57 protein-coding genes and 1 other annotated feature (1 of these 58 cut by a window edge) are annotated in these 56,638 nt (G+C 48.8%); of the genes, 36 read left to right on the top strand and 21 right to left on the bottom strand.

Annotated features, from left to right (window positions below):
- The 5 genes from EKM75_RS08005 to EKM75_RS07985 all read right to left on the bottom strand — a co-directional run.
- On the bottom strand, positions 1 to 64 hold the start of the coding sequence (locus tag EKM75_RS08005) for a linear amide C-N hydrolase (protein WP_125693573.1). The gene continues 992 nt to the left of window position 1, outside the view; only the first 64 of its 1,056 coding nucleotides appear in the window; its start codon is at positions 62 to 64; its stop codon lies off the left edge, out of view.
- Between the two features lie 22 nt (positions 65 to 86).
- Complete coding sequence (locus tag EKM75_RS08000) at positions 87 to 1,091, bottom strand: DMT family transporter (protein WP_125693571.1); 1,005 nt, start codon at positions 1,089 to 1,091, stop codon at positions 87 to 89.
- A 43-nt stretch (positions 1,092 to 1,134) separates the two neighbouring features.
- Positions 1,135 to 1,881, bottom strand: coding sequence for a glutamine amidotransferase (locus EKM75_RS07995; protein ID WP_125693569.1), 747 nt, complete (start codon positions 1,879 to 1,881; stop codon positions 1,135 to 1,137).
- Positions 1,882 to 2,130: 249 nt separating this feature from the next.
- Positions 2,131 to 3,147 (bottom strand): LacI family DNA-binding transcriptional regulator, encoded by a 1,017-nt coding sequence (locus tag EKM75_RS07990; protein WP_125693567.1) that lies wholly within the window; start codon positions 3,145 to 3,147, stop codon positions 2,131 to 2,133.
- Positions 3,148 to 3,265: 118 nt separating this feature from the next.
- Positions 3,266 to 3,604: an ArsR/SmtB family transcription factor gene (locus tag EKM75_RS07985; protein ID WP_125693565.1), complete on the bottom strand. Its 339-nt coding sequence runs from the start codon at positions 3,602 to 3,604 to the stop codon at positions 3,266 to 3,268.
- Positions 3,605 to 3,673: 69 nt separating this feature from the next.
- Here EKM75_RS07985 and EKM75_RS07980 point away from each other — a divergent pair, with 69 nt between their 5' ends.
- The 3 genes from EKM75_RS07980 (at position 3,674) to EKM75_RS07970 (ending at position 5,842) form a co-directional block, all read left to right on the top strand.
- The gene (locus tag EKM75_RS07980; protein ID WP_125693563.1) at positions 3,674 to 4,270 is read left to right on the top strand and encodes a cadmium resistance transporter; all 597 of its coding nucleotides are present in this window, start codon (positions 3,674 to 3,676) and stop codon (positions 4,268 to 4,270) included.
- Positions 4,271 to 4,708: 438 nt separating this feature from the next.
- Complete coding sequence (locus tag EKM75_RS07975) at positions 4,709 to 5,452, top strand: SDR family oxidoreductase (RefSeq protein ID WP_191988805.1); 744 nt, start codon at positions 4,709 to 4,711, stop codon at positions 5,450 to 5,452.
- 12 nt (positions 5,453 to 5,464) lie between these two features.
- On the top strand, positions 5,465 to 5,842 hold the full coding sequence (locus EKM75_RS07970; protein ID WP_125693559.1) for a MerR family transcriptional regulator: 378 nt from the start codon (positions 5,465 to 5,467) through the stop codon (positions 5,840 to 5,842).
- Between the two features lie 172 nt (positions 5,843 to 6,014).
- On the opposite strand, the gene EKM75_RS12770 is transcribed toward EKM75_RS07970, so the two are convergent.
- Positions 6,015 to 6,152 (bottom strand): hypothetical protein, encoded by a 138-nt coding sequence (locus EKM75_RS12770; protein ID WP_164506490.1) that lies wholly within the window; start codon positions 6,150 to 6,152, stop codon positions 6,015 to 6,017.
- Positions 6,153 to 6,245: 93 nt separating this feature from the next.
- Complete coding sequence (locus EKM75_RS07965; protein WP_164508768.1) at positions 6,246 to 7,259, bottom strand: YeiH family protein; 1,014 nt, start codon at positions 7,257 to 7,259, stop codon at positions 6,246 to 6,248.
- Positions 7,260 to 7,387: 128 nt separating this feature from the next.
- On the opposite strand from EKM75_RS07965, the gene EKM75_RS07960 reads away from it, so the two are divergent.
- From EKM75_RS07960 to EKM75_RS07950, 3 genes are all read left to right on the top strand, one after another.
- A complete protein-coding gene (locus tag EKM75_RS07960) occupies positions 7,388 to 8,263 on the top strand; it encodes a LysR family transcriptional regulator (protein ID WP_125693555.1) in 876 nt (291 codons plus the stop codon).
- A 315-nt stretch (positions 8,264 to 8,578) separates the two neighbouring features.
- On the top strand, positions 8,579 to 9,781 hold the full coding sequence (locus EKM75_RS07955; RefSeq protein WP_125693553.1) for an MFS transporter: 1,203 nt from the start codon (positions 8,579 to 8,581) through the stop codon (positions 9,779 to 9,781).
- Positions 9,782 to 10,267: 486 nt separating this feature from the next.
- Positions 10,268 to 10,774, top strand: a complete 507-nt coding sequence (locus tag EKM75_RS07950) for a hypothetical protein (RefSeq protein ID WP_125693551.1) — start codon at positions 10,268 to 10,270, stop codon at positions 10,772 to 10,774.
- 129 nt (positions 10,775 to 10,903) lie between these two features.
- Here the strand turns inward: EKM75_RS07950 and EKM75_RS07945 are convergent, their stop codons facing one another.
- A complete protein-coding gene (locus EKM75_RS07945) occupies positions 10,904 to 11,104 on the bottom strand; it encodes a hypothetical protein (RefSeq protein ID WP_125693549.1) in 201 nt (66 codons plus the stop codon).
- Between the two features lie 231 nt (positions 11,105 to 11,335).
- Between EKM75_RS07945 and EKM75_RS07940 the strand changes: the two genes are divergently transcribed.
- The 6 genes from EKM75_RS07940 to EKM75_RS07915 all read left to right on the top strand — a co-directional run bounded on the left by EKM75_RS07940 (position 11,336) and on the right by EKM75_RS07915 (position 17,960).
- On the top strand, positions 11,336 to 11,668 hold the full coding sequence (locus tag EKM75_RS07940) for a nuclear transport factor 2 family protein (RefSeq protein ID WP_125693547.1): 333 nt from the start codon (positions 11,336 to 11,338) through the stop codon (positions 11,666 to 11,668).
- Positions 11,669 to 12,643: 975 nt separating this feature from the next.
- Positions 12,644 to 13,504, top strand: a complete 861-nt coding sequence (locus EKM75_RS07935) for an AraC family transcriptional regulator (RefSeq protein WP_125693545.1) — start codon at positions 12,644 to 12,646, stop codon at positions 13,502 to 13,504.
- Between the two features lie 132 nt (positions 13,505 to 13,636).
- Complete coding sequence (locus tag EKM75_RS07930; RefSeq protein ID WP_125693543.1) at positions 13,637 to 15,268, top strand: ABC-F family ATP-binding cassette domain-containing protein; 1,632 nt, start codon at positions 13,637 to 13,639, stop codon at positions 15,266 to 15,268.
- Positions 15,269 to 15,639: 371 nt separating this feature from the next.
- Positions 15,640 to 15,927 carry a type II toxin-antitoxin system RelB/DinJ family antitoxin gene (locus EKM75_RS07925; protein ID WP_125684873.1) on the top strand — a complete coding sequence of 96 codons (288 nt, stop codon included), beginning with the start codon at positions 15,640 to 15,642 and terminating at the stop codon, positions 15,925 to 15,927.
- A 331-nt stretch (positions 15,928 to 16,258) separates the two neighbouring features.
- A complete protein-coding gene (locus EKM75_RS07920) occupies positions 16,259 to 17,344 on the top strand; it encodes an immunoglobulin-like domain-containing protein (RefSeq protein ID WP_164508766.1) in 1,086 nt (361 codons plus the stop codon).
- A 1-nt stretch (position 17,345) separates the two neighbouring features.
- Positions 17,346 to 17,960, top strand: a complete 615-nt coding sequence (locus EKM75_RS07915) for a zinc ribbon domain-containing protein (protein ID WP_125693539.1) — start codon at positions 17,346 to 17,348, stop codon at positions 17,958 to 17,960.
- A 57-nt stretch (positions 17,961 to 18,017) separates the two neighbouring features.
- On the opposite strand, the gene EKM75_RS07910 is transcribed toward EKM75_RS07915, so the two are convergent.
- On the bottom strand, positions 18,018 to 18,959 hold the full coding sequence (locus tag EKM75_RS07910) for a nucleoside hydrolase (RefSeq protein ID WP_125693537.1): 942 nt from the start codon (positions 18,957 to 18,959) through the stop codon (positions 18,018 to 18,020).
- 185 nt (positions 18,960 to 19,144) lie between these two features.
- Between EKM75_RS07910 and EKM75_RS07905 the strand changes: the two genes are divergently transcribed.
- Positions 19,145 to 19,360 carry a hypothetical protein gene (locus EKM75_RS07905; protein WP_125693535.1) on the top strand — a complete coding sequence of 72 codons (216 nt, stop codon included), beginning with the start codon at positions 19,145 to 19,147 and terminating at the stop codon, positions 19,358 to 19,360.
- A 618-nt stretch (positions 19,361 to 19,978) separates the two neighbouring features.
- Entirely contained in the window at positions 19,979 to 20,761 is a 783-nt protein-coding gene (locus tag EKM75_RS07900; protein ID WP_125693645.1) for an alpha/beta fold hydrolase, read from the top strand.
- Positions 20,762 to 20,796: 35 nt separating this feature from the next.
- Here EKM75_RS07900 and EKM75_RS12765 read toward each other — a convergent pair whose 3' ends face one another.
- Both EKM75_RS12765 and EKM75_RS07895 read right to left on the bottom strand, forming a co-directional pair.
- The gene (locus EKM75_RS12765) at positions 20,797 to 21,174 is read right to left on the bottom strand and encodes a hypothetical protein (RefSeq protein ID WP_164508765.1); all 378 of its coding nucleotides are present in this window, start codon (positions 21,172 to 21,174) and stop codon (positions 20,797 to 20,799) included.
- A gap of 306 nt (positions 21,175 to 21,480) precedes the next feature.
- Entirely contained in the window at positions 21,481 to 22,443 is a 963-nt protein-coding gene (locus tag EKM75_RS07895) for a sugar-binding transcriptional regulator (RefSeq protein WP_125693533.1), read from the bottom strand.
- 342 nt (positions 22,444 to 22,785) lie between these two features.
- Between EKM75_RS07895 and EKM75_RS07890 the strand changes: the two genes are divergently transcribed.
- The 9 genes from EKM75_RS07890 (at position 22,786) to EKM75_RS07850 (ending at position 31,941) form a co-directional block, all read left to right on the top strand.
- Positions 22,786 to 23,937 (top strand): NAD(P)-dependent malic enzyme, encoded by a 1,152-nt coding sequence (locus EKM75_RS07890; RefSeq protein WP_125693531.1) that lies wholly within the window; start codon positions 22,786 to 22,788, stop codon positions 23,935 to 23,937.
- A 32-nt stretch (positions 23,938 to 23,969) separates the two neighbouring features.
- A complete protein-coding gene (locus EKM75_RS07885; protein ID WP_125693529.1) occupies positions 23,970 to 24,941 on the top strand; it encodes an AEC family transporter in 972 nt (323 codons plus the stop codon).
- A 49-nt stretch (positions 24,942 to 24,990) separates the two neighbouring features.
- The gene (gene citC, locus EKM75_RS07880; RefSeq protein ID WP_225426682.1) at positions 24,991 to 26,037 is read left to right on the top strand and encodes a [citrate (pro-3S)-lyase] ligase; all 1,047 of its coding nucleotides are present in this window, start codon (positions 24,991 to 24,993) and stop codon (positions 26,035 to 26,037) included.
- Entirely contained in the window at positions 26,027 to 26,320 is a 294-nt protein-coding gene (citD, locus tag EKM75_RS07875; protein WP_125684446.1) for a citrate lyase acyl carrier protein, read from the top strand. Before citC ends, citD begins: the two co-directional genes overlap by 11 nt.
- Entirely contained in the window at positions 26,320 to 27,234 is a 915-nt protein-coding gene (gene citE / locus EKM75_RS07870; RefSeq protein WP_125693525.1) for a citrate (pro-3S)-lyase subunit beta, read from the top strand. Before citD ends, citE begins: the two co-directional genes overlap by 1 nt.
- A complete protein-coding gene (gene citF, locus EKM75_RS07865; RefSeq protein ID WP_125693523.1) occupies positions 27,224 to 28,762 on the top strand; it encodes a citrate lyase subunit alpha in 1,539 nt (512 codons plus the stop codon). Before citE ends, citF begins: the two co-directional genes overlap by 11 nt.
- A gap of 740 nt (positions 28,763 to 29,502) precedes the next feature.
- Positions 29,503 to 30,045: a citrate lyase holo-[acyl-carrier protein] synthase gene (citX, locus tag EKM75_RS07860; RefSeq protein WP_125693521.1), complete on the top strand. Its 543-nt coding sequence runs from the start codon at positions 29,503 to 29,505 to the stop codon at positions 30,043 to 30,045.
- An 8-nt stretch (positions 30,046 to 30,053) separates the two neighbouring features.
- Complete coding sequence (citG, locus tag EKM75_RS07855; protein ID WP_125693519.1) at positions 30,054 to 30,926, top strand: triphosphoribosyl-dephospho-CoA synthase CitG; 873 nt, start codon at positions 30,054 to 30,056, stop codon at positions 30,924 to 30,926.
- Between the two features lie 301 nt (positions 30,927 to 31,227).
- Entirely contained in the window at positions 31,228 to 31,941 is a 714-nt protein-coding gene (locus EKM75_RS07850) for a hypothetical protein (RefSeq protein ID WP_125693517.1), read from the top strand.
- A 63-nt stretch (positions 31,942 to 32,004) separates the two neighbouring features.
- On the opposite strand, the gene EKM75_RS07845 is transcribed toward EKM75_RS07850, so the two are convergent.
- Positions 32,005 to 33,717, bottom strand: coding sequence for an aryl-sulfate sulfotransferase (locus EKM75_RS07845; RefSeq protein ID WP_125693515.1), 1,713 nt, complete (start codon positions 33,715 to 33,717; stop codon positions 32,005 to 32,007).
- A gap of 249 nt (positions 33,718 to 33,966) precedes the next feature.
- On the opposite strand from EKM75_RS07845, the gene EKM75_RS07840 reads away from it, so the two are divergent.
- The 4 genes from EKM75_RS07840 to EKM75_RS07825 all read left to right on the top strand — a co-directional run bounded on the left by EKM75_RS07840 (position 33,967) and on the right by EKM75_RS07825 (position 37,231).
- The gene (locus tag EKM75_RS07840; protein WP_125693513.1) at positions 33,967 to 34,653 is read left to right on the top strand and encodes a DUF975 family protein; all 687 of its coding nucleotides are present in this window, start codon (positions 33,967 to 33,969) and stop codon (positions 34,651 to 34,653) included.
- Positions 34,654 to 35,012: 359 nt separating this feature from the next.
- Complete coding sequence (locus EKM75_RS07835) at positions 35,013 to 35,390, top strand: GntR family transcriptional regulator (protein ID WP_125693511.1); 378 nt, start codon at positions 35,013 to 35,015, stop codon at positions 35,388 to 35,390.
- Positions 35,387 to 36,280 (top strand): ATP-binding cassette domain-containing protein, encoded by an 894-nt coding sequence (locus tag EKM75_RS07830; protein WP_125693509.1) that lies wholly within the window; start codon positions 35,387 to 35,389, stop codon positions 36,278 to 36,280. Before EKM75_RS07835 ends, EKM75_RS07830 begins: the two co-directional genes overlap by 4 nt.
- A gap of 15 nt (positions 36,281 to 36,295) precedes the next feature.
- Positions 36,296 to 37,231 carry an ABC transporter permease gene (locus tag EKM75_RS07825; RefSeq protein WP_125693507.1) on the top strand — a complete coding sequence of 312 codons (936 nt, stop codon included), beginning with the start codon at positions 36,296 to 36,298 and terminating at the stop codon, positions 37,229 to 37,231.
- 401 nt (positions 37,232 to 37,632) lie between these two features.
- On the opposite strand, the gene EKM75_RS07820 is transcribed toward EKM75_RS07825, so the two are convergent.
- The 3 genes from EKM75_RS07820 to EKM75_RS07810 are packed head-to-tail and all read right to left on the bottom strand — an operon-like array spanning position 37,633 to position 39,895.
- Complete coding sequence (locus tag EKM75_RS07820; RefSeq protein WP_125693505.1) at positions 37,633 to 37,986, bottom strand: DUF2200 domain-containing protein; 354 nt, start codon at positions 37,984 to 37,986, stop codon at positions 37,633 to 37,635.
- A 15-nt stretch (positions 37,987 to 38,001) separates the two neighbouring features.
- The gene (locus EKM75_RS07815) at positions 38,002 to 39,432 is read right to left on the bottom strand and encodes a PH domain-containing protein (protein ID WP_125693503.1); all 1,431 of its coding nucleotides are present in this window, start codon (positions 39,430 to 39,432) and stop codon (positions 38,002 to 38,004) included.
- Positions 39,419 to 39,895, bottom strand: coding sequence for a PH domain-containing protein (locus tag EKM75_RS07810; protein WP_125693501.1), 477 nt, complete (start codon positions 39,893 to 39,895; stop codon positions 39,419 to 39,421). The genes EKM75_RS07815 and EKM75_RS07810 overlap by 14 nt, the downstream gene beginning before the upstream one ends.
- A gap of 550 nt (positions 39,896 to 40,445) precedes the next feature.
- On the opposite strand from EKM75_RS07810, the gene EKM75_RS07805 reads away from it, so the two are divergent.
- Both EKM75_RS07805 and EKM75_RS07800 read left to right on the top strand, forming a co-directional pair.
- Complete coding sequence (locus tag EKM75_RS07805) at positions 40,446 to 40,886, top strand: nucleoside 2-deoxyribosyltransferase (protein WP_125693499.1); 441 nt, start codon at positions 40,446 to 40,448, stop codon at positions 40,884 to 40,886.
- Between the two features lie 321 nt (positions 40,887 to 41,207).
- The gene (locus tag EKM75_RS07800) at positions 41,208 to 42,611 is read left to right on the top strand and encodes a cytosine permease (RefSeq protein ID WP_125693497.1); all 1,404 of its coding nucleotides are present in this window, start codon (positions 41,208 to 41,210) and stop codon (positions 42,609 to 42,611) included.
- A 346-nt stretch (positions 42,612 to 42,957) separates the two neighbouring features.
- Here the strand turns inward: EKM75_RS07800 and EKM75_RS07795 are convergent, their stop codons facing one another.
- Both EKM75_RS07795 and EKM75_RS07790 read right to left on the bottom strand, forming a co-directional pair.
- Entirely contained in the window at positions 42,958 to 43,653 is a 696-nt protein-coding gene (locus tag EKM75_RS07795; protein ID WP_125693495.1) for a type 1 glutamine amidotransferase domain-containing protein, read from the bottom strand.
- Positions 43,635 to 43,973 carry an ArsR/SmtB family transcription factor gene (locus tag EKM75_RS07790; protein ID WP_125693493.1) on the bottom strand — a complete coding sequence of 113 codons (339 nt, stop codon included), beginning with the start codon at positions 43,971 to 43,973 and terminating at the stop codon, positions 43,635 to 43,637. The genes EKM75_RS07795 and EKM75_RS07790 overlap by 19 nt, the downstream gene beginning before the upstream one ends.
- Before the next feature lie 186 nt (positions 43,974 to 44,159).
- On the opposite strand from EKM75_RS07790, the gene EKM75_RS07785 reads away from it, so the two are divergent.
- Entirely contained in the window at positions 44,160 to 45,158 is a 999-nt protein-coding gene (locus EKM75_RS07785) for an NADP-dependent oxidoreductase (protein ID WP_125693643.1), read from the top strand.
- Positions 45,159 to 45,382: 224 nt separating this feature from the next.
- Here EKM75_RS07785 and EKM75_RS07780 read toward each other — a convergent pair whose 3' ends face one another.
- The 3 genes from EKM75_RS07780 to EKM75_RS07770 are packed head-to-tail and all read right to left on the bottom strand — an operon-like array spanning position 45,383 to position 47,792.
- Positions 45,383 to 46,276 carry a polysaccharide deacetylase family protein gene (locus EKM75_RS07780; RefSeq protein ID WP_125693491.1) on the bottom strand — a complete coding sequence of 298 codons (894 nt, stop codon included), beginning with the start codon at positions 46,274 to 46,276 and terminating at the stop codon, positions 45,383 to 45,385.
- The gene (locus EKM75_RS07775) at positions 46,273 to 46,569 is read right to left on the bottom strand and encodes a hypothetical protein (protein ID WP_125693489.1); all 297 of its coding nucleotides are present in this window, start codon (positions 46,567 to 46,569) and stop codon (positions 46,273 to 46,275) included. The genes EKM75_RS07780 and EKM75_RS07775 overlap by 4 nt, the downstream gene beginning before the upstream one ends.
- A gap of 2 nt (positions 46,570 to 46,571) precedes the next feature.
- Entirely contained in the window at positions 46,572 to 47,792 is a 1,221-nt protein-coding gene (locus EKM75_RS07770; RefSeq protein WP_125693487.1) for a glycosyltransferase, read from the bottom strand.
- A gap of 228 nt (positions 47,793 to 48,020) precedes the next feature.
- On the opposite strand from EKM75_RS07770, the gene EKM75_RS07765 reads away from it, so the two are divergent.
- The 4 genes from EKM75_RS07765 to EKM75_RS07750 all read left to right on the top strand — a co-directional run bounded on the left by EKM75_RS07765 (position 48,021) and on the right by EKM75_RS07750 (position 52,628).
- On the top strand, positions 48,021 to 48,260 hold the full coding sequence (locus EKM75_RS07765) for a hypothetical protein (RefSeq protein WP_225426681.1): 240 nt from the start codon (positions 48,021 to 48,023) through the stop codon (positions 48,258 to 48,260).
- 98 nt (positions 48,261 to 48,358) lie between these two features.
- Entirely contained in the window at positions 48,359 to 49,861 is a 1,503-nt protein-coding gene (locus tag EKM75_RS07760) for a helix-turn-helix domain-containing protein (protein ID WP_125693485.1), read from the top strand.
- A 963-nt stretch (positions 49,862 to 50,824) separates the two neighbouring features.
- Entirely contained in the window at positions 50,825 to 52,186 is a 1,362-nt protein-coding gene (locus EKM75_RS07755; protein ID WP_125693483.1) for a DUF2252 domain-containing protein, read from the top strand.
- A gap of 73 nt (positions 52,187 to 52,259) precedes the next feature.
- Positions 52,260 to 52,628, top strand: a complete 369-nt coding sequence (locus EKM75_RS07750; protein WP_125693481.1) for a MarR family winged helix-turn-helix transcriptional regulator — start codon at positions 52,260 to 52,262, stop codon at positions 52,626 to 52,628.
- Between the two features lie 75 nt (positions 52,629 to 52,703).
- On the opposite strand, the gene EKM75_RS07745 is transcribed toward EKM75_RS07750, so the two are convergent.
- Positions 52,704 to 52,934, bottom strand: a complete 231-nt coding sequence (locus EKM75_RS07745) for a hypothetical protein (RefSeq protein WP_125684496.1) — start codon at positions 52,932 to 52,934, stop codon at positions 52,704 to 52,706.
- Positions 52,935 to 53,137: 203 nt separating this feature from the next.
- On the opposite strand from EKM75_RS07745, the gene EKM75_RS07740 reads away from it, so the two are divergent.
- Both EKM75_RS07740 and tyrS read left to right on the top strand, forming a co-directional pair.
- Positions 53,138 to 54,508: an Nramp family divalent metal transporter gene (locus EKM75_RS07740; protein ID WP_125693479.1), complete on the top strand. Its 1,371-nt coding sequence runs from the start codon at positions 53,138 to 53,140 to the stop codon at positions 54,506 to 54,508.
- 46 nt (positions 54,509 to 54,554) lie between these two features.
- Positions 54,555 to 54,752: a binding site (T-box leader), on the top strand.
- Positions 54,753 to 54,809: 57 nt separating this feature from the next.
- Positions 54,810 to 56,069 carry a tyrosine--tRNA ligase gene (gene tyrS, locus EKM75_RS07735; protein WP_125684500.1) on the top strand — a complete coding sequence of 420 codons (1,260 nt, stop codon included), beginning with the start codon at positions 54,810 to 54,812 and terminating at the stop codon, positions 56,067 to 56,069.
- Positions 56,070 to 56,638: the final 569 nt, after the last annotated feature.

The following is a 56,638-nucleotide window of genomic DNA, read 5'->3' as shown; positions in this document are numbered from 1 at the left end:
CTTGGGTGCGACCCCAGAAGGGATGCCCCTGCTTGCTAATTAATTCAATGCCTGTACAGGCCATAAGGAAGCTCCTTTCTGTGTGATCAGTGGGTCTCGAGGTCGTTGACGGCGACCTTTTTCTTAGCGGAAGGCATCATAGCAATACCAGCACCAATCAGGGCAACCACGGCACCAAGGACGGTGACCGTGTAGACCTGTGCGCCCAGAGCGGGAATCATCCAGTCGATCAGGACGGACCCAATCAGCTGTCCAGCAGTGGAGGCGAGTCCCAGTAACAACAGGCCCAAGCCACGAACTAACAGCGCCATCAAGGCAATCGACAGTAAGCCAAGGGGCCCGCCGAGGTACATCCACCAAGCGGTTGGCAGGGTGAAGGTTACTTGACCCATCATGACCCGGATCAAGAGGGCAGCGCCTAAGATGGTGAAACCGACAATAAAGTTCCAGGTGATGGATACCAGCATGGATCCAGTTTCCTGAGCTACAGCGGAGTTACCGGCTGGTTGCCAACCTGCTAATAGACCAGCTAAGAATGGTAGGACGGCTAAGGCAACGACCTTAGGGGCTTGCCAGCTAGGCAATACAACGAGGACGGTCGCTAGGATGGCGAGTAAGGCACCTAAAATCCGGGGGAAGTTAAACATCTGTTTCTCGGGCACCCCAATGCCTAAGCGGTCACAGAGTAATCCGGAAATCACCATGCCAGAAATTAAAGTTGTTTGGAAGGTAGCCACGCCCAGTACAGAAGCGGAGGCCCCTTCGGAGAAGACGACCATGGCCCCACAACAGCCGGCTACCCAGTTCCACCAGGGAATCTTGCGAGCGGCAATTTTACGTGGGATGGACGCGAACTGTTGCCGGGTTGAGCGGCGGGCTAAGATGATGACGGCCATAACGACCAGTCCTGATCCAAAGGAGACGACGGCAGAGGCGTTGCCATCTTTCAAAAGCTTGCCGACTTGGCCGTTCACGGCAGATTGCATGGGTGACAGCATGCCGGCTAGAATGGTAGCAATTAATAATAATGGCACAACAACGGTTTTTTCAGCGGTATTTAGCTTGTCGTTTGAAGAATGTTGTTCATTCATTTTATTTCCCCATTTCTAAGATTCTGGTAACCATACGGATAAATTAAGCCAGGTCCCCGGCCAGCCACTGGATGCAGCGAGAGAAGAACTCGCCGTAGTGGGACCAAGCCATGAATTCTTGGGAAGCCCAGTGTGGCGCGATGTCAGTGTTGTAGGCCAACGTCCGGCCTTTACCAGCTGTGGCGGTTACCAGGAGCGGCTTGTCGGCCACGGTCATGAGGACCTGGCTGGCAACCTTAGGCGTCACGTCCTGATAGCCCAAAATAACTGGGAATTCGCCGAGCCCATCGCTGATGGGATTGGCTTGAGTGGTTTGTGGGGTAACTCCCTGGGGCGCTTCCACGCGGTCGTCGTAAGGGGCCACGGTGACCGGTAAGATATCTTCGATAGGGGTGTTGTGATAGTGAGCCTTGCCCTCGAAACCACCAAATGAGAGGTAGCCCCCCGCCATCATTAACGATCCGCCGGCTTCGACCCACTGTTTCAAGAGTTCTAAGCGATTGACGGACGGGTTCCCCCCAGCGAAAACACCGTTCGAGAGGGTGAAGGAATTGCTCCCAATGTCAGAAAGAATGATGACGTCGTATTGGTTGAGGTCGGCTAGCGTCCAGGGAAAGTGCTCCGGTACATCGTGCGCCCGTAAGTGGGTGACGTTGTGACCAAGTCCACGTAGTGCTTGTAACAGGTCGTCACAACCAATTTCGAGTTTCGTACTGGTGAAGGAATCGTATCCTTTATACTCGGTGGTCGTCGAGATCCAAGATTCACCAGCCAGTAAAACTTTTGCCATAATAAAGGTCCTCCTTAGTTGGGTTAAGCGCTTAACCAACTGATTAAAATTAAAAGCGCTCTTCTGTAAGCGCTTTTATTTATGGCCATCATACAGCACGCTAAAGGTTCAAGTCAAGAATATTAGCGCGACAAAAGGTGAGAAAGGTTCATGATTAAACGCTTTATCATTTTGATAAGTGAAAGCAATTGTTAATATTTAATCATTAATCCGACAATTCGTGGTGTCCAGTCACTAAACATAAGCTTTCTAGTTTTCAATCTTGTGAATGGAACTCCGCTTAATTAATTTTGGTTTAACGATGAGGTGCTGCACGACTTTCTCACCAGTTGTTAACATTTCTAGGAGGAGGTCGATGGTTTCGTTAACCATCTCCAGGGGTTGCTGGTCGACCGTGGTCAGGGGCACCTCAATGATTTCACCGTAAGGATCGTTGTCGAAGCCCACCATGGAGACCCGGCTGAAGATATCAACGAAGTTCTGCTTAGCCCACTTGATGACCCCGAATAGCATGAGGTCGTTGGCACTTAGGATGGCGGTCGTTGCCGGGTCCTCGAGGATCTTGGGCGCCAGCTTCGCACCGGAGTCCAGGGTATAATCCCCTTCGAAAACCAGGTCGTTATTGAAGGCGATGCGGTTGTCCTTGAGGGCTTGGCGGTAGCCTGCGAGCCGTTCAGCAGCGTTGACGAAGTTGGCTTTTCCACGAATGAAGGCAATGTGAGTGTGGCCGTAATTGATCAGTTCCTGGGTGGCCAGGTAGGCGCCCTGGACGTTGTCGAAATTGACGTAGCTGACCTTGAGATCAGTGTACGCGTTCAGTAAGACGATGGGTTTGTCGCCCTTTTCAATCAGTGCTTTTCGTTCCTTCTTTTTGCTTAAGAAGAACTCGTTAGAAGGGACGAGAATAATGCCGTCGACCCCTCGTGAGACCATATTTTGCACGGCATCGCTTTCAGCAGCAAAAGAATTGTTACTATCAACGAATAGGGTCGAGTAGCCCTGAGCGCCCAGTTGCTGCTCAATCAGCCGAGTGAGCGTTGCAAAGAAGGGGTTCGTGATGTCTGGCACGATTAAACCAATGGTCAGACTGATATTCTTGCTGAGCGTGACCGCAGCGATGTTGGGATGATAGTTCAGGTCTTTGGCAATCTGCTTGATTTCAGCTTTTTTAGCCTTGGAGATTCGTGATTTTTTATTATTCAAAACGACCGAAACCGCTGCGACCGAAACGTTGGCCCGCTTGGCAATTTCCTTCATAGTAGGCATCTTAGTTCACCCATCTTTCTAATTAGTCGGCCTAAGAACTTGGCCGACAACTGGTTTAGTGTGTAAGGAAAGTATACTGCATTCGCAGCGGGATTTCCGGTAATCGGTTTTACTCGTATTAATGACCGTGTGTTTTGCCCCGTAAAACGTGGTCGACGTGGGCCAATGTTTCGTTGACGATGTCCAGAATGTGCGGATCATCTAGTTGGTAAAAATTTTGCTTACCAGCCCGGCGGACGGTCACCAGTTGTTCTTTCTTGAGTAGGGCCAACTGGTGTGAAATGACAGATTGTTCGACCTGTAGCTGTTCGCTGAGCTGACTAACGTTGAGTTCGCGTTGCTCGAGCAGATAGAGTAGTTGAAGGCGGGTGGTATTACTGAGGAGTTTAAAGATATCCTGTGAAGCTTCTAAAATGGGTTGGGCAATTTTTTTGACAGGTTTAGGTGAGTCAGCCATATAAAGCTTGCTCCTTTCATATGTCCATGTTAACATATGTTATAAATAACATACATAGGAGATGGGGTTATGGTAAAAACAATTTTAACGGGGGTCACGGCCTATATTTCAACCGGACTCGATTACTTAATTATTCTAATGGTAATCTTCAGCCGCGTAAAGCACCAAGACAGGTGGTTGGTGCTGGTGGGGGACTTCGTGGGGACCATCGTATTGGTGGGAAGTTCGCTCATTTTAGCACTGGTATTGGGATTCGTGCCCGCACCGTGGCTGCTAGGGTTATTGGGATTAATTCCAATCTATCTCGGACTAAAATTGTGGTTCCAGGGGGATGACGACGACACGGCGGAAATTGCCAATCGGGTGACGAATCCTCAGAGCCTGATCATGAGTGTGGCGGTGATTACCATGGCCACTTGTGGAGCGGATAACGTGGGCATTTACGTCCCACTATTTACGACCGTTGAACCGGCCGCTATCCCGTTGATTTTGCTGACGTTTGCGGTGATGGTCGTGCTGTTTTGGGAGATTGGGTACCGACTGGCTTGTCTGCCTAAGGTAGCGACCGTGTTGGAGAAGCAGGGACGTTACCTGACCATTGCGGTGTACATTCTGATTGGGCTGTACATCCTGTGGGACAACGGGACTTTTGCTCATTTCTTGTAGAACTTGAGGGGGGTGTGCCGCTGGTGGTTTCCAGGGGCGGCGCCTGCCGTGGGGACCGCCTGCGGGCCTGTGAAGCGGTCCTCCGGCTCGACTGGAAACTCCGCACGACCCGCGAATTTTCCAGCCATCCCATGCTGTAAGGCCGGGAGAAGCAATCGTCCAGCCTAACTAACACCATCGACACAGCTGGCACCACCCCTGGAAACCGCCGGCTACATCACAAAATTTTGATGAGTGGTGCCACATCCCTTTCATAAGCATGACTTTGTAACTAGTCGGCGGTGGAGGCCAATCTAATGGAATATGATAGTCTAATTTGGTAGTTAGCAATTCCATTTTGATAGGCTTACTGAAATTTTTTAGAACTTAAGGCTTGCCTTGGAGTCGACTCAAAGGTCTATGCTTTGATTATCGAATTTTGAAGGGAAGTTTTTAATGATGATTAAAGATAAAGTTGTTTTGATTACCGGCGCCTCCTCAGGTATCGGTGCTGCAACTGCTAAGCTCCTCGCTAGTAAAGGTGCCAAATTGGTCTTAGGTGCCCGTCGTGAAGATAAACTCCGGAAATTGGCTGATGAAATTACAGCGGCAGGTGGGACCGTTGCGTACGAAACAATCGATGTCACTGATGCTGAATCCAACCAGCGAATCGTTCAGTTTGCCAAGGATAAATTTGGTGGTCTTGACGTTATCTTCCTGAATGCCGGGTTGATGCCTAACTCTCCGTTGTCGGAATTAAAGACGAACGAGTGGAACAGCATGATCGATGTCAACATCAAAGGGGTGCTCAACGGGATATCGGCAGTTCTGCCAACTTTTAAGGCCCAAAAGTCTGGGCATGTGATTGCAACGTCCTCGGTTGCTGGGCTTAAAGCTTACCCAGGAGGGGCAGTTTACGGTGCGACCAAGTGGGCTGTTCGTGACCTAATGGAAGTTTTACGGATGGAATCTGCACAAGAAAATAGTCATATTCGGACGGCTACTATTTATCCAGCGGCGATTAAAACTGAGCTATTGTCGACGACCACTGATCAGGCAACGCTTAAGGGTGCTAAGGCACTTTACGATGAATATCAAATCAGCCCGGATCGAGTGGCTAGTGTGATTGCGTTTGCGATTGACCAACCAGATGATACGAACGTTAGTGAGTTCACAGTAGGCCCAACCGACCAGCCATGGTAAACTTGAGATATTATGAAAATTAAAGAAGTTTCTACTAAATTTAATGTTCCGGCCGATACGTTACGTTATTGGGAACGTGAAGGGGCTATTCCGCCCGTAACCCGTAATGAGATGGGGTATCGTGACTATGATGACGAAGACCTTGATTGGATTGTTTTTGCTAAATGCATGCGCGAAGCTGGTGTTAGCATCGAATATTTGATTGAGTATATCACGTTGTTTAAACAAGGAGATGCCACACTTCAGGCTCGCAAGGATTTGTTATGCGAACAATTAGAAGTAATTGCGCAGCGGTTACAAGAAATTCAGCACACCTATGATTTGATCAAGAATAAGACGGAACATTATGAAGAACGCGTTGAGGGTTATCATGGGAAATTATCACAGTAGATATGTCATCAGATTGACCTGAGACATTGCTGGTTAATTAAGTCAGTAATAACAAATTTACCCGACTACGATGCAACGTAACCGGAGATGGCTGCAATTACCAATTCAAAAACAACAAAAAATAGCGTAGAAGCCGCCGCATGTCGACTTCTACGCTATTTATATTACCGAATTAATCCTGATTGGACGTGGTATTTTCCACGGGGACCGTTGACTCTTGGGCCTGTTGATAGGCGGTGTAGGCTAATAACCCGATGGCACCAACCAACGCCACAGCTAAAACAATCAGCCAGCTCTTAATATTTTTCATCTGAGTTTCGCTCCTTAGAACGTAGTAATTAGGCGCTCTCCCATGCACATGCAGTATAACATGGTTGGTTTTAGGTAGCTACAGTTAAGCGGATTAAAAGAATAGTTTACTGGCAATTGTGACGCCAGTTAGTAAAACAACTGAAGAAAGGGTTGCGGCCAGGAAGGCATTCCCCCCGCGCTGGAAAATCACGCGGAAGTTAACACTCATCCCAAGGGCGGCCATGGCCATCCCTAGGAAGATGTAAGCCAGCTTGACCAGGGCAGCTAAGGCCACAGTGCCTAATGGCAACCAGGTTCCGATGATACTGGTCAGCAGGAAGCCGGCCATGAACCAGGGAATGGGTAACTTCGTGTGGCTAGTTTCACTAGCTGTTGTCGTGGTTTGTTTTTGGTACCACCAGCCGATGATCAATGCCGCTGGCGCTAGCAATAGTACTCGGGAAAGCTTGGTGATAATGGCGGTGTCTAAACTGACCGGACCACCCGCACTACCAGCTGCGACGGCGTGGGCAATTTCATGGAGCGACCCACCGGTCATGACTCCAAATTGAACGGCCGTCAGGTGGAGTAGGGGTTTCAAACCAATTTCAATCAGCGTAAAGACCGTTCCCAAGATGGCGACGATGGCAACTGCCAGGACTTCGTTTTCCCGTTGACGTTCCGCTTTGTCCGGACTGACCTTAATCTGGGGAGAAACACCCATGACGGCGGCGGCCCCACAGATGCTGGTCCCGGTGGCCGTCAAGATGGCTAACTCGCGGTCGACGCCGAGCTTCCGGCTGAGGTTGTAAGTGAGCAACACCATACCAGTGACCACGACGGTGGCCAGGGTGATGGTTTTCACCCCCGCTTGTGCGAGCTGAATCAGGTTTAATTTGAATCCTAAGAGAATAATACCTAATCGTAAAAATTTATTGCTGATAAAGCCAATGCCGGTTCGATTCGCGTTGATGGCGCGGGGGGCCAACTGGCAGGCCATACCCAATAACAGGGCGATGACCAAAGCGCCGACCAGGTTCAGGTAAGGCACCTGAGCCAATTCGCTCCCAGCGACGGCACAAATCAGTGTCAGTGCCGCTGCTCCCCAGAAACTCCGGGTGACCATTGTCGTTCGAATATCCAAGTTAATTTCCTCCTCTAAAATGACTATTCTCAGTTTACTGGAAAACTGTTATAAGTTAAAATTGTCATATTTAATAATGATATAAATACAGCTTATCAAGGAGGCTAACTATGCTCGATACTCGGTACCAAACATTTCTGGTGCTGGCGCATACCAAGTCGTACACCCAAACAGCGCGGCAATTGTACGTTACCCAACCAGCCGTTACGCAACAGATTAAAAGTCTCGAGGCGGAACTGGAGCTGGTGCTGGTGCATTATCAGCGTCCACATCTGACCATCACACCGGCGGGACAAGAACTGGCTGACTTTATCCAGCGAGTTCAGGTGCAAACCGATAAGCTGGTGGCCACCTTGCAGCACCCCCAATTACAGCGTCAGGTGACCTTTAGTACCACGCTTTCGCTCAGTGAATTCTTGGCGCCACAACTGATTCAGCACTTACAGGCCAGCAAGCAGTATCAAAAAATTAGTTGTCAGGTGACGAATACCCAGAACGCGCTGGCCGCATTGGATAGTGGTGCCAGTGACTTTGCCTTAATTGAAGGAAACTTTGATAAGACCCGGTATGATTTTCGGGTCGTTCGGCAGGAACCGTTTGTGGGCGTGGTGGCCAGCAATCATCCGCTCGCGCAGCAAGCGACCATCGACTGGGCGGACCTAACGACCACGCCGTTATTGGTGCGGGAGACCGGGTCGGGGAGCCGCGAAATCTTGGTGAACCTGGCGCAGGCAGCGAACGTGGCCCTGACTGAGTTCAATCAGCTGATCACGGTGAATAATCCAGCTGCCATCCGCCAGTTACTCCTGCGGGGAGCCGGCGTGAGCTTTGTGTATCGCTCGGTGGTAGCCGAAGATTTGGCCGCTGGTCGGCTTAAAGTACTTCCATTAACGGCTAGCCAGCTGCAGCATGATCTGGATTTAGTCTACCAGCGTGAAAGCCCGTATGCGCAGTTATATCAGGACTGGGCTGCTTGGTTAAAATAGAGTCATTAAAGGTTGAAAATTTTCGAGTGCCAGACAAGCTTGTTATGACAATGATAGTGGCATGCATGTTAATCAGCTTAGTGTGAATTGCCAGATATGGGCTGGAATGGTACGGACGCAACTTGAAGCCATATCTGGTGACCTCTCGGCTTACGTAGTATTTTGATAGCAACTAAAATTTTATCTGGGTCCCCTATACAGTTTAACTAATCCTAAAATTTCTCTGTGAAAATGAGCGTTTGATTAGACAATTTATATAGGTTATTGTTATTATGATAATATTGTCGAAAAAAACGAGAGAAGGGGTGAGCCGCCGTGACCAAGAAAACGAAGCGTGCCATTTTTATTTTAGTATTTAGTGAATTTTTAGTGTGTTTGGGGATTAGTTTGGTGATTCCAGTGATGCCATTCCTGAAGACACAGTTGCATCTGACCGCAACGGACATGGGCATCATGAGTTCCCTGTTTGCCTTTGCCCAGTTCGTGGCCTCACCCCTGATTGGGCGGTTGTCCGATAAGATTGGTCGGAAGCCAGTCTTGACGACTGGGTTGTTCCTATTCATGGTGTCCGAAGTTCTGTTTGCGCTGACCAACCAGTTGTGGGTCTTCAACGTTTCGCGGGTAATCGGTGGGCTGTCGGCCGCAATGGTGGTGCCAACTGCCATGGCCTTAGCTGCAGATATTACCACGAAACGGCAACGGGCACGGGTGATTGGTTGGCTGTCGGCTGCATTTAGTGGGGGCTTGATTCTGGGACCCGGAATCGGTGGTATCTTGGCGGGTATCAGCTACAAGACGCCTTTCTGGGCGGCCGGGGGCTTAGGCTTGATCAGTGCAATCGTGTTGATTAGTTTATTGCCTAGCGATGCTGAAACGCGGGCGGCAGCGGATACCTCTGAGGCAGCAACGCAGCCAACGGCGCATCCAATGAGTCGGGCGTTCTGGACGGTACCCATCATTATTCTGTTTACCATGATTTTGGTATCCTCATTTGGGTTACAAGGGTTCGAAAGTATCTACAGTATTTACGTCAACGAGGTCTTCCACTTTAGCTTGAGCAACATTGCGTTGGTGTTGACGCTGAACGGGTTGATTTCCCTGTTCCTGCAGGTAGCGATGTTCGATACCCTAGTTAGCAAATGGGGCGAGCGGCGAGTTATCCGAGTGTGTTTCTTCCTGGGCGCAGTCTGTGTGATTTGGATCACGCAAGCCCATTCCAAATTGGAGGTTATGATTGCCACGTTGATCGTCTTCTCCGCCTTTGATTTACTCCGGCCAGCGATCACCACCTTGCTGACTAAGGCTAGCGAATCCAACCAAGGTCTGATCAATGGTTTGAACATGTCATTGACTAGTGTGGGGAACATTGTTGGGCCTATTATGTCGGGGATGTTGTTGGATATGAACTCCCACTACCCTTACTTGGTTGTTTCGGTGTTCCTGGTGATCTCTTATCTGATGGCCTTTCTTCTGAAACGTCCCGAGAGTATGCAGCAGAAACAACCGTCTTCAAACTAGTGTTGTGGTCGGTGCTGGAATGGCCGCCTCCGGCCGCCAGGGCTGGTGCCCGCTGTGGGGACCGGAGCGAGCCGAAGGGCGGTCTCGCTCCTCGACTTGAAACCACGCCTGGAGCGCGTGTTTCCAAGCTCGTCCCGTGGCGTAAGCTCGGAAAAAGCACCGAACTAACGCCACTTTCACTGCGGGCGCCAGCCCTGGCGTCCTGCGGCTACTGTTGCGAAAACCCGCAGCGATTAGTTAGGTGGTTGTTTCAGAGATAACTGGTAGTCGGTTAAAAATAGATAATTAACGATGAAAATTAAAACGTACAGTAAAGGCCCGGCATGCCGGGCCTTTACTGTATCCAGAAATTTTAATAGTTCGCTTTCGATTTCTGTTAATGACAAATTGTGTCACCCTAACTTTGTATAATGGTGTTTGGGTGGTGGGTGAGTACGAAGCCAGCTACCCAACAATACATAATTTGAGTTAGGGGTTAGTTAAGCAATGAAAATCAAAAATATTCTATTGACGACACTGGCGGCAGCTACTTTTGGTGGCGTTGCAGTGACGTTACCAACTGATACGGCTTCCGCGGCCAAGCTGACAGCAATGACTAGTTTTCCGAAAAATTTCCGGGGAACTTGGTATAACAAGGAAGACGGTACGAGAACGAAAATCACCACTAAGAAGTGGACTGATTACGATCCAGGTACTACCTCAGTTTTCAAGTTACACAAAATTAGTCGAAAAAAGGGGACTGATTCTTGGCTCTATGGATTCAAAACATCTAATAATAATATTTACTATTCTTTTTGGCCAGAAGGCAAGAAGCCTAAGTTAAGTGCATTTAATGAGATTAAATTTCATGAAAAGATTATCACCAAGACCTACCATGGCAAGAAAATCAAAGTGCTTAAGGAATATGGTGAGCGAAATACATTTGCTACCTTCGCCTACAAGACGAAGCAGCAATCTAAGCATCTGAAAGCCTACGAGTACTATGGTAATTAAAGAGAGTGTTGAGTCGTTAAGTCTTACCGGGATGACCTGGTAAGGCTTTTCTTAATACATAAGAAGGGGACAACAAAATTAAAAAGGCGATAGACATCATCCATCTGGATTTATCTACGCCCGTGTTAATTAGTGTTTCTGCGTTTTAAACTTCATATAGCTAGCTTTCACGTACTCCGTTTCATCGTTCTTTTTATGAATGGCGATGAAGGCGTTACTATCTGGATAATCGATTTTTAAAATCTTTTTCCCATCCATCTTATATTCATAAATGTTTGGATCGATTGCTTGCGCCCCTGCAGAGTATTCAAAATAGACAATTTCATCCATGATTATCATTCCCCTTTACGGAAAGATTACGCCCTGGCCAGGTTCATTGTAAGCAGTAGTTTTGCGGCACGTCATTCGGACAGTGGAGACTCGCTGGTACCAGTAATGTGAGTCGTTGCCAGATGCAAATTAGAGAGCCAATTTGCTTGATAATGAAGACGAATTCTTGCATACTAAAGACACTTCAGGGGCTGAATGAATAATGCTCCCATACTTAAAGGAGAACCAACTATGGATGACTTAACTTTACCAACCGCAATTACGAATTTCATTACTGCAACTAATGATGCTGATTCTGAGCAATTTGTCGCCCAGTTTGCACCAGATGCTTTTTTGGATGATTGGGGCAATGTTTACCGTGGCCCGGCTGAGATTGCTAAATGGAATCAGACCGACAATATTGGTAAGGAATCCCAGTTTGCTTTACAGGACTTTACGCAGGATGATGCAAAGACCTGGACGGTCCATCTGAGCTTGACTGGAAAGGGTTTCAACGGGGTTAGTCCATTTCGGATGACCATCAAAAATGATTTATTAGCCAGCGTAGAAATTTTACCAGACTAGTGTTTCACTTCCGCCACCGTCTCGGGCGTCCGGTAGCTACATTTGAGCGGACTGATAAAATTAGTTTCAGGACCTCCTTAGTTAGCTGGCGGCAGGGTGATTAGCGATATTTGCTGTTTAGCTAGGTAAATTGATATAGGTTAGTAAGCATGATTACCAATGAATAATGAGGGTGAAACTGAGACCAACGTTGCGGTCAGTTTGGTCGCAATTATAACGATGTTGCGGGTGACAACTAACGTAGCCGGAGGCTGTCAGGGAGGGGGGGCTGCTGTGGCGGTGGTGTTAGCTCGGGTCCTGCGAGCTTACAGCACGGGACGAGCTTGGAAACGCGCGGGTTGGGCGTGGTTTCAAGTCGAGGAGCGAGACCGCACTTTGGCTCGATCCGGTCCCCACAGCAGCCCCCTCCCTGACGGCCGGAGGACGGCATTTTAAGGTTTTGAACGACTAAGCTAATGAAAAAGGGGTTGCGGCAAAAGTGCCGCAACCCCTTTTTAGTCCCCCAGTAGCCCCCAATGGCCATATCATTCTCCAGAAGAAGCCAACAGTGAATGCTCCCCCAAGCAAGCACCGCCGGTCGCATGAAATCGTTGGAAAGTTTCAGTTGATCAGTCGTCCCCCAACGCCTGATCAGTGCGGTCTGTTTCAATTGGTTAAATAGCCTGGTTACGGCCCACGCTATTTAAGAATGCGCTCGTGCTTGACCCCCCAAGACCAAGTAGCGAGCGTTTGCGGTCTTTGCAGACTACGGGCAACCTGGCTGGTGGGAAACATTTTAGTCCCTCACCGCATGTTGCAAGTTCATTGTACCGGGGATTGAATAATTGCATAATCCCGTAATATGATGATTAAATTACTAAATTTAACCATCTAGCGAGTAGACGTGGTATGCTAGATGAAAGAAATTGGTCTATTTAATAGGCGTTGAAATGAAACCGTTTTCTACTTGCCGCGAACAGAAATGGGGGACCTGTCATGCCACGGCCTTATCATGAGCGTTTGAACTTTAAAATGGCGTTGCCGTTACGGGTGATTTCACACGGAACTGTTGGTCTGAAGCTAGTCTTACCACATTGGCATCAAGCAGTTGAATTGGCCTTTGCCTACAAAGGTCAACCAGGAACCGTCCACATTGGGGCCTCAGCTTACGAGATGCAACCAGGGCACCTCTACGTGATTAATTCAGAAGTGGTCCACAGTTATGAAACTTTTTTGGACGAAGATAACCAGGTCATGACGCTGCTGTTACCGGCAGCCTGGCTACGCAACGTGGTCGGCAACGAACAGTTACCAATTTGGGGACCACTAGACTTAGATTTGAGCCAGGAAGCGTATCAAGAACTCGGCCGGTCCGTCCGCACGTTGGCTGCGAGTGGCGGCGAAGAACCTGCTGACCAAGCGGACTATCTAGCGAGCTTAGGTGCGGAATATCAATTGGTGGGTCAGTTGTTAAAAAGACTAACTGTTAATGGGCAGGTTAATAGTGACCAGCTACCACTGCCACAACCGCTACGACAGGCCGTTACGGAGATTCAGGAAAAGTACAGCCAGGCGGTGTCGATTGCTGAGTTAGCGGAGCGGCTCAATTACTCTAGCGTTTATTTTTCCCGGTATTTTAAAGAATACATGGGAATCTCACCCAAGGCCTATCTCGGGCAAATTCGCTTGGAACGAGCGACACAGCTGTTGATGACGTCCCAGGAGTCCATCCAAAGTATTGCCCTCAAGACAGGGTTCCGAACGGAGAAAAACTTCTTTGTGACGTTTAAGCAGCGTTTCCAGATGACCCCGAAGTCTTACCGGGAACGTTACGCCGCCCAACAGACCTGGACGTAGCGTAGGCGTTGCTTGTCGCTTAGTTTTATGGTAAACTACCCTAACATGTCATAACGAATATAAGTTGAAACCAACGTTGCCGTTAATCAGACGCGTTGGTTTTTTACGCACAAATCACAGGAGGTATCGTTCATGTTAACCGTCAATAATGTCAGTATGCAGTTCTCCGACCGGAAGCTCTACGACGATGTTAATCTTAAGTTCACCCCGGGGAATTGTTATGGGGTCATTGGCGCTAACGGCGCTGGGAAATCCACTTTCCTGAAGATCATCGAAGGCAAGTTGAAGCCCACAACCGGGAACGTCTCCATGGGTCCCAACGAGCGGATGTCCAGTTTGAACCAAGATCACTTTGCCTTTGAAGATGAAAAGGTAATGGACACGGTCATTCGGGGCCACCAAAAGCTTTACGATATCATGACTGAAAAGAACGCCATCTACATGAAGCCTGATTTCAGTGACGCCGACGGACTCCGTGCGGCTGAACTGGAAGGCGAATTCGGTGAAATGGGTGGTTGGGAAGCCGAATCTGAAGCTTCTCAAATGTTACAAGCGCTGGGAATCGACGAGTCTTTGCACCAAGTCTTGATGAGTGAATTGACTGAATCGCAAAAGGTGAAAGTTCTATTGGGCCAAGCTTTGTTTGGTCATCCCGACGTTTTACTCTTGGACGAACCTACCAACGGGTTGGATGTCCAATCCATTAGTTGGCTGGAAAACTTCCTGGCAGATTACGAAAATACCGTCATTGTCGTTTCCCATGACCGGCATTTCTTGAACCAGGTCTGCACAAACATGTGTGACGTGGACTTTGGGAAAATTACGCTGTTTGTTGGGAACTACGACTTCTGGATGGAATCTAGTGAGTTAGCCGCCCAACTGAAGGCAAACGCCAACGCCAAGAAGGCTGATCAAATCAAGCAATTACAAGACTTCGTGGCGCGGTTCAGTGCCAACGCCTCCAAGTCAAAGCAGGCCACTTCCCGGAAGAAGCAGTTGGAAAAGATTACCTTGGACGACATCAAGCCTTCTTCACGGAAGTACCCCTTCATCAAGTTCAGCCCGGAACGGGAACTTGGTAACGACCTCCTGCGGGTGGAACACGTTTCTAAGGCGATTGATGGCGTGACGATTTTGGACGACGTGAGCTTCACGTTACGGCCAGGCGAGAAGACGGCGTTCATTAGCCGAAATGACTTGACCACCACGACGTTGATGCAGATCATCGCTGGTGAAATGGAACCAGATAGTGGGAACGTTGTGTGGGGCCAAACGACCAGCACGACCTACCTCCCCAAGAACGTCAACGATTACTTTGCTGAAAACCAGCTATCTGTCATTGACTGGTTACGGCAATTTGCTTCCAAGGAAGAGAGCGACAACACCTTCTTGCGCGGCTTCTTAGGGAAGATGCTTTTCTCTGGGGATGACGTGAACCGGGAAGTCGACGTGATGTCCGGGGGCGAAAAGGTCCGGGCCATGCTTTCCAAGATGATGTTAAGTAAGGCCAACGTCCTGTTACTGGACGACCCAACGAACCATTTAGACTTGGAATCCATTACGTCATTGAACGACAGCCTGGTTTCGTTTACGGGCAGTATCATCTACACATCCCATGACCACGAGTTCATCCAAACGATTGCAAACCGGATCATCGAAGTAAGTCCTAAGGGCATCGTTGACCGGGCAGATACCACTTATGACGAATTCTTGAATCACAAACAAGTTCAGGAACAAGTCGCTGCACTTTACGATGAAAAATAAGCTTTAATATGCATAGACGTCTGACACCACGACGGTAGCCTCAGGGCTGACTGGACGGGGGACAGACGTCTTTTTGTGGTCAACGTGGGACGTGTTAGGAGACTGGTGGTTTTCCCAAGCTTCAAACCGAGCAGAAGGACCGTTTTTCAGGTCGCAGGCGTTCCCCACAGCAGGCGGAATCTCTGACAGCTGCAGGTGGATGGCGATTTGGTACCTAGAAAGATGACCCGCATTGCCGATTTGCCGACAAATAATTGAATATCTTAATGGCTGACGACCCTAAAACGATAACGGTTGTCTGACCCTATAAGGCCATGCTAAAGTTGGCTTGCAGGTGAGGTTAGGTAGACTTTTATGAAGGAGTGACGAGCATGAATCATTCAGAACTGAACATCAATCAACCGGAACACCTTGATGTGGCGTTAGTTGCCGGCCTAAAAGAACAAGCAACTAAAGTATATGCACAGTACGACATGAGTTTGACCACGGCCATCAATTTATTTCTACAGCAATCCGTGGCAGACGGTTCCTTGCCGTTTGACGTTGAGCTCTCTAAGCAAGCGTTGCGTCAAGAAGTTGAACGAGAGGCGAAGATGGGCGAGACTCAGACCTTTGCTTCGGTCGAGGAACTCTGGCAGGACTTGAACGATAATCAGTAGGGCTAGCGAATTGACTAAATTTATTTGCAAAATGCACTGATTAAATAGTGATTCAACGGGCTGTGACTGATGTCATAGCCTTTTTAGTATGCTAGCAGCAGACTGAAATTGATTATGGGATTTTTAATTGGCAGTTAACTAGAAAGTATTGGCATGGTAGTCGTTCAGTTGAGTCAATGGTGATACTGGGTCGCTGAGCGTGACCAATTATCAGCTAGTCTGGTTTTTCTTTCAATAAGTAAGAATCTGAGATTGTCAAACGGGCAATATTCAACTATCATAATTAATGACCGGTTTAGTGGTTGAAAGATTGTTTTGGAAGGAGTCCCACATGAATAAGGGCGTCAAATTCTGGTTAGCAGTGGTTATTGGGTTCATGGGCATGGGGGTTAGTTACCCGGCCCAAGCCGCCACGGAAAAACCGGTGGTCATTCGTAACACCCGCGTGAACTTACTAAAGAGTCCTCGGTCGACGGCAGTTAAGCATCGTGGCAAAACTTACAGTAAGCAGATCCTCTGGGTGACGAAACGGGTACGCAGCAAGGGGTATACATATTATCGATTAACGAATCATCACCAAAATTTAGGCTACATTCGGGCTAACGCTACGACTAAGGTTCAACGGCCCCAGTTAACGTTTAAACGGCGATCAGTCCAGCAAGACACGGTTTTTAAACCACTAGCGGGCAAGCAACTCCGGGTTACCCGACCGGATAAGGTTCAGGTAACGGCTACTAGTCACGTGAATACCAAAGTTCCCGGTAAATACACGGTGACTTACCACGTCACAGATACGGCTGGCTATCGCTTCAACGTGAAGCGGTCGGTGAAAGTACGCAAGCTGTCCTTGGACGCTCTGGCGACCTCGTGGTTTGACGACAACAAGGGTGAATACCAAATCGTGAAACCGGGACAGAAGGCGGATGTGGAAGTTTATTACGATGATGATACAACAGTCAGCCATCCCGTAGTCTGGGGCAGTACAAATTCAGCGGTTGCCACAGTCAATCAGCGAGGCAACGTGACGCCAATCGCTGATGGAATGACCTTGATTACGGCAACGTTCAACGGCAAGACCTTGCGGGTCCCATTGTTGGTGAATAGTGGAAAACAACTTTCTATGAGCAGTACGGACCAACTTGCCACTTTAAGTGAGAAGAATGGCGAAGCTGTGTTGCGGTTTAAGCAGAGCCCCGAGCAGAAATTGCAGGGACTCTGGGTCGCCAACCAACGGTACTTTATGTATAGCAACGGTCATCAGGACAGCATCGGTGGCGGCAACAATGTCACCACGTTGTATCTGGATGGTTACGATTTATTTGCAACGGATATTTCTGCACCGCAGCACGTTATTGTCCAAACCAAGGATGTAACGGGAGCAGAACACCATTACGTTAGTGATATAGTGGGGTATTAAAATGACACAAGAAAAATTCTGTCCGCAATGTGGAACCAAGTTACCAGCAGACGCGGTCTTTTGCCGGAACTGTGGGTACAAGTTTAGTGAACAACCACAAACACCGCAGCAGACGCAACCAACACCGACGCCTCAGCCAACTTCAACGAATCGGTGGGCATTTCTCAATAATCCCAATTTTAAGAAGTGGGCAACCATTGGTGGGGTTGCGATTGGCCTGGCTCTCGTGGTGATTATTACCATGAATGTTATCTTTCAAAAACAACAGGAAGCTAAACAAAAGGCTGAACAAGCTTCAATTGCCCGGGTCAGTCGTTCAAGGTCGTCCAGTGAATCTAAAGTACAGTCAACGGAACGGCGGCTGTCTAAGGATGCGGTTGATGTCGTAACCAACATGATTCAAGATGATTTTGACTTGGATGCTGAGGCGACAGATGTCACCGTTGAGCGGCACACGGGCGGGGACCATTATTCAGGTTATGCCTCCGTTGAAGATGATTATGGCGATAGTACGTCTGTGGACATTAACATAACTGATGTGAAGTATGAAAAATCTGTCTCAGTTGAGATTCCAGACACTTCAAAGCTATATGATGAATTCGATAGTAACGACTAAAAAAGCTGACCAGCTGGGTCAGCTTTTTTGCTGGATTTTATCTAAAAGTTAGGGATGCTAGTCATCTGCTAAGATAGCAAGGTCGTCAATATGCTGGAAGAACGCATCGTGATCGACCTGAGTAACTAGCGTGACGGGGCGACCATCCGGCGTTTCAAAGGTTCGACCGCGACCGGGGCCGGTAGTCAGCACATCACTCATGACCTGTTTAGTCGTAACAGTATCAGGAAATTCACTGGCCACCGTGTTGAGAACGTCCCATAGGAAGTAGGTGGAATTGGTCTCAAAATGTTGGAGGGCAGGAACCAGCGCGTAGCCTTGGCCAATGAAATCAATGGCTGGGTGTTGACGCAGTTGGGCCCAGTGTTGGCGAATAGCCGGAGTCAATGGTACCTGGCGGGTACTTTCGAGTCCAACCATTTGAATCGGGATTTGGCTGTCCCAAACGGTTTTAACGGCTTCGGGGTCCCAGTAGGCGTTCCATTCCGTGGTGCCGTCTTGTTCGGGTTCGGCGACGTTACCGCGCCCATCAAACGTGCCACCCATCCAGTACAAGCGGTCAATTTTCTTGGCGATGCTGGGATCGGATTCCAAAGCCCGAGCCAGATCGGTCAAAGGGCCAGTCATCACTAGGGTAGTGGGGCCGTCGGTGGCTTGGACCTTAGCTACTAAGTCTAAATGGGCGGGTTGCGTTGCCACCGGTGCATGTACGGTACCAGCTTCGTTCAAGATTGGCAAGGCATCTAAACTAAAAGCGTCTAATCGCCATTCCTTAGGGAAGGGATGCACGCCGCGGGAATCAGAAGCGGCGACGTCCAGCTGTTCGCCATGACCAAACCGGTCAATGATTTTGCGACTGGCGGCTAAGGCGGGTTCCAGGTACGAGTCGGCACCAACGACACCCACACCGGTCAGGTGGACATCTTTCATTTGGAGCAATAACAGCAAGGAAACCAGGTCATCAACACTACCATCATGGTTAAAATAGACGTTACGCATAAATATAGTCATCCTCCAATATACGAATATTAATAAGGGACTGCCATTTGATAGTTCTTATTTTAACGAATCGCTGAAGGCGTTGCAAGTAATGTTGTTAACTGATTTAGTTAGACTTAAGGAAATCGCCGTATACTAGGAACCGTGGTCAAGGTATTCGATTGATCAGAAAGGATGAAGTTTACATGCAACCAAGTCGTAAAGGTCCCAAACATTGGTTGGCCTTAGTCGTTGCTGGGATGATATTATTTGCCGGCGGTGGTGGCACGGGGTACCTGTTCGGCCAACAACAGGCCAAATCAGCACAAACGACCCAGATGAAAAACGCGCCTAAGGGCATGAGTGGCAAACCATCCGGGGCTCCGAAAGGCATGCCAAGTAAAACTAGCAGTAGTAATTAACGAACATTAAGTGTAAATCACTAAGGGCTTAAAGATGAATTGTTTGGTTCAATCCAGTGTTAGCAAGTACAGCTACTGCTGGATTGGCTGCACTCCGGAGGCCAGGGATTCCATCTGCTGTGGGGACGCTTCAGACTGGAAAATCACTAGTCTTCTCGCTCGATTTGAAGCCACGAAAAATCCGTGTCTTCAAAGTCGCCCGTGGTGTATGCTGGAAAATCACCAGCTAACACCACCTCCACGGCTGACTCCATCCTTGGTCTCCTCCGACTGTGGTTGTGATTTAACATAATCACCGCTGAAGGATGGGGCTAACCGATGACAGAGTTTAAGGCCGCCAGTGACGGCTCGACTTGTGTCGTTCCAGTCCGCATTTGGTAGTCAGTAAGGCGGGAAGCCATACCGGTTTGCCTGCTAAAACCAGTGCTATGACAAGTAAGATTGGGTATTAAAAATAATCAAGCTTCAGGTAGATTACCTCTAAAAGCAGCCTCGATATACCTAGTTAGGTTTACCGGGGCTGTTTTATGTGTGATTTTTGCAGCAAATTTTTACCGTAAGTTGACCCGCCCCCAACATAGCCGTACACTAAATTTCGACGAAGAGGGGGAAATAATGATGAAGTTTACAACCAACGATGGCGTTCAACTCGCCTTCGATGACCAGGGAACTGGAACTCCGGTCGTGATTCTGACCGGAATCGGGGGAAGCCGGGTTATTTGGGAAAATCAAGTTGAGCACCTGTTGGCTCAAGGCTATCGGGTAATCAACGTGGATGCTCGCAACCAAGGGGCCTCGGCCCACACGTTTAAGGGCCGGCGAATTACGCGGCACGCGATGGATCTGGCAGAGTTGTTGGATCACTTGAACGTACAAGATGTTATTTTATTAGGAAATTCAATGGGCGCGGCCACAATTTTTGCCTATGTTTCCTTATTTGGAACGGCTAAGGTTCAGGCCGTCATTGACGTTGATCAAAGTCCCAAGATGGTGGCTGATGCTGACTGGTCATTTGGGTTCAAAAATCTTACCTGGGAACAATTTCCCACGTTATTACGTGAACCACTTGGGAAAGCGACGGCCAGTCGAATCAGTGATGCCACGTTTGCTAAGGTTCAGGCGGTCAACGCTCAGTATCCTTACGATGCGGAATTGAATTATCCACTGTTGGTCGACCATGCCGCCCAGGATTGGCGAGATGTTTTGCTTCAATTAAAAGTGCCATTGCTGATTGTGGCCGGTGAGAAGTCACCATACTTTAATCCAAAATTCGCAGAGGTCTGCGCGAACCTGGCTCCTCATGGAACGGCAAAGGTTGTCGCTCACGCCGGGCACATCGTCATGGCTGAACAGCCAGCGGCGTTTAACCAGGTGCTGGATGACTTTTTGGGAAAACTGTAGGAAGAATGTTGCTGGTATAATGAAAGTAATCTGATTTATTGATTAAGTTTAGAAAAACTTGAATTTAAGAAACGTACGGTTAAGCTAAATATTGCATACACAACAATGTAGATTGATAGAAACATGGGCACTATAGCGTGAATTACAAATATATAGATAATGTAAGTGATAAGTGATAGCTCACCACACAAATATGCAAATGGAAGCTTTGCATTTGTAAAATATTTATGGAAACAACTTAGTGTATACCAAAAAGATGTGGAAAATAAGAATAAACAGAAACAGGCATTACCCAAGGCTATTAACCCGTCAACGAGAAGATTATATAAAGATAATGCCAGCAGTGGAGTGGAACAGATAACAAGAGGCAATCCGCCACAGCCTAAAATTAAATAAATTTGCTTTCGATTCATGGATTTAACCTCCAATATTCCGTAATAGTTGATTCTATTATACACAGTAACGAATTGTCTTTGTCAACTGGTGCTGATGAAGGGATTTTCAGAGGTTCAATTCTCTTTCGAATTGGACCTCTTTTCTGTATTTTGCTTTTGAATTCGATTTGGATTCGGTAACTGAAGTTTTTTCAATTTCGGTAAACGTAAGCTGTGTGCTTTATTAGTTTGATCTTACGGATGAAAAGAAGGAACTCGTAATCTGGGTTCCGTAGTAGAAAAAGCGCAAGAACCCAGCAAGGATTCTTGCGCTTTTTGCGTACATCAGTCTTCGTTTAAGTCTTTATTAGCAGTTAGGATTCGCTGGGCAATTCCTTCATCGATGACTAGATCGGTCAACAACTTACCTCGCAAGGCGCCAAGTGCTGCGTGCGTCTTGAACTTGCTCTTGATGGCCCCAAACCGACGGGGGGTCGCCAGAACTTTGTCGAGCGAAATACCCATGACGGTGTCACGCTCAGGAATCAAGAAGTTTCCTTGAATGTCGTATGGTCGACCGAACAGCATGCCGGCAATTTGGCTGGGGTCAACGCCAGGGAAAAGTTCTGATTTATTCGTATTCCAAGTGGGAATTGAATCAATCGACGCAATTGTTCCGATACCACAGAAGAGGAGGTCCATCCGTGAGGCCAGCGTCATGGTCTGTTGAAGGGCGGGTTCCTGTGGCAAGAGGTCGTGAACCGTCTGATTCACCACGTACAGCGGTGCTGGCAGGACGTGGTAGTTGGCATCGAACCGGGAGGCGGCGTGTTCCACCATTCGGGTCGAACCAGTCCGTGAATTGTATTTCATATTTTCACCCACAAATTGGGTGAAAACCAGACCATCAACCAGTTCAGAATTGAAATGGTCGATGATGCTGTGCACGGTGCTCCCCCAGGTCAGGCCGACCACGTGGCTTTCAGCAATCAACAACTGAATTCGTTTGGCAGAGTACGCCACGATGTTATTGGCGTTGGCGTCGGAACTGCCATCGCCCTTGAGAATGGCAATGTGGGGAATATCAAAGAGTTTCTTGAATTCCGTTTCCAATTGAAAATTACGGGCCACTGGAGAATTCACGTGAATGGTCACGATTCCTGATTGCAGGGCCTCTTCAAGGTATTTGGTCACAAGATAGCGGCTTAAATTGTATTTACGAGAGAGTTCTGAAACGGCCAGGTTACTATAGTAGTAGTCCTGCGACACTTGAACGAGTAACTCCTCGTGGGTCATATTCTTGTCCATAATTAGGGTCCTCCGCTGGGTCAATCTTCTATTGTTAGTATACCATGTTCAGCCGGTAATCGACGGTCATTCCCGCCGGTAGTGCCGAGCTTGTGTGGTTTTGTGCGAGCCGGTGTGGTCGGTCCTACCGACTCCGAGCGGCATTGACGGACCACATGACTAACTTATTCTATTTAATTTTACCAAAAATATGATACTAATTGTGAATTATCCAAAGATAAACTTTTAAAATTTAAAAAATATCAATTAAATTTGCAATATTTAAAAAATGCGTGTAAGATAGCTTTTGTTAGCTAATAAGATAAAGTATTCACAAACTATTTGTTTACATACGCGAAAGGAATGAATGCATTGGATAAAGATGAAATTGTTGCCTTGCATGAAGAACATACGGGTGTTCTTGGGATGGAAGCCGAAATGGCTGTCAATAACAAGAGCGACTTAGGCAAAGCCTACACGCCCGGTGTTGCAACCATTTCAAAGGCCATTGAAGCCGATCCTAGTCTTAAAGACAAGATGACGTTGAGTGGGAAGTTGGTTGCGGTTGTGACTGATGGTTCCGCTGTCTTGGGTCTGGGTGACATTGGTCCTGCCGGTGGGTTACCCGTTGTTGAAGGCAAGTCATTGTTATACAAGGACTTAGCCGGCGTCAACGCCTTACCATTGGCCGTTAACCAAGTACCCGTTAAGGACTTCGTTAGCACGCTGAAGAACTTGTCCCTGTCATTTGCTGGGATTCACTTGGAAGATATCGCCGCACCCCGGTGTTTCGAAATCGAAGATGAATTGAAGCAAGTCTTAGACATTCCCGTTTACCACGATGATCAAGAGGGAACCGCCATCGTTGTCTTGGCCGGCTTGATCAACGCTGCTAAAGTGGTTGGCAAAGAGTTGAAGGACTTAAAGATCGTCTTGAACGGTGTCGGCGCCTCAGGTTTGGCCACTGCCAAGTTACTCTACGGTGTGGGGATCCACAACCTGACCTTAGTTGATATCAACGGGGTCGTTAAGCCTGATTCAACCAAGGACAACCGTTACCAAACGGCGTTTGCTAAGCAAGTTGGTAACGATGTTCAAGGCACGACCTTGGATGACGTTATCGACGGACAGGATGCCTTCATCGGATTATCCGATGCCGACCTCTTATCTGGTGACCAAGTTAAGCGGATGGCTGCTAAGCCAATCATCTTCGCCTTGGCCAACCCTAAGCCAGAAATTGATCCCGCCATTGCCCACGAAGCTGGTGCAGGTGTGGTTGCAACTGGTTCAGGTCAATATCCTAACCAAGTGAACAACATCCTGGTCTTCCCTGGTCTGTTCAAGGGCTTGCTCCAAAGCGGCTTGAAGACGGTTAACATGGATGTTGAAAAGATCGTTGCTGAAGCTTTGGCTCAGACGATTGCGACTCCAACGGCTGATAAAATCGTTCCTGGCGTCTTCGATGAAGGTGTCGTTGAGACGGTTACGAAAGCTATCATCGCGTCACAAAAATAAATACTCCTATATAGTAAAGGAAGTTACGACTCATGAATGTATTCTTAACCTCTATCCAAAGTGTTTTAGCCATTGTTTTGATGATTGCCGTTGGTTACTTCGGTCAATCAAAAGGGTGGTTTGATGAAAAGTTTTCCGGTTCCTTATCTAAATTGATCATGAAGATTTCATTGCCTGCTTCAATCTTCATGGCAATGATGAAGTTCTTTAAGCCTTCCGAGTTGGCCAACTTGTCAACCGGGGTCATCTACACGATCATGTCCATCCTGATCGGCTACATCGTCGCTTGGGTGGCTGTGCGGATGTTCCACGTGGCCCGCGGCCGGCGTGGACTGATGATGACGGCCATTAACGGTGCCAACACCGTCTTCATCGGGATGCCACTGAACGTTGCTTTGTTCGGTGAAGTATCCGTTCCTTACTTACTGACTTATTACATTGTTAACACGGTTATTATCTGGACCTTAGGGGTTTGGGTCATTGCCGGTGACGACCCAACCAACGATGGCAGCAAGGCCAGCTTTGATTGGCATCACTTGATTCCTACGCCACTCTGGGGGTTCATCATTGCCCTGCCTGTTATCTACATTCCAGGTTGGCAAAGTGGTTTAATGAAGATCACGTTTGCTACGACTGCTTTATCTGATATCGGTGCGTTGGTAACGCCATTATCCTTGATCTACATTGGGATTATGTTAAAGAGCTTTGGTATCTTAAACATGCGTTTCGACGGCAACGTTATCTGGACCTTACTGGGTCGGTTCGTAATTTCACCAATCATCATGGCGATTATCATCTTCGCTGGTCTTCACGTGGGTGTTCACATCAACAACGTGTTCCAACAAACGTTGATCATCCAAGCCGCTACGCCTTCATTGGCCGTTCTGCCAATCTTGGCTAACACGTACCATGGTGACGTGAAGTTTGCCACGAACATCGTGGTTTCAACCTCAGTCTTGTTCATCGTGGTGGTACCAATCATCATGGTTATTCAAAATATGTAATTGCTGTCTCTGATGGCTTAGAAAGTGGTGACGACTCATTAATAACGATGTGCAACTGCTGAATCTTAAGGATCATGAGGTCTTCCGTGAATGGAAAGAGTTCCTGGAATCCCTAGGTATCAGTAACTTCCAAGAAAATGAACTCGCACAGATCGATAGCACACTTGGCATGTACAATGATGCCGGTAGCTTGGTGGCAACCGGCTCAGTTGCTGGTAACGTCCTCAAGTACGTGGGGGTCTGCAACAAGTTTTCCGTTCACGGAAGTCATTTCAACACGATTATCTCGTCTCTGATGAACCTGTTGGCGCAAAATGACATCTTTCATGTGTTCGTCTTCACCAAACTAAAGTACTCTCAGAGTTTTCAACACATTGGCTTCAATGAGCTAGCCCATACGGACTTAGGCGCCATCCTGGAAACGGGGGACACCGACGTCAAGGACTATGTTCACCGGATTCCGCAACAGCCTAACCAAGCGGACCTACAGGTGGCCAGCATTGTGATGAACGCCAATCCGTTCACTCTAGGTCACCGCTACCTGGTTGAACAGGCAGCCGCGGCAAACGACTTGGTCTACGTCTTCGTCGTTAGTGACGATGTTTCCCTGTTCAGCACGACGGAACGGTTAGCCTTGGTTCAAGCTGGGACGGCCGATTTGAGCAACGTGATCGTGGTCAACGGTGGCCAGTACATGGTCAGTTACGTCACGTTCCCGGCGTACTTTTTGCCCACACCGGATGAAGCCATCACGTATCAAACGACGCTGGACGCGCGGATCTTTAAGAATGCCATCGCACCAGGATTGAACATCACGCAACGGTACTTGGGGAGCGAACCATTTTCCCGAACGACGGGGATCTACAATCAGGTTCTGCAGAAGGAATTGGCGCCAGCCATTACCGTGCACGTGGTTGATCGTAAGCAAGCCAGTGGCCAAGTCATCACGGCCACCCAGGTTCGCGAGGCGATTGCGCAAAATGAGATTGCGACGGTACAAGATTTCTTGCCCGTCACGACCTATCAATTTATCCAAAAACATCTAACCACCTTACAAGCCAGAATTCAGAAAGGAATGACTATTCATGGAAATTAAAAAGACTGCGATTGCCGGAACCCTTGAATCCTCCGACATTCAGTTAACGATTTCTAAGGCCGACAACGGAATCAGCATCGACCTGCAATCGGATGTTAAAAAAGTATTTGGGGATCAAATCGAATCAGTAATCAAAGACACGTTAGCTAAGCTAGACGTCAAAGACGCTAAGGTCAAAGCTGTCGACAAGGGTGCCTTGGACTGTGTCATCAAGGCCCGGACGATTGCCGCAATTCAACGTGCTGCTGAAACGACGGACACACCAGAATGGGAGGTACTCTAATGGCTGAAAATGAAGAACGTTTACGCCGAACCATGATGTTCGTGCCAGGGAATAACCCAGCGATGGTCAAGGATGCCGGGATCTACGGTGCCGACTCCATTATGTTTGACCTGGAAGACTCCGTTTCTTTGCCAGAAAAGGATGCCGCTCGGGTATTGGTCTACGAAGCTTTGCAAACGCAAGACTACGGTAACGCTGAACTGGTTGTCCGGGTCAACGGCCAAGATACGCCATTCTATGACAACGACGTGAAGGCAATGGTTAAGGCTGGCATCGATGTTATTCGTTTGCCTAAGGCTGAATCTCCAGAAATGGTTGAAAAGTTGGACCAAGACATTGCCGCTGCTGAAAAGCAATTTGGCCGTGAAGCTGGTTCGACGCACCTGATGGCCGCTATCGAAAGCGCCAAGGGTGTCCTCCGGGCTGCCGATATCGCCGCTTCTTCTGACCGGATGATTGGAATCGCGCTTTCTGCCGAAGACTACACGACCGACATGAAGACCCACCGTTACCCAGACGGTAAGGAACTTGAATTTGCTCGGAACATGGTCTTACACGCTGCCCGTGCTGCTGGTGTGGCCGCCTTCGATACGGTCTTCACGAACATGGACGATACGGAAGGCTTCTACCGTGAAACTGAATACATTCACCAACTTGGTTTCGACGGGAAGTCCCTGGTTAACCCACGTCAAATCCCAATGGTCAACAAGGTTTACGAACCAAAGGCCGCTGAAATTAAGAATGCTAAGAACGTAATCAACGCTATTCAAGAAGCTAAATTAAAGGGTTCCGGTGTTATCTCCATGAACGGTCAAATGGTTGACCGCCCCGTTGTACTCCGGGCACAACGGGTCATGAGCTTGGCCAAGGCTTCCAACTTAGTTGATGAGGAGGGTAATTATCTTGAAAAGTAAAGTAAATCGCGAATTACCAGATGATTTGATGAAGCAATTAAACTACCAGCCATTTGAAACGACTGAAATTGGTAACCCCGAAATCCAACGGGTTGCGCCTAAAGTTCACGTTTCAACGGGGGACGACAAGATCGTCGACTCCATCAAGAAGGTTGTTGATGAAACGCTTGAAGATGGCATGACCATCTCCTTCCATCACCACTTCCGTAACGGGGACTACGTCTTCAACAAGGTGATGCGGGTCATCATTGATGCCGGCATCAAGAACTTAACCTTGGCACCTTCCTCATTGACGGGTGTCATGAACGACATGGTCATTGAAGCCATCAAGGCTGGGACCATCACCAACATCACCAGTTCTGGGATGCGTGGTTCCCTCGGGGACTTCGTTTCTCACGGTGGTTTGAAGAACCCAGTTATCTTCCGTTCTCACGGAAACCGGGCCCGGTCCATCGAACACGGTGACATTAAGATTGACGTGGCCTTCTTAGGTGTCCCAAGTGCTGACCGATTAGGGAATGCCAACGGGATGAAGGGTGACGCTGTCTTTGGGTCATTGGGTTATGCCTTAATGGACGCCCAATACGCTGACAAAGTTGTCTTACTGACTGATAACATCGTGGATTACCCCAACACGCCAGCTTCTATCAAGCAAACGCAAGTTGACTACGTCGTCAAGGTCGACAAGGTAGGGGACCCCGACAAGATTGGTTCCGGTGCTACGCGTTTCACCAAGGATCCTAAGGAATTAAAGATTGCTTCCATGGTTAACGACGTTATCACCCATTCACCATACTTCAAAGATGGCTTCTCCTTCCAGACTGGTTCTGGTGGTGCCGCATTGGCCGTTACGCGTTACCTGCGTCAGGCAATGATCGACAACCAAATCAAGGCATCCTTTGCCTTGGGTGGGATTACGAAGCCAACGACCGACCTGTTAAATGAAGGCTTGGTCAAGAAGGTTATGGACGTCCAAGACTTTGACAAAGGTGCTGCGGACTCTATGCACACCAATGGCGATCAACAAGAAATCGATGCTTCTTGGTACGCTGACCCTGACAACAAGGGTGCCATGGTTGACCAATTAGACGTCGTTATCTTGAGTGCCTTAGAAATTGACACCAAGTTCAACGTCAACGTCATGACTGGTTCTGACGGTGTGATCCGTGGGGCCATTGGTGGTCACCAGGACGCCGCTACTGGTAAATTGACGATCATCTCCGCACCACTGGTTCGGGGCCGGATTGCTACGGTCGTTCCTGACGTTACCACGGTGGTTACACCTGGTGATTCAGTTGATGTCTTAGTTACTGAATTTGGGATTGCTATCAACCCTAAGCGGACAGACTTACTGGACGCTTTGAGCAACATTCCTGGGTTACCAGTCTACAAGATTGAAGACCTACAAAAGATGGCTGAAAAGCGCGTTGGTACGCCAAAGCCATTGGAATACACTGACCGGACGGTTGCCTTGATCGAATACCGTGACGGGACTGTGATCGATTCCATCAAGCAAGTTAAGGATTAAGCTTTTTCCTACGACAGCTCAATAAATGTGAGGCCACTCAATCAGGTTTGGGTGGCCTTACTTATTCACAAGTGCTAATCTGGTTAGGGTCAAAGACCTTCTTGGTCGTTGATGCGCTGCCTTACCGGCCATAAAATATGGGCTGGAACGGTGCCGACACAACTTTGAGCCTCGAAAGTACCAGGTCTTAAAGCTTGGTCTTGTTCTAAGCCCCGGAAAGTCACCGGGACTAAGAACAACGAGGCGCCTGAGCCCATATTTTGTGGCCTCACGGCTGGACTGACGGTAAATCACCTGGTTGAACTATTAACCAACTTGCTGGTTGGTAGTTCAGTAGCTGTGCCGTTATATACAAGTCATTATGACGGTAGCCACAATTGCTACTATTCTAGTGATGATTAGTTACTAACTATCCCGGTAATTGTCAGTGTTTTAACGCCCAGAATGTTGATTGAACGACGTTGGTTCTCACGTTCATGGACGGTTATTCGTTAACAACTAGTGTAACCGTAGGGTGGTCGGGATGGGGGCTGCTGTGTCGGTGGTGTTGCTCGGGGGATTCCCGAGCTTACAGCACGGGACGTGTTTGGAAACGCGCGGGTTTAGCGTGGTTTCAAACCGAGCCGGAGGACCGTACCTCAGGCCGCAGGCGGTCCCCACAGCAGTCCCCATCCCGGCCACTCGAAGGTGGCATTGACCCACTAAAAATAAAGTATTTCAAAATCTAAGGAGGAATCAACATGTCCACGTTGTTTGATAAGGGGCAGGACCTGACCATCGCCGACGTCCTAGCCAATAAGGACCGGCGAGTGGCCTTTCAGCAGGAAGCCCTCGCTAAGCACCCAGAAGAGACGCTGGTCGCAGTGAAACTCAACATTCCTGGACCCATCAAGAACAATCAGGGGATTCAGGACCTGTTTACGGTGGGCATCGAGCGGCTCGCGGCAGCATTTAAGCAGGCTGGTATCACGACGACTGAGCTGGCTCAGTGGCATACTGCTGCGGGTAACGAGTTATTCTTGACGACGCCCATGGTAGCTCAAACCGTCAAGCAGGTTGCCGTGGCGTTTGAAGACGAGGACGACCTGGGCCGGATCTTTGACGTGGATGTGTTGCTGGCGGGGAGTGGTACCTCCTTGTCACGGACCGAGTTAGGCTCCGCCGTTCGTCGGTGTTTTATTTGCAACCGGCCCGCTAAAGAGTGTGCGCGGTCACGGCGTCATTCTGTGGCGGAGTTGCAAAATCACATTGATCAGGTCTACCAAACAATCATTAGAAAGTAGGAGAAGTCATGGAAACCACGAACCAGTCAGCCACTATTGCGAACGATGCTTTGCGAGCCCTGCTCTTTGAAGTGAGCGTGACGCCTAAGCCCGGTTTAGTTGATCCCGCTTCACAGGGGCCCCATCCGGATATGACGGTCTTCACGTTCATCGACAGCGCACTGAGTCTGCGAACCTACTTTGAACAGTGTGCGGCGGCTGGGACGACGTTTGACGATGCCAACCTGCCGGCATTATTCGCGCAGTTACGGCCAATTGGAATCGCAGCTGAACGCGCTATGTTTCAGGCAACTAACGGGGTAAATACGCACAAAGGTGCCGTCTTTTCCTTGGGAATCTTGGTGGCGGCTAGCGCATACAGTGAACGGCTGGGCCTAGACCTGGAAACGACCATTAAAGGCATGCTCAAGGGCCTTACGACCAATGATTTTGCTCACGTGGGTGATAAGCCAGAAGCAGACTTAACAGCTGGAGAACGGCTGTATCTGCGTTACGGCATCACGGGCATTCGCGGTGAAGCCGAACAGGGTTATCCCACGGTCTTTGCCCACGCCTTGCCAGCGTTGCGGCAGAGTTCAGGAACCGCCAATCAACGGTTGCTGGATACCCTAATGGCAATCGTGGCCAATAGTGTGGATACTAACTTGGTCAAACGTTCCGGTGGTGATAGCCATGTGGTGGCGTGGGCTCACGAACAGGCCAACGCTTATCTGGCCGCCGGAGGCAGCAAGACGCCAACGGGATGGGAAAAATTACTGGAACTGAACCGGGTCTTTGACGACCGTAACCTGAGCCTGGGCGGGTCGGCCGATCTGCTGATCTTAACCATCTTTTTGGGCCTCCGCGAAGGTGTCCTGACCAATGACAGTTTTAACTTTTAGGTGAAAACAGGCCGGCGGGCGATTAGTTAGTGAGCAGTGACCTTTAGGATTAAGCAAAGTGAGCTACCTGCTGGTATACGCTTCCGCATAAATTTACAGTTGGTGAAGGGGGGGAGACAAAGTCTTGCCCCCCTTTTGTTCTCTGAACGTTTATAGTCGTAACGTGCGACAAGCGGCAGTCTTACGCGTCATTCCGTGGCTTAGTCTGGATTGACAAGGTATCAGGAAAAGTGGATTATATAATTATTGGTTAATGAGCGTTGATTGTTAATCGAATATTTGTTTTAGGGGAGATTGTAGAATGCGGTTTAAAGGTTTACGGGTGGCGGTTATGACGGCCGCCGTGTTTGTTGCGGGGATTCTGGGAACGGCTCAAGCACAGGCGAAGAGCAGACCCATCATCGATATCACCGATAGCGCTCGGTTGACGACGACCACGGCGCAGTTGGGCTACCACTTTGCGGGTCTTAAGGTTAGCAAGCAAGGCCAAGTGGGATTGATACTCACACAAAAGCGGTCTAACTGGCACTTTACGTATGTCATCGGCCGGTCTAAGGGTGTGAAATGGCTCGGCGTTGATTTTACGATTAAACAGGGGAAAAAGCAGGTTTATCATAAGACCACGGGTTGGACAGCTGCAGATTATGGCGACATGGTGACGCCAACGACGACCGCTCAAGGGACGGTTGGTGTGTTAGCCGATAGTAACCGGTACAATTACTACGGTCACGCGGACCGGCAGACGTTGCTGGATTCCCATTTAGAAGCTGCGGGGAACGTGGCGTTAGTCACGCGCAAGCTGTTGGGGCAGCAACCCTTACATAAACGGCTGCAACGGGCCCAGAAGAAGGGGCAGGTTCTGTACGTGTTACCGAACGAGACGGCGCAAGCCTACCGGACTGCTAAACGGGCGTTGGCAACACTTGCCAAACACCGGCATGATTCTAAGACGGACATGCGGCTATATTTGCAAGCTAAGCGGCAATTTAATAAGAGTCTGGCCAGCGTCGAATAAACCACAAAAAATAGGCTTTGCACCAGCACCCCCGCAACAGGGGGACTGGCGCAAAGCCTATTTTTAATCAGTTGGTGTAATTTTCTTTAGCCCAACGCTGCCAGTTCCGGGATAGAGACTCATGCGTTGCGCCCGGTATGACCAATCACCGTGATTGAAGCCGGTTCGGTCAACGTCGTAGACGATTTGATTCGTTTTACGGTCGACCTCGACGAATTCACTGCGTTTCCCCTTGCTAGCATAACCGAAACCAATCAGGGTATTTCCCTTACCGACGGCGTAGCTACTCCCAACGATGTTAGTGAAGTTCCGCTTACCCAGTGATTTCCCAAAGCTCCAGGTCTGGTGGACTGTTCGGTGGCGTTGGTTGATTGAAACGATTTCACCAGCCGACCACTGTTTGGATTGTGTGGTTTTGCCACGAGTGACAGGCACATTATTGTTGTAGAATTCAAGCGCCAGTGTGTTCCCCTGATGCGTATCTTTGTGGATGAGGCTGACGGCATGCTGCCCGCCGTTATAGCGATAGTGCTTGGACCTCGGTTGCAAAAGGTAGTGGTGATAGCTCTTCGGCAACTTGTCCGGTGCGGCGAGAATCCACTTCAGCTTGGTGGTCTTGTAGTTGATGGCAAAAATCATATCCTGGTTACGGCCAGATACGATGAGCTCGTCGCGTTTTCGATCATAGACCATGGAGTTTTGATGGAACCAATCGATTTTACCATCTGGCCGGTGGGTGCCGTCGAATTGCGTATAGGCTGACTTGGGCAGCATGCGTTTCAGGTCGATGACCTTAACGATTTTCGCCGTCTTATAGTTGATTTCAACCATCGTGTCCTCGACGTACTTGCTACTCCCGTCGTCCACCGTTAATAACAGGTTATGGTTCGGCAGTTCGATAGCGTCGTGGTGAATAACCGTGTTTGTGGCCAACTTCGAGTGGTCCTTTCGGGTAGGGAAGAGACCGCTGAAATTATACTGGCGGTAGACGCGACCATAGAAGTCCGTTTCCCGCAGGGCGTTGTACTTGTGTTCACTGGCTGAAATCTTGGTCAGAATCAGTAGGTGATTGTTACTGAGGCGTTTAAAGACGTGTGAAATCGGTGCGGTGCTGTACCAGCGCACCTGTCCGTTGGCGTCTAATCCGTAAGTGGTGCCCTGACTGCTGACAGCAAAGGTCAGACGTTGATTGCCTTTGCCCAACGCCATTTTTTGCGGCTTGCTGGTTTTGAGCGTGTTTTTGCCAATGTCCTTGGGCGTGCCATGCGTGGTCATGGTGTAGGATTTGTCGCCGTTTTCTTTTGTAAACTGAAGCGTCACCCGGTTGGTCCGGTTGACGTAGAGTCCCAAAACCCCGACTGAATGGGTGGTGTGATAACCCTTGAGGTGTTTGGTAATGGTTGTTGCCGGGGTGTCGCCGTGGACGGTCACCTTAACCTTGGTGGCCGCCTGGGTCTTTACTAGAATCAGACCACTCAGCGGTGAGGTCTTGTAAGGATTGACGATGACCTTAGCGTTGGCTGAACCCGGCTTTAAGTCGTTGAGTTGTGACTTGTAGGCTGCACTGAGCCGGTTGGTGGCGGTGGTGTGTTTCGTGGAAAGTGCTGGTCGTAGATTGAGCTTGATCTGGTTCTCCGAGAGAATATTCTTTCGGTGGTAATGCTGGTGGACCAGCAGGAGACGCCGAACGTTATGGCGTTTGTGGTAGGCCGTTGCGCCACCGATAATGATTAGGGCCAAAATGACGCCCAGACTGATTTTCCAAGATTTTTTCATAATATGTAACAAACTCCTTCAAATGATTAACACTAGGACCCTTTAACTTACTTCTGTCATTTTAGCAATTATATTTTTGAATGACAACCGGCCCAGGGCCGGGAAAGGTCGGTACAGGTGCGACACTCTGGGGGATGTGCGTGATGGAATTTTCAGTTGGCAGTATGCAGTAAGAAGTGTAGACTAATTAAAACATGGTGGGTAAATTAATTGGGGAAATGAATTTAGCCATCATTGGAGGAGGACGTTATGGATTCAGAAGATCGCAAAAGATTTAAAGCTGGTGCTCGAAAATTAATTGCTGACCACCGTAGTTTTTATCTATTAAATGGCATTTTAATGGTGGCCCTATTCATCTTGGGAGATTGGGTAACCAAGACTTACTCGTTGGACGTGGAACCGTCAATGCGCGATGAGTTGATGAGCACTGTGCTCTACCTGGTAGCGGGGATGCTGAATGCCGGTGTGAGTATCACCATGATCGATATTGACCGGGGAAAGGTTGATTTCGACAAGCCCGTTGAACGGTCATTTGCTCTGTTTGATAAGTCTCAGTATTTCTGGGGCTGGGTCGGTATTGGCATTATCAGTACAATTTTGGTTGTACTCTGGTCATTGCTCTTGATTGTACCGGGAATCATCAAAGCCTTCTCGTACTCGCAGGCGTTCTATATTTACCGGGATGCCGTTGATCGCGGTGAAGATATTCGTTTGATTGATGCGATTACCCGCTCACGGGAGTTGATGAACGGTGAAAAGGGTTTCATGTTATTGATGGCCCTGAGTTTTCTGCTGTGGTTCTTTTTCGGCGCGATTACGTATGGGTTGGCTAACCTGTTCATTCTGCCATATTTCTGGCAAACGCAGGCTAAGTTCTACAACCAACTGCTACTGAAGCAAAAGAAACAAGAATCTGCGGCGGGGTTTAGACCGTAAGCCTAAATAATCTGAGACGCCACGAGTTGGCGCCTTTTTCTATTTCTAAGGAACTTTTTGGCGGATAACCAAATTTGTTTGCAGAATTGGTCTATCGAGCCAAGGTTGATCGAAAGTTAGCTTAAGCTGGTGGAAAATATGTAGCCAGTCGTGCCAAGAAGGGCAGCAAATGAAACGCTTTCTGATGAAGTGGCGGGGATTAGCTGAGTGGCTCCTTGAAAGGTGGTAGTTAACGGGTGTCCGGTGGCACTGGTAAGTGCCTAAAGCTACCGATGGTGTTAAATACTTCTTGTCAAAATGAGTGTACTAGGTATAATAGTACACGTAGAACACATCGCCAGACACCAAGGGGTGAAAATATGCAAATGAAGGATCAATCGGGTTTGCCGTACTACGAGCAGCTCGTCTTACACGTCAAACAACAGATTGTCCAAGGCATTCTGCAGCCGGGGGATCGGCTACCGTCTGTCCGTGACATGGCGCGGCAAGAACAGCTGAATCCGAATACGGTCAGCAAGGCCTATAAGCAATTGGAGTCTCAGCAGGTCATCACCACCGTCCACGGTAAAGGAACTTATGTCCGTGAAACTACCGAACAACCGGGGGATAGTGCCCAGGTGGTGGCAACGAAAAAACAACTGTTGACCCTACTGACGGAAATCCGTTACCTGGGCGTCCCACTTGAAGAAGTGGTGACTTGGATCAAGGCAGCATACGAGGGGGAAAAGAACCAGTGACCTTACAAGTAAAGCAATTAAGCAAACAAATTGATAAGCGACCAATCATTGAAGACATTAGCTTTGAGTGGGCGCCTGGTGAAATTATCGGGCTGGTTGGTCGGAACGGTGTGGGGAAGACCACGCTTTTTCGAACGATGATGAATCATTACGTGGCTAACGGTGGCGAAGTCCTAGTTGATGGAACGAGCACGCTCGCCAAACCAGCGTTGCAACAACGCCTCTTCTTTCTGGACACGCAATACAACTTTTTAAACAACTACCGGTTATGGGAGTTACCAGACTTTTTCAAACTAGTTTATGGCAAGTTTGATCAGGAACGCTACATGCAGCTGTTGGCTGACTTTAAGCTCAACCGCAACAGCCAGTATCGGCGTTTGTCTAAGGGGATGCGCGCCCTGGTCAACATGATTCTGGCCCTGTCATCGAACGCCACCTATATCATTTTGGATGAACCATTTGATGGGATGGACGTTATTGTGCGTGAAAACATTGCGACCATGATTATTGATGAAGTGGCCGATCAGGAGAAGGGTTTCTTGATTTCGTCCCATGACCTCAACGAGTTGGATGGGCTTAGTGATCGGGTACTGTTGTTAAAGGATGCCAAATTACTTCATGATTATAACTTGGAGGACGTCCGGTCGAAGGCTAAGAAACTTCAATTAGTCTTTAATGGCAAGGAGATTCCGGCGGTGCTGAAGGCACACAGTCAAGTGATTCGGGCCTCTGGTCGCGTTTTAGTCGTGGTGATCACGGACTATACACCAGAGATCGACCAAGAATTGCGAGCACTGCACCCCGTCTTGTTTGAAGAATTACCGTTGACGTTAGAGGACCTGTTCCGTGCTAACTTGGCACACGATACGGGTTACCAATTAATTAAGTAGGGGGGACGGATTCATATGTTAACGACTCAATTAGATCGACTCATTTGGCGCCGTCACCGGAAACTATTTGCGACGATGGCTGTGCTAGCGGTCCTGATCTGTGTTTCCATGACGTTTGCCACTATTTCAGGTTTGAGGTACGTGGATACGACCCAAATCGTGGATGTTAGTATCCGCCGTTGGCAGGTCTATTCGGATGACCAGTTTGTGGCCTATACCACATTTTTCCACTTTATGTTCTTAGGTATCGGGGCCGCCTTCATGAATCAGGACTTGAAGGATAACTTCAATCAGTTCTTGTTTAGTAGTGGTTTTTCACGCAAACAGGTCTACTGGGCCAAGTTACGGATCGTTTTGGCCGTGCTGGTAGGTATCGTCATTGTGGTGACTGGGTTGCAGTACCTGACTTACTGGGTTGCAGCACCAGCAGGGATGGGCTTTCAGCTGGCTTGGCCAGGATTGCTTACTTCCTGGGCCTATGGGCTGATGATGTCCTTTGGCCTCTTCTCTATCGGTTGGTTTGCCGCTTTGATCATGGGTCAAACGGGCACGATGATTCTGACTTTGCTCGGCTTTACAATTTCTTTAGCTGGATTAGACACAATCTATGATAATATGTTACACGGAGGTCCGTTTCACTTGAACGGTTCACAACGCGATTGGACAATCATCTTGACGCTCTTGATTTTTGCCATCGTGTTGGTTATCTGGGGTGCGTACCTCTATAACCGGTCGTCCTTGGAGCATAATGGGGAGTACCTTTTGTTCCCAGGGCTGAAGCTGCCGGTGTACATCGTGTTCGTGGTCTACGTAACGGGGTTAAGTCTCTTTAACCAAGCGGACTTCAATACGGTTCTAATCACCTTTGTCGTGACTGTCGTCTTCGGGTATATTTGGCTCTGGCGGCCACGCATTGGTGAAGCTTGGCATCAATGGCGTCAACATCAATAAAGACTTATTTTGGCTAGAGAGTAGGAATTAAAATTGATTTTAGGTGTCGTAGCGGCTTGGGGAAGCGCAGCCGATACCAAGGGGAGCACGGTTACGTGGGGAACGTAGCTGTGACGATAAACAGGCACCACAACGAATTTCGTTGCGGTGCCTGTTTTTGTTTTCCCTTGAAAGTTAAAATACTGGGGTGCCGGTTTGCCGTCACGTGCCGGCCGGAGCGTGACTACGGTTGTCGCTAATTTTAACTGATGCAGTTTGTGGTGTTGTGGAAATTAATTCAGTGGAATGAAATTTGGATGTGGTAGTGAAGCTACTGAGTGATAAGCTATAATTTCACTCGACTGTGACGTTGATATTGCTAACTCGAACTTTAGGTGGTTCACAACATATTCAGTTTTTTGTTACTCTTCGCGTAAAACCTGCCGCAGCGGTTTACCCTTGGCTAGCTCATCAACTAGTTTATCCAGGTAGCGAATGCGTTGCATGGTGGGGGCGGCAATGGTTTCGACACGCACGCCACAGATAGTGCCCGTGATTTCACTAGCCCGGGGGTTCAGCCGTGGCATTTGGGTGAAAAAGTCTTGAACACTGATGGTCGTCGCAAGTTGCTGCTCAAGCATGGTGTGATCGTAGCCAGTTAACCAAGTGATTGCCTGGTTAAGTTCAGCTGTTGATCGTCCCTTTTTGGCTAGTTTTTGTTGATAGAGGGGGTAGATCTTGGCGAAGGGCATGCTGTAGATTCTGGGTTCTGTCATTGTCAGGATTCCTTTCTAGCTGTGGGTACGGTACCAGTCGTAAATGGCTTGTGCGTTTTGTTGAGGCAGGTAGCGAAGGCGAATGGCTTGGTTACCATTGCCCCGGCGGACGTTGACTGTCAGGTGGGCGAGGTGCGTATGCTTCATCCAAATAGACTGAGACAGACGAACCGACTGAACATTACGCAGTGGGACATAGGTTTGGTCTAGGGTGAAAAGGTGGCCCGTTTGGAGAATTAATAGGTCGTGTTGGAGCCGACTGCCGCCCGTGTGGCGTGCCGCAAACCGGCCGGCTGCCACCGCGATGATTAACCAGATGGGGAAAAGCCACCAGCCAATTGTCGGCCAGAGCCAGGCAATCAGAAGGGCTGGAAGCAAAATAATTAGTACGGCATTACGAATCTGGTACCACGTTCGGCTGACCTGTAATTCTGTCAGATTAGGAGCTTGGGTAGGGAGCCAGTCGACAAATGGGTGAATGGTATCGCGCGCTACCCGTTCATTGATCACCGGTAAAATGGTGAGGTCGTTGTCGTCATCCTTAGCCGCTGCTTTGGAGGCGAGTAGAACTTGGACCGTTTGGAGGTGTAGCCCCCGACGAAGCGGGTTTTGTTTGAAACGCAGGGCTTGGATGCGGTCCAACGGGGCACTGATGGTATTTCGCTGAAGGAGCCCCTTAGCGGTGTGAAGCTGATCGCCGTCGCGAGTTAGGGTGAAGCGATAGTAGTGCAAAAGCGTACCCACGAAGGCCACTAGCCAGGTCAACCCGATGATGATAATCAGGCTACCGATTAGGAATAAGATGGCGAGATGACTGGCTTCGTTGACGAGCAGGTTGGTCCAAGAATGGGGCAGCTTATCGTAAAGTCCTAGTAAGACCAGTAAAAATGGCAAAAAAATCAGGGAAGTCAGTGAAAATTTAATCAGGTCGGCTAAGCTGATTTGGTAGTGTGCTGGAGGAACGCCGACCGGGACGTCTTCGATGACGTCTGGGGTCGATGGGTCACTGACTGGTGCTGCTTGACGCAGTCGATTGATTTCTTGCGCCACCGTTAAAGGAACGGCGGCCAGGCGGGCCTCTGGTTTGCCCTCCTCGTGGCTAGCCGTTTCAATTTGAACTTCCTCTAGATGAAATGGTTGGAGGTAAAACCATTGCTTACGCTGGAGGGTCTGAATCCGAGCGTAGGGGATATGTTCGTGGTGCCGAACTAAGATACCGGAGTGAATGATGAGGGCGTCGGGGGTCACGGCATAAGTTAGCGTTACCCACTTCAGAATTGGCCAAATCAGAAATACAAACAGCATTAGCCAAAGTCCGCCCCAAAGGATGATACGGGGGACCCCGTTCTGCGCTAGTAGAATCACAAAAAGGTACCAATAGTCTTTGATTGAGGTCGCAATGTGTTGAATCAGTCCTAAAATGTTAGTTCGTCTAGGCGTTGTCATGGCGGGCCTCCTGTGCGAGCCGCATGATTTGTTCCCGGAGTTGTTCGGCTTCAGCTAATTCTAGTCCCTCAATATTGTGGTTGGTCGAGGCGGTTGCAATTGAAACCGCCGTCAACTTTTGCCACTGGAGGAGGGGACCAGCCTTTAACGTGACGTTTTGTACGCGGGCAATTGGAATCGCCACCCGTTTTTGAAAGATGAAGCCGGCCTGCATTTCGACGGCTAAATCTGATATTTGGTAGCGCGTAAAGCGATAGCGGTATGGAATCAGTCCCGCCTCGATGAGCGGTTCGGCAAGGGTGATGATGAGGCCAACGATGGTGATCCAAAGGGGCCAGTCCCAGTACCGGTAGGTCAACCACAGTAGGGCGGTGATAACCACGAGCGCGGCGCAGCTCCCCAGTGCGCTGAGCCCCCAGATCAGCTTGATGCGGGGTGGTAGATGGTGGGTCGTTGATGTCATAGATGAAACTCCTCTCCTGAGTTATTTCCAGTGTAGCAACTGACCGTAGCCCTGACAAGTTGAACCCTAGTGACCGCCTTGACGAGCACCGTAGATGGACTCATGGCGGGACTAATTGTTGAACTCAAAGCAAATTGATGCGGATGGCAAATGACTTGAGACAGAGAAGACCGTAACTCTGTTCAAAGTTAGCCTGGCTGCCAAGGGAAAGAGAAATTTTTTTTCTGAAGTGGATTAATGGCAAGCACGATTAGTTAACCGACCGGCGTGATTAAAATAAAAATTAAAAAATTGACAAGCCATGGCGTCTGCAGAGTGTAACGGTTAACCTCAACCTAATTATACTGAATGGTGATTGACGGATACTTTTTGGCCCCGTATAATACCTAACAACAACCAAATAGTCCTTTTAACTTAGTCCCGTGAGGCTAACAAAGGTTCGGTGGAAGTATGCCCTTGGCATGCACCTAGCGGCCTGAATCCTTGCGGAATTTGGCCGCTTTTTTCATGGCCAATTGGTTGAAAGACAAACGATGGAGGAGTTTTATACATGGCACAGATTTATGTAGCAAGTCCGTTCTTTAGTCCCGAACAGGTCGACCGGGTGAAACGCTTGGAGGCCGCTTTGGAAGCCAATCCGACGGTGACAGATTTTTATTCACCCCGGTTGCATCAAGATGCTGAGCATGAACAGTTCACGAAGCCGTGGGCCACAGAAATTTTCCACCGCGATATGGGGCAAATTGCTGCAGCGGACGTGATTGTGACGGTCATTGACTTCGAGGCAAAGAACTTAGACTCCGGCACGGCCTACGAATTGGGCGTTGCTACGATGAGCGATAAACCAATCCTAGCCCTGCAGGAAAAGAACGAAGCGGTCAACCTGATGATTACCGAAAGCATGCACTGGTATACCAAGAACGTTGCCGACTTTGAGACGTATGATTTTAATCAGATGACCCCTGGTGAATTCGTCGGTGAAATCCTTTAATTAAACGTGCTTGCCTTGCCGGGTTCGCAACATGGACTGGAACGGCGCCGGCACAACTTTAAGCCTCACTAAAAGGCGTGAGTCTTAAAGCTTAGCCTTGTTTTAAGTCTCGGTAAAGATCACCGCGATTTAGAACAACGAGGCGCCTGAGCCCATGTTGCGAACCCTCTCGGCAGGACGTTTGATATGACGTCTTTGACTGGATACGGCTCAGTCATGTGAGTTAACTAAGCTAGTGACATCAATTGTGAATCTGACAATCAATGTGTAGCGTGGCAGTTAGGGACAGCTTCGAAGAACTAAAGTGAAAGGTGAGAATCCATGGCACAAGACCTGAAAGCTTCTGGCAACAAAGGCCCGGCTGAGTTTGGTCGGGTCGAATCGATTCCGCTGGCTCATCGGCGGATGTCTAACTGGGACTTATTTGCAACGTGGATCGGGGCTAACGCGAACAATGGGACCTGGTACATTGGGGGAGTCATTGCCGCCTGTGGGTTTCTAACAGCGTCGACCACGTTGGTGATTGTGGGACTGATTTCTTATGCTTTGCTCGCAGTTGCGAGTTACATGGGTTATCGGACCGGCGTGCCAGCCATGGCACTGACCCGGGCATCGTTTGGATTACGGGGGAGTTTCATTCCTTCTGTAATCAACGTGATTCAATTCATTGGGTGGGCTGCAGTGAACACTTTTATTGCGGCGACGTCGATCAGCTATATCTTTGGGGAATTATTTGGCTGGCCACTTTACGGCAAGCCAGGTGGGACGTTTGGCCTGATCGTTGGTATCATTATTATGAGTATCCTGCATTTATTGAGCATTTCGGTTGGGGAAAAGTCTGTGCGGATGATCGAACGGGTCGGCATAGTGTTGGTTGTCATCTTTGTCTTGTGGGAATCGGTGGTCGTCTTTCAAACCGTCTCCTTCCACGACATTGTGTCCTGGCGGCCGCCACACAGCCTGCGGATGTCATCGGGAGTTGCGGCTGATACACTAGCGGCGTTCAACCTAGCCTGGGTAACGGCGGCCTCTGACTTTAGTCGGTTCACGGCTAAGAAGTCGGCAGCGACGACCTATTCCTTCCTGGGGGCTAACTTTGGCCTCTTCTGGTTCGCGTTCATTGGGTTGTTCGCCACGATTGGGACGGCGGTTTCGCTGAACCATTTCGACCCGAATAACTCTGACCCCAGTACGGTCGCTGCTAAATTAGGCTTAGGCATCATTGCACTGTTGGTTATTGTTTTGACCAGTACCACGGCCAACGCGGTCAACTTGATGTCAGCGGGGTCGGCGCTGACAAACATGACGCATCGGTTGTCGTTGAATGTTAGTCTGTGGATTGTGACGTTAACGGCCACACTGGTAACCTTTATTCCGGTATATCTGGCCAGTTTCTTGGACGTATTTGAGACGTTCTTGGATGGGATTGGCATGTTCTTGGGACCAGAGATTGCCATCTTCTTGGTTGATTACTTCTTCTTGAAGCGCAAGCAGTATCAACTAGGTGAGTTTACGAAAGTCCGTGGGGCATACTGGTATACGCACGGGATTAATTGGCTGGCGGTTATCAGTTGGATTCTGGGGGTCGTCTCTTACTGGGGACTAAAGCAGGTCCCAGCGATTGCCAATACCGTTGGTGCAACGTTTATTGCGATGGCCATTACGGCGGTCATCTACTGGTTCTTGATGCGAGCAACCCGGTCACGGGCGGTTCCAGCAAAATAAGTGTTTAAAACTGTGTAACTCAGCGAGGTTTTTGGTGAAGGCCAAGCTGGTTACCAGGCTTAATAAAAATAAAAATCGGGTTCTCGCACCTTTGGCGGGGACCCGGTTTTTAATCATCAACTAGTTAAATTGGTCGCACTGCGGCTCTGTTTGTGGTGGAACATGATTACCGCAGACAGGGGGGAGTTGAGCCACTCATGATGACCAAGCTTGTAGACTCGGAACTTTCGAGGCTTCAAGTTGTGTCCACACCGTTCTTACCCTTAGTTAAGTATAAATCTAGGGAAATACGGACTTGGTACCGCGTTGTATTGAAAATTAACTAGATTTGTCATCCGAAGATGGTTTATTTTGCTAAATTTTGGACCAACAACCGGGCGACTGCCTTGGCCGAAAAGGGATTCTGACCGGTAATCAGATGGCCATCCTGAACGGCATATTCCTTGTAGGCACGGCGCTTCATGAAGGTCGCTCCACGTTGTTCAGCAACTGTTTGATTGAAAAATGGAACGACTGATTGCTTGCCTGCCAAAATTTCCTCAGACTTGGTAAACCCGGTGACGTTGCGGTTAGCAATCAAATATTCGCCGGATGCCGTTTGAATGTTTAGGAGTCCAGCAATCCCGTGACAGACGGCGGTAACGTAACCACCATTGGCATAGATACTGGCTGCGAGGCTCTGGAGCGGTTTATTGTCGAGAAAATCCCACATGACACCATGACCGCCAGCATAGTAAATTGCGGCGTAATCCGCCGGGTCAACCTGCGTTGGTGCTAGTGAATGGGTTAACGCCCGCTGTTGGAAGTCGGCAGTCTCATAGAACGCCATAATTTCGCTGTCTGTGTATTTCATGCTACGCGGATCCAGCGGTATGAAGCCGCCCTTAGGACTAACATAATCGATCTGATAGCCGGCCTGCTGCAGAATCAGGGCAAATTCGGTCGCTTCACCCAGCCACAATCCAGTCGGGTCGGTCGTATTGCCATAGCGTGTCGTATTTGTAAGTACAATTAGGATTTTCTTTAAAGTTTTTGATTGCATATCATCGTCTCCGTAACGTGATCTAAGAGGGTCTTCAATTGATCAATGGCTTTGGTCTGATGCGTGAGATAGTAGAAGTTCCTCGTCCCTTCCCGTCGATAGTCGACGAGCTGAACGTCCTTTAAAATTTTGAGATGGTGTGACACGGCTGGCCGTGAGAGCCCTGTGACGCCGATGAGGTCGGTAACCTGAAGACCTCGATGGATAACCTTCTGATCCAGTAGCGCAATGATAATCGCTTGACGCTTCTGATCTCCCAGTGCGACTAGAAAGTCGCTAGAGCGCGTGAACTCGTGTTTCAACTTGGTTAAATTTGACAATTTATATCACCTGGTCGTTTATTGTTTTAAACCATTAAACCATGCTATCGTCTCTCTGTCAACTTTGATGTAGCAATGATCAGTCTCAAACATATTCGTTGACATTTTTAAACCAATTATGTAATATGGTTTTTAATCGTTCAAAAATATAAACGGAAAAGAGTGCGAAACAGCGTGTTCAAAACTATGAAAGCCGCCGTAATTACTCACTATCAGCAAGCCATACCCAACATCAAGACCGTCGCCATGCCTACGCCGCAACCAACCGACGTGCTAGTCAAAATCAAAGCAGCCAGTATCAACCCCATCGACCTGAAAACGATGGCAGGTGGCCTAAAAATATTACTACCCTACCAGATGCCACTGATCATCGGCAGTGATTTTGCCGGCGAAGTAGTGGCTGTGGGCACCGACGTCACAACCTTTAGGATTGGCGACGCCGTGTACGGTCGGCCTCGTAAGAACCGGATTGGGACCTTCGCAGAATACTTGGCGGTCGATGCTACCGATATCGCCTTAAAGCCCCGCAACCTCAGCTTCAAGGAGGCTGCTGCAATGCCACTAGTCGGTTTGACGAGTTATCAGGCGCTCCACGATATCCTACAAATTAAACCTGGCCAACACGTACTGATTCAAGCCGGTTCGGGGGGCATTGGCACAGTAGCCATTCATTTGGCCAAGCGCCTCGGTGCCATTGTCGCGACCACAACCAGCCCGCGAAATTTCGATCTCGTTCGCAAGTTGGGCGCCGACCGCGTCATCGATTACCATACTGAAAACTTTGCGGATGCGCTGACGGATTACGACGCTGTGTTTGATACTCTAGGTGGAAAAAATCTCGAGCAAGCCTTCTCAATCGTCAAGCCAGGCGGCCAGGTGGTCAGCATCTCCGGTTTGCCTAATGCCCGTTTTGCAAAGGCATATGGTCTCCCACGATGGAAACGTGCCCTCTTCAGACTAGCAACGCATCGGCTAAATCACGTGGAAAAGCAGACACAGGTAGCCTACCGTTTCCTCTTCATGTGGCCCAGTGGTACTGAGCTGGCAGAATTAACGCGCTTGATAGAACAGGAGCAATTGCGCCCAATTATCGATCGCAGCTTTAATTTTTATGAACTGAATCGTGCGCTAGCTTACGCTAAGAACGGACACGCTCGCGGAAAAATCATCCTTAAAATTAGTTAATCAAAAAGGTCGGGGATCTCTAACTGATTAATTTTAGGTTTACGAAATAGACCAAGAACAGACTTGGTGGAAACTATGAGACCGTCATTTTCCAGCCCATAACTGGCGGCCGGTATGGTGGAAGAATACACAAGTTAATATTGGTGTTATAACAACCTTTAAGCCGTAAAAAAAGAGCTAGGTATGAGTGATTTCATACCTAGCTCTTGGGCGTATCATCAGGCTTACTTACTGGTTTTCAACCATTTGATGATGGACGGCCAACTTTCGTGGTTAACAATCAACCGTGGCGTCTCATTCAGATTGGTTTGGCTGGTGACGATACCAGAATCCAGCGTAGCCACCCAGTTCAATTGTTGATGAGCCAGGAAGTTGTTGATTTGCGTCGTTCCACCACCATAGGGGTAGGCGAACGCGTTCGCTGTCACACCAGTGTGGGCTTTGAGTTCCTTGGCAGATAGGTGGAAGTCCCGTTCAAACTTTCCTAGGTAATGGGGTTGCATGAAGACGGGTTCCATTTTAGCCGTTAAATGATGCAGGTTATGCGTATGCAAGCCCAGCGTCATCTTGTCGCCCATCAGCTTCTTAGCCGCCTTGATCTGAGACCAAGTGGCCATTTGGCTACCTTCACGGTATTGGCCGGTGTTCCCGGTGATCACGAAGGCTGTGAAAGGAAAGTTGTATTTTTTCATCACGGGTACGGCGTTGTCCAAGACACTACGGTCAATATCATCAAAGGAAAGCACGGCGTACTTGCCTTTGATCGGTTGATGACTCGCAACCATTTGGGTCATTTGTTCGGATGAAATGATCTTGACGTGATTGTCATGTAATTCCTTCATCTGTGCCGCAAACTCGCTAGCAGGAACGTTGAATTCGTGTAGTTGAGAGTTATTTGAGAGCTTTTGTGCGATTTGGGTGGGCACGGTTCCCTTAACAACCCGGTGGTAACAAAAGACCATGATACCGTTCTGGTCTTTTTGGAAGCGGGCGGGTAGGGCATAGCTTTCTTCCGTGTTGTGTAACTTAACGGCTTGGCGTTGGAAGGTCCAACCGAGGCCAAAGACCAGGGCTATCAGGAGGCCAATCAAGAGGCCTTTTCGTGAGCGGGGCGTCATGCGTGACCCTCCTTTTTAATGTGAATCCAGCGGTAAATGCAGTAGATAGGGACAATAATCAGCAAGCACCCAATCAAGATGAGAAAACCGTTGTTTGCATGTGGTGTCAGGTTCAGCAGTAAATAAATGCTGACCAAGCTGTCACTGTAGATTCCCATTTTGAAGGCAATGTTCATGCACACGACCAATGCAACGAAAGCCCACAGGGCAATTAAGATAATAATGCGGACGAGGTGGCTGACGTGCCCCGTCTGGTGACGAATGACGGGATCAAAATTCGATTGTTTTTTCATAATTAAATACCTCGATCCGGACTACGCCAAGTGCCACGGCGCTTGGGATCAATGATGTACGAGGAAATGGCGGCCAAACAACTGATCAAGTTGATCATCCAGTAGTACAGCACGTAGATGGGCACCAGCAGCAGTTCTGGCCCAGCCAGTTTGGCCGTGACTTGAGAAGCCAAGAAGCCCAATGTGAACTGTACAAAACTAAGAATCAACAGGATCAATAGCAGGTTTCCATCCAATGATAGGCCGTGCAGAAAAATCAATTTGATGGTGTAGGTCAGGACACTGAGCGCCGTCATTAGAGCCCAAATGTTACTGATGACCGTTTCAAGTAACAGGAAGCGTTGGCCCCATGGGTTACGGTAGAAGCCACGCCAGTTGGTGAAGAGGACTTCTAGGCCCCCACGTGACCAGCGTTGACGTTGCTTGATCAAACCACGAAAGCGTTCGGGAACCAGAATCCAACAAACAGCGCGAGGTTCGTAGGCCACTCGCCAGTTGTGCCGGTAAAGTCGCCAAGTGATGTCGATATCCTCGGTCATCACGGCCGGATTCCACCCACCGACGTCCTCTAAGGCTGACCGACGAAAGGCAACAATTACCCCAGATACCGTGGTAATGCTCCCAGTTAGGTAGGCCTGTGCTTTCTTGATGATATCGATCACGCCGACGTACTCCAGTAACTGCAGACGACCTAAAAGGCTCGACCGGTTGCGGACGACTGGTTTTCCAGTGACTGCCCCGTAATCTGGTTGCATGGTCAGGGTCGTGATGAGTTGGGTCACAGCGTCGGGAGCCAATAAGGAGTCAGCATCGATACCGACTAAGTAGTCACCCTTAGCTGCTTTTAAGCCCTGGTTCAACGCGTTGGCCTTGCCCTGGTTAACGGGGAGGCCGACAACGGTGATAGGCAACTCGTCGGCCCACTGCATTTTTAAGTCGTGCATGATGGCCAGCGTGTCGTCAGAACTACAGTCGTCGATCAGGACGACCTCGTATTTTTCATATTCTAGTTCAGCCAAGGACTGGACGGCCGATCGGAGTGTATCCGATTCGTTATGAGCTGGAACCAATATCGAGACGAATGGTTCAGTCGTCAGCTTGAGTGATGGGCGTACTTGATGACGCCTTAAAAGGCCTGAGAATAGGCACCCAGTAATCCAAATAATGGAAACGAAAATTGGGTAGCCCACCACAAAGCCGGTGTTCAGATTGTTAAACCACATAACTTATTATTCTCCCCCAGAATGTGTCGTTCATGCTATTAAATAGACGGCCTTGAGAATACCACAACCAACGTATTCAGGGAATAGCAGATGGCAAATGTGGGGGAAACTTAAGGAGTTATTAAGAAAGTCATTTCTAATTTCGATTCGCTGAGCGGGGCTGACGGCTGTTTAGACTGGACCGTGGTAGAATGAGGGAGAAAGCAAGTATGGAGGGTGATCGAATTGATGCAACAGATGCCAATTTTACCGTTAGTCGATCGGTTAACTGAGGGGCAGAGCGTGACGCTGTCAACCAGTGAGGGCGCCGATGTTCGGATCTCACCAGAAGTTCAAGACGGCCAACTGACCGGAAACTTTACCAGTAGCGTTTTACCGGGAATTCGGTACGACGATCCCCGAATCATTTTAAAAGAAACCTTAGCGGAATTCGATGAACGTGGCGTGACCATTACTAGCATCGACTGAGAGAGAACGTGCGGGTAACGGGCCCCTGAGCTGGTGGTGGATTTAACCACAGCTCAGGGGTTTTCGCTATCCAACTCGCGTGGGGGGAGAGGATTGCAGTGAAAATTGATTTTGCCATGTTGACGGCCAAAGACATTTTGAAACTGCGGCTGTTAACGTTTATCAACGACCATGGACAACGTTTTAGTTTGACTGCCTTTGCGACGGCGGCCGATGTGAGTTATTCACGCGCCTATCACGTGTTGCTTAATTTGCGGACTGACCTATTAGTCTTGGATGGCACCACGAGTTTGAGCAAGGATCACCTGGAAACGATGGTTTCAATGGATACGTACCGCCACTGGCTCTATTTACAAAGTATCCCGTATCAGGCTTTACTGGCGACGATTACATCTCAGTCGCAGGAAACGGCGGACTTCTGTGCGCGTCACGATATCAGTTTATCCACCTTTAATCGCCGAATGCGGCCGATGAAGTTGCAACTGGCGCAGTACAACTTACAGTTAACGGCCAGTCCCTTGCAGGTCGTGGGGGATGAAGCCTTGATTCAGCTCTTTTATTTTATGTTGTTTACCACCACGTTGACGCCGGTGGTCGGCTTACCCCGGCTAGCGAAACGTTTGGTGACCCTTCACGATGAACTGGTGCAGACCTATCAGTCTTCACGACTGTATCAGGACTCTGCTAGCTTGGCGCAACGACGAGACCTCATGATCACGATAGCGCTGTTGCGGTTGGAGCAGGGACACCGATTCGAAGCGCTGCGGTTCCCGCTGGCTCACCTAACAGATCTCCGTGCGTTGGCCGAGCAAATGCAGGCCCAGTTGGGGGATTCACCACAGGAGGTTCTGACGGAACTGGCGACGCTGGATTATTTACTGACGAGTTCGCCGTACTTTGTGCGAGCTTTACAGCCACAAGCTATGGCTCGGTTGTACCGGGGACTCAAACAACACGGTGGCTTTTATCAATTGGCGCCGGGGGTCACTGAGCTTGAGGACTACGCCAGTGGAGCGGATTGGTTTGCCAACTGGCTCTTTGCACTCTGCCAATTCATGCTCCTCTTTCGGGTCGATCCGCTATTACGTCCAGAAATTACAGCGTTGTACCGACCAACGCCAGCATCCATGGCGGCGGCTTTGGCTTTGGCTGATAGTATGGGGCGGTTGTACCCCGGCCAAGTGGGGCCAGCCGACTTGCGACTGGTGCAACGCTACCTGAGTAAATATACGAACGGGTTGACGTTGACGGCGGCTAAGGTTGAGATCTTAGTGACCTACGACATGATTGGTGTGACCACGGATATTTTCAACAGATTGTTGAGTGGTATCGTGCACCTAACCTTACTCACTAATCAAACGGTGATTGATCAGACTCATCGGGATAATTATTTGGTGGTGTACGGTATCGACCCGTTAGCGGCTGAATTTGCGCAACGTCATCAGTTGGAGGCCTTTCACTGGGTCAAGGAACTGGAGTACGGTGAAAATTTGGATCGGCTGATTCGAACGTTGCGTCACCACGAGCTGTCACTTTTTGCGCTGGACTTTAATAACCGGAGTAGTCAGATTGCGCATCGGGACGGCGTGAACGGCGGCTAAACTGGTTAAACATTCATGAATGATTGGCGGGGGAGACTGTGACGTAGGTCAGGGCCTCCCTTTACTTTGTACTCCCGTCTGTCCTGAAACTTTGTGGTATCAGGGGAATGCGGCCGATAATAGTGAGTAACTAACGGTTGAAGTTCGAAAACCGTTATCAAGCCAAGAATAGTACGGCGTTATAGACTTAAAACTAGTCCTATCCAGCCACCTACGGCTGTCAGAGATTCCACCTGCTGTGGGGAACGCCTACGGCCTGAAAAGCGGTCCTTCGGCTCGGTTTGGAGCCCGGAGAAACCACCAGTCTCCAAACACGTCCCACGCTGTAAGCCGAAAATCGGCTAACACCGTCGACACAGCTGGCTCCACCTCTGACCACCTCCGGTTAAACAGGTTCTTGAAAACTAAGCTAGCTTAATTGCCTGAATAGCGGTACTTACGCAATATTATTGGCGCTCCACTGGGTAGCCGAGAGTGAGCCAAATTTGGACTCAGCCGTAGGATTTTCAAGTGGCTTTCTTGAAAATGGCGACTTGAAGACGTGTTTTGCGGCTTCAAGCGAGGGGCAAGACCGCTTTTTGGCTTGTCCCGTCCTTCCCACCGCGTTCCGGTCCAAATTTGGCGAACGGTAAGGCGGCAATTTCCCACTATGTCCGACTAACCCCTGACACCCAACCCTTGTTGTATCAGGCACAGTGGGTGTTTCAGTGCTTTCAACCTTTAAGTGAGTAATTGATGCAAAAACCTACTATATATAAAGGCTATCAGCTAGTCTCAAAGATTAGGTGGTGGGCCACAATATTAGGTGGTTGATGTAGCGGCAACTTACAAGTGGCCTTCAGGGGCTGATGGGCTGCAAGTTGCGGGTGACTATTCACCTTACCCACTGGTTGCAGTTAATATTGACGCCGTTAGCCTAATTTGCGGTAAAATAAGAGGCAATTAATGACGGGAGGTGGCGTGATGACGCCAGCAGCTTTTAGTACCGGAAGGGTTCAAGTGAATAAGACGATTGCGGAACTGCGTCGGCTGGGTAAGGGTGCTCGGGAACAGGTCTCGTTTGAACAGCTTGGCGCTTACCACCCCGTTGATCGAGACAGTAACCTCTTGATGGATCGCATTCGGCAGTTATTGTTGCCGGAGCTTTTGCCGGAACGAACCCAGCGCATGGGGGCGTCGACTTTCTCTTTTTTCCGAGGAACGGCGGAATTAATGGAAGCCGACTTGCGTGAGCAGTTGAACACACCCATCACGACCTTTATTTGTGGGGATGCCCACATCGGAAATTTTGGATTTTACGCATCGCCTGAGCGCCGACTACTATTTGATTTGAATGACTTTGATGAAGCGGGGATCAACCCCTGGGAGTGGGATTTGAAACGGTTGTTAGTCAGCGTACTTTTAGCGGGTGAAGCAAATGGCTTTAAGGAAAAGAAACTGCGGCAATTATTACCACTGGTTGCTGAGAGCTATCGCAAGAGTAACAAGCAGATGTTTGAGCAGACGACCTTGGCCCGCTTCTACCCATTGAACGAAGTGGACCGGCTGTTGAAAGCTAGTGCGTTGGACAATGATAATTCTCAGTTGTTAACAACGATTATCAATCGGGCTAATAAGCGAGACTCAGAACAGGTCGTTCGGAAATTTACGACGCTGGATGTCCGTGGTAACTTGTGTTTTCGTGAAAATGCACCGCGAACCATGCACGTGGATGACGACGTGACCAGTCATATTGCGACTTACTTCGCGGCGTATCGGCAGTCTTTACGGCCAGACGTGAACCTGTTACTTTCGCAGTATCACATTACGGACATTGTTCGGCACAGCGTGGGGGTTGGTAGTTTTGGCTCCCGTTGCTATCTCGTGCTGCTGACGAGTATTGATGGTTCCCACTTGGTATTACAGGTCAAAGAGGCATTGCCAACTCGACAGGTTGGTAGTCAGGCAGAGACTGAGATTACGGTGGCCCTTGAACAAACGGAAGGGCAACGAATCGTGGACTGTCAGAAAATCTTGCAGTCGGCTTCGGATCCCTTCTTGGGTTATTTCGCTGGGCAACAGCAAAGTTTTTATGTTCGACAATTTCGGGATATGAAGGAATCAATCGATCTGACCCAACTCGACTGGGATCAGTTCCAGAGTTATGCGAATACTTGTGCCTGGACGCTGGCCATTGCCCACTGTCAAAGCCCAACGGCTGCAGAAATTCGCGGGTACATTGGGAGTGGCAAGCACTTTGATGAGAATCTGGCCGCGTTTGCCTGGGCTTACGCTGAGCAGGTTAAGACGGACTATGCTACCTTTAAGGACTACAGATTGGCCTAAGCAGGTCGCCACAGAAATGTGGTCGTGGTACAATGAAAGCGGATACAAAATTGATTTGGAGGGAGTGGGGCGCATGGTGGAGCAGGATCAGTTACAACGCCTGACCCAAATTTATACGGTTGTGACGCAGTGTTACAATCAACCCCTGGCGGATATGGCAGTCAACTTGCCACAATGTCAACTGTTGGGGTACGTTGGCGGTGAACAACTTTCAGTGGCCCAGGTCGCTCATAAATTAGGGTTTTCGGCGACCCGGACGTCCAATTTGGTGGTTGATTTATGTAAGCGGGGCTATCTTAAACAACATGTTGCCTCGAATGATCGGCGCCGACGGTACTTGGCTTTAACGGTACAGGGCCAACAACAGCTGGATGTGATTCAGCAGCAATTACCAGATATTTTACATAAGACGCTTCAGGAACTATATGGGGCGGCTAATTGAGTCGTGCGGGTAGTGCGGTTCCAAAAAAAGGCAAGAAAAAAATCGGGAGTGACTATCAGCAAGTTGGCTGGTAAGCTACCGATTTTTTGTTGGCGATTTAAGTTGGGTAGATTCTCTTAAGCGGGTAATGGCGTCGGCAAGTAGACCGCCAATCACCACGATGGCAAGTCCGCCAAAGCCCAGTCCTCCGAGACCGATAACAGCAGCGGTGATGCGGAGGTTGATTAGTGCGGCCAGTCCGGCAAGCACAATGATCGCAATGAATAAGGGGGCAAGCATATCAATGAAAATTCGTGTGTTGGTCATTTAATTCACCACTTTCTGTAAAAAACAATATGAAGGATATTATGTTGCAAACTCGTTGAAAATGCAAGGATAATTTGCGTTTTCAGGGTTATTTATTTAATGGGTCATATAAAAATAAAGTTAGGGACGTTTAAAAAAGTCTTTACAATTACTGATGGGCCAGTATAATGGTGAAATACCATTTAGAAAGAGGAGTTGAAAACATGACAGACAACGTTTCAACGAAGCCGACTAGTATTGGCGGTTACGCAAACGGCCCGTCATTGGAAGAAATTAACGGGACCGTGACGATTCCAAAGGAAAAGGGCTTCTTGAAGAACTTACTGGCCTTTTCTGGTCCCGGTGCATTAGTTGCCGTGGGGTATATGGATCCAGGAAATTGGGTGACGTCAATCGGTGGGGGTGCCAAGTATGGTTACCTGCTGATGTCTGTAATCTTGATTTCGAGTTTAATCGCGATGTTGCTTCAGTACATGGCGGCTAAACTGGGCATTGTGACGCAGATGGATTTGGCCCAAGCCACTCGGGCACATACGGGTAAGCGGATTGGGGCTGTGTTGTGGGTCATGACAGAGTTGGCCATCATGGCGACTGATATTGCGGAAGTAATTGGGGGCGCGATTGCCCTGCAACTGCTATTCGGGGTGCCACTAATTATCGGGGTTTCCCTGACCGTTTTCGACGTCTTACTACTATTACTATTAACTAAACTTGGGTTTCGTAAGATTGAGGCCATTGTGCTGTGCTTGATTACTGTGATTTTAGTAGTCTTTGCTTATGAAGTTATCATTGCGCAACCGAACATGGGGGCAGCGGTGGCCAACTTCATTCCACGTCCAGAGATTGCGCATCCAGGGCAGTTAACAATGGCGCTGGGGATCGTGGGTGCAACGGTAATGCCACATAACCTCTACTTGCACTCTTCCATTTCCCAGACACGGAAATTCAACCGGGAAGATCCTCAGGAAATGGCTCGGGCGGTTAAATTCACCACTTGGGATTCTAACATTCAATTAATTGGTGCGTTTGTGATCAACTGTCTCTTACTGCTGCTAGGGGCAGCCATGTTCTTCGGTAAGAGTACTGATCAGTTGGGTACGTTTGGTAATCTGTACGCTGCATTGCAAGACAACCATTTGGCAGGGGCCGTTGCGTCGCCAGTGCTGTCAACGCTATTTGCGGTCGCCTTGCTCGCTTCGGGTCAAAACTCAACAATTACGGGAACCTTGACTGGCCAGGTCATCATGGAAGGCTTCGTGAACATGAAGATTCCGCTTTGGGTGCGGCGACTGGTGACCCGGTTGATTTCCGTGGTCCCCGTTATCGTTATTTCTATCATATATGGTGGTAGTGAAGCGGCGTTGGATAATCTCTTGGTTAATTCGCAAGTCTTCTTATCAATCGCCTTACCGTTCTCGATGATTCCGTTGACGATTTTTACGTCATCGAAGAAGATCATGGGGGAACAGTGGGTCAATAAAAAATGGGTGACGATTCTGGCGTGGGTATGTACGATTGTGCTGACCATTTTGAATGTTCAGATTGTCTGGACCACGCTGACCGACCTCTTTTAAGCAACTGGTGTATTGACTTTTCGCCGGTGTCCCGGTATCATCGAGTTCATAAGCTAGGAAACAGTTCAGTAGTGAGGGCGGCTCCGGTCAAGAGATCTGACGGTGCTGGGAGTCAGAACGTCCGTCTTCACGAATTACGCTGCGGAGCGGCCGAGTAATCGGCGGGTCATTCCGTTAAAAATGACGAGCGGTTGTCAATTGACAACAACTTGGGTGGTAACGCGGATTTCAATTCGTCCCTGATGGCCTTGGGCCATTGGGGACTTTTTTGTTGAGACAAACACTGTAGGAGGAAAAGAATATGTCGATTATTGATGAGTTAAAGTGGCGCGGTGCTATCAACCAACAGACTGATGAAGCCGGTTTAGGTGAATTGGTCAATGAAAAGGCCGTTGGTTTGTACGCTGGGATTGACCCAACTGGGGATTCCATGCATATTGGCCACTTGATTCCGTTCATGATTCTGAAACGATTCCAATTAGCGGGTCACCGACCATACATTGTGATTGGTGGGGCTACTGGTTCTATTGGGGATCCTTCAGGTAAGAAGGCAGAACGGGTTCTGCAAACGATGGATCAAGTACGCCACAACCAAGAGTGCCTGACGGGCCAGATGGAACACCTCTTTGGCCAAGATGGGTCCTTTAAGATTGTAAACAACTACGACTGGTTGTCTAAGGTTTCTCTGTTGGACTTCTTACGGGATTACGGGAAGCTGTTTAACGTGAACAACATGTTAAATAAAGAAGTCGTTGCTTCACGGTTGGAAGTGGGGATTTCTTACACGGAATTCACCTACCAAATTCTGCAGTCAATTGATTTCCTTCATTTATTTGAAGCAGAAGATGTTCAATTGCAAATTGGTGGTGCTGACCAGTGGGGGAACATCACAGCTGGGATTGACCTGATCCATAAGCAAAAGGGTGCAGATGCTAAGGCTTACGGGTTGACCATTCCGTTATTGTTGAAGGCTGATGGAACTAAGTTTGGGAAGTCTGAAGGCGGTAACGTTTGGCTTGATCCTGAAAAGACGTCGCCTTACGAATTCTACCAATTCTGGATCAATACGGATGATCGTGATGTCATCAAGTTCTTGAAGTACTTTACCTTCTTGGACCAAGACGAAATCAAGCGCTTGGAAGACGCCGTAGCAGCTCATCCTGAAAAGCGGGAAGCCCAGATTCGCTTAGCTGAAGAAGTGACTGAGTTCGTGCACGGTAAAGAAGCTGTGGTTGAAGCACAACATATTACGAAGGCGTTGTTCTCCGGGGATGTTGCTGAGTTAACGGCTAATGAAATTGAACAAGGATTCAAGAAGATGCCTTCTGTGACAGTGAATGCTGACAAGAAGAACATTGTTGAATGGTTAGTTGATGATACTAAGATTGAATCTTCTCGTCGTCAGGCACGGGAAGATTTGACTAACGGTGCTATTCGCATCAACGGGAACAAGGTTACGGATACGGATGCAGAGATTGATCCAGCCAGCGCCTTTGATGGCAAGTTTGTCATTGTTCGTCGTGGTAAGAAACGGTACTTCTTGGTACGTGTAGCAGGTTAGGTTAACTTTTAGAGAGCTGTAGAAATCCAATTGGGGGTTTCTACAGCTCTTTTTGAGTGGATGATTGGGAAATGGCGGCATATATAAATAACCCCGAACATTCGTCGGGAACGTTCGGGGTTATTGCTGGCTAAAATAAAGCCGAACGGTTATAATTAATAAATCAGGAAACACACGGCCGTCGGGTAACTATTTTAGGCGGTTTCAAGCGTAAAATATGTCTTTGAAAAAAGATCCATTTGTTTTCATATTTTAGTTGACGTGCTGGTTCCTGGTTGGTATAGTTATATACGTTGTCACGGCGATTCATCAGCTAGACCAATTCGAAAGATTGAAATTAGTTGTTGACAGTTGTGTTAATAAAATGATATATTATTCTAGTTGTCTCATTGAGACGGCGGTCAGTGAGGAACGTTGTTAAATTAAACTTCCTGTTGACATCATATTGATTGAATGATATGATTATTAAGTTGTCTGCGAGAGCGGATAACTGGTAGACCTTTGAAAACTGAACATTGTTTCGACAAACCAAATATGTGTAGGGCGGTTTGATACTTGGTATCAAACCC

The sequence above is a fragment of the Levilactobacillus tongjiangensis genome, from assembly GCF_003946345.1.
GTDB classification, from domain to species: Bacteria; Bacillota; Bacilli; order Lactobacillales; family Lactobacillaceae; genus Levilactobacillus; species Levilactobacillus tongjiangensis.
The sequence above is the reverse complement of the archived record's forward strand: the minus strand, read 5'-3'. Positions and strand labels throughout refer to the sequence as shown.

Excerpts from the sequence above, each read along its gene's own strand:
- EKM75_RS08000 (WP_125693571.1), bottom strand. The coding sequence starts at position 1,091 with ATGAATGAACAACATTCTTCAAACGACAAGCTAAATACCGCTGAAAAA.
- EKM75_RS07995 (WP_125693569.1), bottom strand. The coding sequence starts at position 1,881 with ATGGCAAAAGTTTTACTGGCTGGTGAATCTTGGATCTCGACGACCACC.
- EKM75_RS07990 (WP_125693567.1), bottom strand. The coding sequence starts at position 3,147 with ATGCCTACTATGAAGGAAATTGCCAAGCGGGCCAACGTTTCGGTCGCA.
- EKM75_RS07985 (WP_125693565.1), bottom strand. The coding sequence starts at position 3,604 with ATGGCTGACTCACCTAAACCTGTCAAAAAAATTGCCCAACCCATTTTA.
- EKM75_RS07980 (WP_125693563.1), top strand. The coding sequence starts at position 3,674 with ATGGTAAAAACAATTTTAACGGGGGTCACGGCCTATATTTCAACCGGA.
- EKM75_RS07975 (WP_191988805.1), top strand. The coding sequence starts at position 4,709 with ATGATTAAAGATAAAGTTGTTTTGATTACCGGCGCCTCCTCAGGTATC.
- EKM75_RS07970 (WP_125693559.1), top strand. The coding sequence starts at position 5,465 with ATGAAAATTAAAGAAGTTTCTACTAAATTTAATGTTCCGGCCGATACG.
- EKM75_RS12770 (WP_164506490.1), bottom strand. The coding sequence starts at position 6,152 with ATGAAAAATATTAAGAGCTGGCTGATTGTTTTAGCTGTGGCGTTGGTT.
- EKM75_RS07965 (WP_164508768.1), bottom strand. The coding sequence starts at position 7,259 with ATGGTCACCCGGAGTTTCTGGGGAGCAGCGGCACTGACACTGATTTGT.
- EKM75_RS07960 (WP_125693555.1), top strand. The coding sequence starts at position 7,388 with ATGCTCGATACTCGGTACCAAACATTTCTGGTGCTGGCGCATACCAAG.
- EKM75_RS07950 (WP_125693551.1), top strand. The coding sequence starts at position 10,268 with ATGAAAATCAAAAATATTCTATTGACGACACTGGCGGCAGCTACTTTT.
- EKM75_RS07945 (WP_125693549.1), bottom strand. The coding sequence starts at position 11,104 with ATGGATGAAATTGTCTATTTTGAATACTCTGCAGGGGCGCAAGCAATC.
- EKM75_RS07940 (WP_125693547.1), top strand. The coding sequence starts at position 11,336 with ATGGATGACTTAACTTTACCAACCGCAATTACGAATTTCATTACTGCA.
- EKM75_RS07935 (WP_125693545.1), top strand. The coding sequence starts at position 12,644 with ATGCCACGGCCTTATCATGAGCGTTTGAACTTTAAAATGGCGTTGCCG.
- EKM75_RS07930 (WP_125693543.1), top strand. The coding sequence starts at position 13,637 with ATGTTAACCGTCAATAATGTCAGTATGCAGTTCTCCGACCGGAAGCTC.
- EKM75_RS07925 (WP_125684873.1), top strand. The coding sequence starts at position 15,640 with ATGAATCATTCAGAACTGAACATCAATCAACCGGAACACCTTGATGTG.
- EKM75_RS07920 (WP_164508766.1), top strand. The coding sequence starts at position 16,259 with ATGAATAAGGGCGTCAAATTCTGGTTAGCAGTGGTTATTGGGTTCATG.
- EKM75_RS07915 (WP_125693539.1), top strand. The coding sequence starts at position 17,346 with ATGACACAAGAAAAATTCTGTCCGCAATGTGGAACCAAGTTACCAGCA.
- EKM75_RS07910 (WP_125693537.1), bottom strand. The coding sequence starts at position 18,959 with ATGCGTAACGTCTATTTTAACCATGATGGTAGTGTTGATGACCTGGTT.
- EKM75_RS07905 (WP_125693535.1), top strand. The coding sequence starts at position 19,145 with ATGCAACCAAGTCGTAAAGGTCCCAAACATTGGTTGGCCTTAGTCGTT.
- EKM75_RS07900 (WP_125693645.1), top strand. The coding sequence starts at position 19,979 with ATGAAGTTTACAACCAACGATGGCGTTCAACTCGCCTTCGATGACCAG.
- EKM75_RS12765 (WP_164508765.1), bottom strand. The coding sequence starts at position 21,174 with ATGAATCGAAAGCAAATTTATTTAATTTTAGGCTGTGGCGGATTGCCT.
- EKM75_RS07895 (WP_125693533.1), bottom strand. The coding sequence starts at position 22,443 with ATGGACAAGAATATGACCCACGAGGAGTTACTCGTTCAAGTGTCGCAG.
- EKM75_RS07890 (WP_125693531.1), top strand. The coding sequence starts at position 22,786 with ATGAATGCATTGGATAAAGATGAAATTGTTGCCTTGCATGAAGAACAT.
- EKM75_RS07885 (WP_125693529.1), top strand. The coding sequence starts at position 23,970 with ATGAATGTATTCTTAACCTCTATCCAAAGTGTTTTAGCCATTGTTTTG.
- citD (WP_125684446.1), top strand. The coding sequence starts at position 26,027 with ATGGAAATTAAAAAGACTGCGATTGCCGGAACCCTTGAATCCTCCGAC.
- citE (WP_125693525.1), top strand. The coding sequence starts at position 26,320 with ATGGCTGAAAATGAAGAACGTTTACGCCGAACCATGATGTTCGTGCCA.
- citX (WP_125693521.1), top strand. The coding sequence starts at position 29,503 with ATGTCCACGTTGTTTGATAAGGGGCAGGACCTGACCATCGCCGACGTC.
- citG (WP_125693519.1), top strand. The coding sequence starts at position 30,054 with ATGGAAACCACGAACCAGTCAGCCACTATTGCGAACGATGCTTTGCGA.
- EKM75_RS07850 (WP_125693517.1), top strand. The coding sequence starts at position 31,228 with ATGCGGTTTAAAGGTTTACGGGTGGCGGTTATGACGGCCGCCGTGTTT.
- EKM75_RS07845 (WP_125693515.1), bottom strand. The coding sequence starts at position 33,717 with ATGAAAAAATCTTGGAAAATCAGTCTGGGCGTCATTTTGGCCCTAATC.
- EKM75_RS07840 (WP_125693513.1), top strand. The coding sequence starts at position 33,967 with ATGGATTCAGAAGATCGCAAAAGATTTAAAGCTGGTGCTCGAAAATTA.
- EKM75_RS07835 (WP_125693511.1), top strand. The coding sequence starts at position 35,013 with ATGCAAATGAAGGATCAATCGGGTTTGCCGTACTACGAGCAGCTCGTC.
- EKM75_RS07825 (WP_125693507.1), top strand. The coding sequence starts at position 36,296 with ATGTTAACGACTCAATTAGATCGACTCATTTGGCGCCGTCACCGGAAA.
- EKM75_RS07820 (WP_125693505.1), bottom strand. The coding sequence starts at position 37,986 with ATGACAGAACCCAGAATCTACAGCATGCCCTTCGCCAAGATCTACCCC.
- EKM75_RS07815 (WP_125693503.1), bottom strand. The coding sequence starts at position 39,432 with ATGACAACGCCTAGACGAACTAACATTTTAGGACTGATTCAACACATT.
- EKM75_RS07810 (WP_125693501.1), bottom strand. The coding sequence starts at position 39,895 with ATGACATCAACGACCCACCATCTACCACCCCGCATCAAGCTGATCTGG.
- EKM75_RS07805 (WP_125693499.1), top strand. The coding sequence starts at position 40,446 with ATGGCACAGATTTATGTAGCAAGTCCGTTCTTTAGTCCCGAACAGGTC.
- EKM75_RS07800 (WP_125693497.1), top strand. The coding sequence starts at position 41,208 with ATGGCACAAGACCTGAAAGCTTCTGGCAACAAAGGCCCGGCTGAGTTT.
- EKM75_RS07795 (WP_125693495.1), bottom strand. The coding sequence starts at position 43,653 with ATGCAATCAAAAACTTTAAAGAAAATCCTAATTGTACTTACAAATACG.
- EKM75_RS07785 (WP_125693643.1), top strand. The coding sequence starts at position 44,160 with ATGAAAGCCGCCGTAATTACTCACTATCAGCAAGCCATACCCAACATC.
- EKM75_RS07780 (WP_125693491.1), bottom strand. The coding sequence starts at position 46,276 with ATGACGCCCCGCTCACGAAAAGGCCTCTTGATTGGCCTCCTGATAGCC.
- EKM75_RS07775 (WP_125693489.1), bottom strand. The coding sequence starts at position 46,569 with ATGAAAAAACAATCGAATTTTGATCCCGTCATTCGTCACCAGACGGGG.
- EKM75_RS07770 (WP_125693487.1), bottom strand. The coding sequence starts at position 47,792 with ATGTGGTTTAACAATCTGAACACCGGCTTTGTGGTGGGCTACCCAATT.
- EKM75_RS07765 (WP_225426681.1), top strand. The coding sequence starts at position 48,021 with ATGCAACAGATGCCAATTTTACCGTTAGTCGATCGGTTAACTGAGGGG.
- EKM75_RS07755 (WP_125693483.1), top strand. The coding sequence starts at position 50,825 with ATGACGCCAGCAGCTTTTAGTACCGGAAGGGTTCAAGTGAATAAGACG.
- EKM75_RS07750 (WP_125693481.1), top strand. The coding sequence starts at position 52,260 with ATGGTGGAGCAGGATCAGTTACAACGCCTGACCCAAATTTATACGGTT.
- EKM75_RS07745 (WP_125684496.1), bottom strand. The coding sequence starts at position 52,934 with ATGACCAACACACGAATTTTCATTGATATGCTTGCCCCCTTATTCATT.
- EKM75_RS07740 (WP_125693479.1), top strand. The coding sequence starts at position 53,138 with ATGACAGACAACGTTTCAACGAAGCCGACTAGTATTGGCGGTTACGCA.
- tyrS (WP_125684500.1), top strand. The coding sequence starts at position 54,810 with ATGTCGATTATTGATGAGTTAAAGTGGCGCGGTGCTATCAACCAACAG.